General features: G+C 67.3%; 49 protein-coding genes and 1 riboswitch (1 of these 50 only partly in view). Of the genes, 16 read left to right on the forward strand and 33 right to left on the reverse strand.

All coding sequences use genetic code 11. The annotated features are described in order from the left end of the window. Positions 1-995, reverse strand: partial view of a hypothetical protein gene (locus tag IEY68_RS20630; RefSeq protein WP_156426024.1) — the 5' portion only. Its footprint begins 208 nt before the window's first position; 995 of the gene's 1,203 nt are visible here — the first part of the coding sequence; it begins with the start codon at positions 993-995; the stop codon falls past the left edge of the window. Between the two features lie 145 nt (positions 996-1,140). Here IEY68_RS20630 and IEY68_RS20635 point away from each other — a divergent pair, with 145 nt between their 5' ends. Next, complete coding sequence (locus IEY68_RS20635) at positions 1,141-1,785, forward strand: class I SAM-dependent methyltransferase (protein ID WP_058853446.1); 645 nt, start codon at positions 1,141-1,143, stop codon at positions 1,783-1,785. Positions 1,786-2,112: 327 nt separating this feature from the next. Here the strand turns inward: IEY68_RS20635 and IEY68_RS20640 are convergent, their stop codons facing one another. The 12 genes from IEY68_RS20640 to IEY68_RS20695 all read right to left on the reverse strand — a co-directional run bounded on the left by IEY68_RS20640 (position 2,113) and on the right by IEY68_RS20695 (position 15,841). After that, entirely contained in the window at positions 2,113-3,741 is a 1,629-nt protein-coding gene (locus tag IEY68_RS20640) for an FAD-dependent monooxygenase (RefSeq protein ID WP_308434985.1), read from the reverse strand. 127 nt (positions 3,742-3,868) lie between these two features. Continuing rightward, positions 3,869-4,366: a hypothetical protein gene (locus IEY68_RS20645; RefSeq protein ID WP_063916285.1), complete on the reverse strand. Its 498-nt coding sequence runs from the start codon at positions 4,364-4,366 to the stop codon at positions 3,869-3,871. After that, positions 4,363-5,637: a DUF58 domain-containing protein gene (locus IEY68_RS20650; protein ID WP_058853320.1), complete on the reverse strand. Its 1,275-nt coding sequence runs from the start codon at positions 5,635-5,637 to the stop codon at positions 4,363-4,365. The genes IEY68_RS20645 and IEY68_RS20650 overlap by 4 nt, the downstream gene beginning before the upstream one ends. After that, the gene (locus IEY68_RS20655; protein ID WP_058853321.1) at positions 5,634-6,596 is read right to left on the reverse strand and encodes an AAA family ATPase; all 963 of its coding nucleotides are present in this window, start codon (positions 6,594-6,596) and stop codon (positions 5,634-5,636) included. Before IEY68_RS20655 ends, IEY68_RS20650 begins: the two co-directional genes overlap by 4 nt. Before the next feature lie 28 nt (positions 6,597-6,624). Then, positions 6,625-7,119: a hypothetical protein gene (locus IEY68_RS20660; protein ID WP_058853322.1), complete on the reverse strand. Its 495-nt coding sequence runs from the start codon at positions 7,117-7,119 to the stop codon at positions 6,625-6,627. After that, positions 7,116-8,192 carry a DUF4129 domain-containing protein gene (locus tag IEY68_RS20665; RefSeq protein ID WP_189094404.1) on the reverse strand — a complete coding sequence of 359 codons (1,077 nt, stop codon included), beginning with the start codon at positions 8,190-8,192 and terminating at the stop codon, positions 7,116-7,118. Before IEY68_RS20665 ends, IEY68_RS20660 begins: the two co-directional genes overlap by 4 nt. Before the next feature lie 297 nt (positions 8,193-8,489). Beyond that, entirely contained in the window at positions 8,490-9,683 is a 1,194-nt protein-coding gene (locus IEY68_RS20670; protein WP_058853323.1) for a lipid-transfer protein, read from the reverse strand. A 48-nt stretch (positions 9,684-9,731) separates the two neighbouring features. Next, positions 9,732-10,157, reverse strand: a complete 426-nt coding sequence (locus IEY68_RS20675; protein WP_058853324.1) for a MaoC family dehydratase — start codon at positions 10,155-10,157, stop codon at positions 9,732-9,734. Further along, a complete protein-coding gene (locus tag IEY68_RS20680) occupies positions 10,154-11,083 on the reverse strand; it encodes a bifunctional MaoC family dehydratase N-terminal/OB-fold nucleic acid binding domain-containing protein (protein WP_058853447.1) in 930 nt (309 codons plus the stop codon). The genes IEY68_RS20675 and IEY68_RS20680 overlap by 4 nt, the downstream gene beginning before the upstream one ends. 261 nt (positions 11,084-11,344) lie before the next feature. After that, positions 11,345-12,514, reverse strand: a complete 1,170-nt coding sequence (locus IEY68_RS20685) for an acyl-CoA dehydrogenase family protein (protein ID WP_058853325.1) — start codon at positions 12,512-12,514, stop codon at positions 11,345-11,347. Further along, positions 12,499-13,563: an acyl-CoA dehydrogenase family protein gene (locus IEY68_RS20690; protein WP_058853326.1), complete on the reverse strand. Its 1,065-nt coding sequence runs from the start codon at positions 13,561-13,563 to the stop codon at positions 12,499-12,501. The genes IEY68_RS20685 and IEY68_RS20690 overlap by 16 nt, the downstream gene beginning before the upstream one ends. Before the next feature lie 97 nt (positions 13,564-13,660). After that, positions 13,661-15,841, reverse strand: a complete 2,181-nt coding sequence (locus IEY68_RS20695; protein WP_058853327.1) for an acyl-CoA dehydrogenase family protein — start codon at positions 15,839-15,841, stop codon at positions 13,661-13,663. Between the two features lie 141 nt (positions 15,842-15,982). Between IEY68_RS20695 and kstR the strand changes: the two genes are divergently transcribed. From kstR to IEY68_RS20730, 7 genes are all read left to right on the forward strand, one after another. Further along, positions 15,983-16,627, forward strand: coding sequence for a cholesterol catabolism transcriptional regulator KstR (gene kstR, locus IEY68_RS20700; protein ID WP_058853328.1), 645 nt, complete (start codon positions 15,983-15,985; stop codon positions 16,625-16,627). A 318-nt stretch (positions 16,628-16,945) separates the two neighbouring features. After that, positions 16,946-19,498 (forward strand): trehalose-phosphatase, encoded by a 2,553-nt coding sequence (otsB, locus tag IEY68_RS20705; RefSeq protein WP_058853329.1) that lies wholly within the window; start codon positions 16,946-16,948, stop codon positions 19,496-19,498. A 261-nt stretch (positions 19,499-19,759) separates the two neighbouring features. Then, positions 19,760-20,656: a metal ABC transporter solute-binding protein, Zn/Mn family gene (locus tag IEY68_RS20710; RefSeq protein WP_063916290.1), complete on the forward strand. Its 897-nt coding sequence runs from the start codon at positions 19,760-19,762 to the stop codon at positions 20,654-20,656. Positions 20,657-20,689: 33 nt separating this feature from the next. Beyond that, positions 20,690-21,670 (forward strand): metal ABC transporter ATP-binding protein, encoded by a 981-nt coding sequence (locus IEY68_RS20715; protein ID WP_082681126.1) that lies wholly within the window; start codon positions 20,690-20,692, stop codon positions 21,668-21,670. Beyond that, on the forward strand, positions 21,671-22,537 hold the full coding sequence (locus IEY68_RS20720) for a metal ABC transporter permease (protein WP_058853331.1): 867 nt from the start codon (positions 21,671-21,673) through the stop codon (positions 22,535-22,537). A gap of 83 nt (positions 22,538-22,620) precedes the next feature. Continuing rightward, positions 22,621-23,790 carry an acyl-CoA dehydrogenase family protein gene (locus tag IEY68_RS20725; protein WP_062998198.1) on the forward strand — a complete coding sequence of 390 codons (1,170 nt, stop codon included), beginning with the start codon at positions 22,621-22,623 and terminating at the stop codon, positions 23,788-23,790. A gap of 597 nt (positions 23,791-24,387) precedes the next feature. Further along, the gene (locus IEY68_RS20730) at positions 24,388-25,197 is read left to right on the forward strand and encodes an enoyl-CoA hydratase/isomerase family protein (RefSeq protein WP_058853332.1); all 810 of its coding nucleotides are present in this window, start codon (positions 24,388-24,390) and stop codon (positions 25,195-25,197) included. A 6-nt stretch (positions 25,198-25,203) separates the two neighbouring features. Here the strand turns inward: IEY68_RS20730 and IEY68_RS20735 are convergent, their stop codons facing one another. The 6 genes from IEY68_RS20735 to carD all read right to left on the reverse strand — a co-directional run bounded on the left by IEY68_RS20735 (position 25,204) and on the right by carD (position 29,985). Then, a complete protein-coding gene (locus tag IEY68_RS20735; RefSeq protein ID WP_058853333.1) occupies positions 25,204-25,479 on the reverse strand; it encodes a DUF4190 domain-containing protein in 276 nt (91 codons plus the stop codon). Between the two features lie 161 nt (positions 25,480-25,640). Then, complete coding sequence (rlmB, locus tag IEY68_RS20740; RefSeq protein WP_058853334.1) at positions 25,641-26,609, reverse strand: 23S rRNA (guanosine(2251)-2'-O)-methyltransferase RlmB; 969 nt, start codon at positions 26,607-26,609, stop codon at positions 25,641-25,643. A gap of 1 nt (position 26,610) precedes the next feature. Further along, complete coding sequence (gene cysS / locus IEY68_RS20745; RefSeq protein ID WP_058853335.1) at positions 26,611-28,017, reverse strand: cysteine--tRNA ligase; 1,407 nt, start codon at positions 28,015-28,017, stop codon at positions 26,611-26,613. Between the two features lie 248 nt (positions 28,018-28,265). Continuing rightward, positions 28,266-28,778, reverse strand: coding sequence for a 2-C-methyl-D-erythritol 2,4-cyclodiphosphate synthase (ispF, locus tag IEY68_RS20750; protein WP_058853449.1), 513 nt, complete (start codon positions 28,776-28,778; stop codon positions 28,266-28,268). A 2-nt stretch (positions 28,779-28,780) separates the two neighbouring features. Further along, a complete protein-coding gene (gene ispD / locus IEY68_RS20755) occupies positions 28,781-29,494 on the reverse strand; it encodes a 2-C-methyl-D-erythritol 4-phosphate cytidylyltransferase (protein WP_082681127.1) in 714 nt (237 codons plus the stop codon). A 2-nt stretch (positions 29,495-29,496) separates the two neighbouring features. Further along, on the reverse strand, positions 29,497-29,985 hold the full coding sequence (gene carD, locus IEY68_RS20760) for an RNA polymerase-binding transcription factor CarD (RefSeq protein ID WP_058853337.1): 489 nt from the start codon (positions 29,983-29,985) through the stop codon (positions 29,497-29,499). Between the two features lie 463 nt (positions 29,986-30,448). Here carD and IEY68_RS20765 point away from each other — a divergent pair, with 463 nt between their 5' ends. After that, positions 30,449-31,105, forward strand: coding sequence for a copper chaperone PCu(A)C domain-containing protein (locus IEY68_RS20765; protein WP_229718885.1), 657 nt, complete (start codon positions 30,449-30,451; stop codon positions 31,103-31,105). A 581-nt stretch (positions 31,106-31,686) separates the two neighbouring features. Continuing rightward, positions 31,687-33,057 carry a DNA repair protein RadA gene (gene radA, locus IEY68_RS20770; protein ID WP_058853339.1) on the forward strand — a complete coding sequence of 457 codons (1,371 nt, stop codon included), beginning with the start codon at positions 31,687-31,689 and terminating at the stop codon, positions 33,055-33,057. A 6-nt stretch (positions 33,058-33,063) separates the two neighbouring features. Here the strand turns inward: radA and IEY68_RS20775 are convergent, their stop codons facing one another. Both IEY68_RS20775 and IEY68_RS20780 read right to left on the reverse strand, forming a co-directional pair. Then, positions 33,064-33,732 (reverse strand): RAD23 family protein, encoded by a 669-nt coding sequence (locus tag IEY68_RS20775; RefSeq protein WP_058853340.1) that lies wholly within the window; start codon positions 33,730-33,732, stop codon positions 33,064-33,066. Positions 33,733-33,804: 72 nt separating this feature from the next. Further along, the gene (locus IEY68_RS20780; protein ID WP_058853450.1) at positions 33,805-34,428 is read right to left on the reverse strand and encodes a carbonic anhydrase; all 624 of its coding nucleotides are present in this window, start codon (positions 34,426-34,428) and stop codon (positions 33,805-33,807) included. Positions 34,429-34,595: 167 nt separating this feature from the next. On the opposite strand from IEY68_RS20780, the gene IEY68_RS20785 reads away from it, so the two are divergent. Continuing rightward, positions 34,596-35,474: an HhH-GPD family protein gene (locus IEY68_RS20785; RefSeq protein WP_373292994.1), complete on the forward strand. Its 879-nt coding sequence runs from the start codon at positions 34,596-34,598 to the stop codon at positions 35,472-35,474. Positions 35,475-35,484: 10 nt separating this feature from the next. Here the strand turns inward: IEY68_RS20785 and IEY68_RS20790 are convergent, their stop codons facing one another. Continuing rightward, complete coding sequence (locus IEY68_RS20790) at positions 35,485-36,255, reverse strand: alpha/beta fold hydrolase (RefSeq protein ID WP_058853341.1); 771 nt, start codon at positions 36,253-36,255, stop codon at positions 35,485-35,487. A gap of 475 nt (positions 36,256-36,730) precedes the next feature. On the opposite strand from IEY68_RS20790, the gene mhuD reads away from it, so the two are divergent. The 4 genes from mhuD to IEY68_RS20810 all read left to right on the forward strand — a co-directional run bounded on the left by mhuD (position 36,731) and on the right by IEY68_RS20810 (position 38,879). After that, positions 36,731-37,045 (forward strand): mycobilin-forming heme oxygenase MhuD, encoded by a 315-nt coding sequence (gene mhuD / locus IEY68_RS20795; protein WP_058853342.1) that lies wholly within the window; start codon positions 36,731-36,733, stop codon positions 37,043-37,045. Between the two features lie 76 nt (positions 37,046-37,121). Continuing rightward, positions 37,122-37,264, forward strand: a riboswitch (cobalamin riboswitch). A gap of 36 nt (positions 37,265-37,300) precedes the next feature. After that, the gene (locus tag IEY68_RS20800; protein ID WP_058853343.1) at positions 37,301-37,495 is read left to right on the forward strand and encodes a CbtB domain-containing protein; all 195 of its coding nucleotides are present in this window, start codon (positions 37,301-37,303) and stop codon (positions 37,493-37,495) included. Beyond that, positions 37,486-38,274 carry a CbtA family protein gene (locus IEY68_RS20805; protein WP_058853344.1) on the forward strand — a complete coding sequence of 263 codons (789 nt, stop codon included), beginning with the start codon at positions 37,486-37,488 and terminating at the stop codon, positions 38,272-38,274. Before IEY68_RS20800 ends, IEY68_RS20805 begins: the two co-directional genes overlap by 10 nt. Positions 38,275-38,309: 35 nt before the next feature. Further along, positions 38,310-38,879, forward strand: coding sequence for a hypothetical protein (locus tag IEY68_RS20810; RefSeq protein WP_156426026.1), 570 nt, complete (start codon positions 38,310-38,312; stop codon positions 38,877-38,879). Here IEY68_RS20810 and IEY68_RS20815 read toward each other — a convergent pair. Both IEY68_RS20815 and IEY68_RS20820 read right to left on the reverse strand, forming a co-directional pair. Continuing rightward, positions 38,851-39,294, reverse strand: coding sequence for an OsmC family peroxiredoxin (locus tag IEY68_RS20815; protein ID WP_058853346.1), 444 nt, complete (start codon positions 39,292-39,294; stop codon positions 38,851-38,853). The genes IEY68_RS20810 and IEY68_RS20815 overlap by 29 nt on opposite strands. Before the next feature lie 55 nt (positions 39,295-39,349). Beyond that, positions 39,350-39,805, reverse strand: a complete 456-nt coding sequence (locus tag IEY68_RS20820) for an SRPBCC family protein (RefSeq protein ID WP_058853347.1) — start codon at positions 39,803-39,805, stop codon at positions 39,350-39,352. Between the two features lie 185 nt (positions 39,806-39,990). Between IEY68_RS20820 and IEY68_RS20825 the strand changes: the two genes are divergently transcribed. After that, positions 39,991-41,103, forward strand: coding sequence for a sensor histidine kinase (locus IEY68_RS20825; RefSeq protein ID WP_058853348.1), 1,113 nt, complete (start codon positions 39,991-39,993; stop codon positions 41,101-41,103). 10 nt (positions 41,104-41,113) lie between these two features. Here IEY68_RS20825 and IEY68_RS20830 read toward each other — a convergent pair whose 3' ends face one another. The 9 genes from IEY68_RS20830 to panD form a co-directional block, all read right to left on the reverse strand. Beyond that, positions 41,114-41,764 (reverse strand): vWA domain-containing protein, encoded by a 651-nt coding sequence (locus IEY68_RS20830; RefSeq protein ID WP_156426027.1) that lies wholly within the window; start codon positions 41,762-41,764, stop codon positions 41,114-41,116. Positions 41,765-41,915: 151 nt separating this feature from the next. Next, positions 41,916-44,471, reverse strand: a complete 2,556-nt coding sequence (locus IEY68_RS20835; protein WP_058853349.1) for an ATP-dependent Clp protease ATP-binding subunit — start codon at positions 44,469-44,471, stop codon at positions 41,916-41,918. 430 nt (positions 44,472-44,901) lie between these two features. Continuing rightward, on the reverse strand, positions 44,902-45,462 hold the full coding sequence (locus IEY68_RS20840; RefSeq protein WP_082681128.1) for an FHA domain-containing protein: 561 nt from the start codon (positions 45,460-45,462) through the stop codon (positions 44,902-44,904). A 317-nt stretch (positions 45,463-45,779) separates the two neighbouring features. Then, a complete protein-coding gene (locus IEY68_RS20845) occupies positions 45,780-46,139 on the reverse strand; it encodes a histone-like nucleoid-structuring protein Lsr2 (RefSeq protein WP_058853351.1) in 360 nt (119 codons plus the stop codon). A 117-nt stretch (positions 46,140-46,256) separates the two neighbouring features. Beyond that, a complete protein-coding gene (gene lysS / locus IEY68_RS20850) occupies positions 46,257-47,723 on the reverse strand; it encodes a lysine--tRNA ligase (protein WP_058853453.1) in 1,467 nt (488 codons plus the stop codon). A gap of 294 nt (positions 47,724-48,017) precedes the next feature. Continuing rightward, positions 48,018-48,440, reverse strand: coding sequence for a rhodanese-like domain-containing protein (locus IEY68_RS20855; RefSeq protein WP_058853454.1), 423 nt, complete (start codon positions 48,438-48,440; stop codon positions 48,018-48,020). An 8-nt stretch (positions 48,441-48,448) separates the two neighbouring features. After that, on the reverse strand, positions 48,449-49,075 hold the full coding sequence (locus IEY68_RS20860) for a cupin domain-containing protein (RefSeq protein WP_082681129.1): 627 nt from the start codon (positions 49,073-49,075) through the stop codon (positions 48,449-48,451). Positions 49,076-49,263: 188 nt separating this feature from the next. Continuing rightward, positions 49,264-50,058: a type III pantothenate kinase gene (locus IEY68_RS20865; RefSeq protein ID WP_058853352.1), complete on the reverse strand. Its 795-nt coding sequence runs from the start codon at positions 50,056-50,058 to the stop codon at positions 49,264-49,266. A gap of 17 nt (positions 50,059-50,075) precedes the next feature. Further along, on the reverse strand, positions 50,076-50,495 hold the full coding sequence (gene panD / locus IEY68_RS20870; RefSeq protein ID WP_058853456.1) for an aspartate 1-decarboxylase: 420 nt from the start codon (positions 50,493-50,495) through the stop codon (positions 50,076-50,078). Positions 50,496-50,647 lie beyond the last annotated feature (152 nt).

The raw sequence follows: 50,647 nt of genomic DNA on the forward strand, positions 1-50,647 counted from the left end.
GGGTCGAGGAAGTAACGGATCTCGAGCCGATCCACCCGGTAGATATTGCCCGCGTCGTCGTCGAACGGTAGTACGGTCTCGCCGTTCAGGCCGTCCTGGGGGCTGATACTCAGCTGACCTTCCACTGCTTCGAGCAATGCCGCGACGAGACCGGCGATGCGCACGCGGGCGCTCTCCTCGGTGAGTTCGCGGTTCCAGAAGACCGCCCGCGCCGCGCGCACCGTCGAGCGGGCCGCGATCCGTTGCCGGAGTTCCTCCGGGGTCGGCGGTGTCTCGGCGGCCGGGGGCTCCGGGGGACGATCGCGCGCCAACTCGAAACCGCGACCCATCAGATCGTCGAAGGTGCGGCCGAAGTCCATGGGCCGCTCCATATCACCGCCGAATTCCCAGCCGACGGTCTCGTCCGGCAGATCGGCGGAGACGAAGTAGTTGGTACCGCCCAGGCCCTTGGCTATCAGCATCGCCCGATCGCCCGGAATACGCTCGTCGGTATCCCAGTTGCGCACCGATTCGACCATGGCGAGCTCGGTATAGGTCCGCATATCGCGGGGACGGGTGGGGCCGAAGGAGATACCGTCGAGATCGGTGAACCCGGCATGCACCATGCTGAGAAAAACCCGCAGCGACTCCGGCAACGCATCCCAGCAGGGCGGCACATCGGTCCCGAAGGTCGCCGGATCCCAGCCGACCCGGAACTCGTGTGGTTGGAAGGGTTTGCGGAGCGCGTAGAGCAGCACCCAGTCGCCGCGTAACAAACAGACGCGGACATCGTCGAGACATTCGGCGAGCACGGCACCGAACCGCGGCACCAGCTCGAACAGGTCGAGGTTCCACAGCGCCACCGCGGCCGCACTGCGGACGCGGGCATCGCAGGCGCCCGCGATCTCCGCCCACTGCGCGGGGACATGAGCGGCGGCCGAACTCCCCGGTTCGACGAGCAGCGCTGAGCCGGACCCGTATTCCGCTACGACCCGCGCGAAGTCCACAGTGTCCACGGCATGCATTGAACAGCACACGTCCGACAGATACCCGTGACTTCCCGGTATTCCCCGCTCGACATGCCACGATGTGGTTACCAGACCCGGGAACAGGGAGGTGGCGGCATTGCCCGAACAACCCGAGGACCGCACCGGCGATCGGCTGGGCAGCAGGCGGCCCACCAGCCACGAACGCAGCAGCGGCCGACCCTGGGACGCTTCTTATCAGGACGGGCCCGCCCCCTGGGACACCGGCCGTCCCCAGCCCGCCGTGGTGCGCACAGCGGCGGAGGGCGGTTTCACCGGCGCGGTGCTCGACGCGGGCTGCGGCACCGGCGAGAACGCCCTGCACATCGCCGCAGAGGGCCAGCGGGTTCTGGGGTTCGATATCGCCGCGACGGCCCTGGAAACCGCACGCGCGAAAGCGGCGGACCGGGGCATCGAGGCCGAGTTCGTCACCGCCGACGCATTCGAGCTGGCAGGACTCGACCGCACCTTCGACACAGTCCTGGATTGCGGGCTGTTCCACACCTTCGACCGGGACGAGCGAATGGCGTATGTCTCGAGCCTGGCCTCGGTGACCGAACCCGGCGCGGTCCTGTACGTGCTGTGCTTCAGCGACGAGGGCGCCGACCTCGGCCCGCACCCGGTGAGCCCGGAGGACCTGAACGACGCCTTCAGCCCTTCGGTGGGATGGAATATCGCCTCGGTCGAACCGGAACGGATCGAAACGAGATTCCACGATCACGGAGCACCGGCCTGGTGGGCGAGGGTCGATCGGGTCCGGGCCGCGGACAACGCAACCTAGCGGCGAATTGTCCTACCCGCCTCCCACAGCGCGAGTGATTCCCACGAATACGAGGTCCTGCCCCGCTCGACCCCTCACCATCGCGGCCTCCACAACTGTCGTGTGCACCATTCGATTCTTGCGATTGATCGCTGCTACCGCATCATCCACTTCCGCGAGTAGGGCCCATCGGTGTTGCAGTAGGCGAGTGCTACGTGTCGTCGGGCGGTGGGCGGATCCGCCGCCACGGCGGCACGGGCCCGTGGGGTGGGCGCCCATGTCCTCGATCGCGGTGCGCACCCGCCGATGCTGTGACCGGTGGGTGCGTGAACCGCTACCTCGCGACTGCTAACGCCCTTCGGATCCCTGGTCGGCGGCGAGGACCGGGATCCTGTCCGGCGCGCCGAACCAGCCGGACAGTGCCGCGCGCAATCCGGCCACCGCGCTGTCGGCCGGCTCGCCCACTGTCGCCGCCCAGGCGATATGCGCATCCGGGCGGATCAGGAGGGCGTCGGCCGGACGGTCATCGGTTGTGGCGGTGTGAATATCGATGCGGTCCGCCCACTCCCGGGCAACCTCGCGCAGCTCCGGCCGGTCGGCTAGATCGAGCAGAACCGGCCGCGCGGTGTGCAGGAGATCGGCGACGGTGGTCGCGCCGTCGCCGGTGCGCAGCGCGAGGTCGGGGGCGAACGTGCCCGTCGACGGGTGCCGGTTCGGGTTGGGCAGGTCGTAACGGACGTCGGTGCCCGCGATGAAACCGGCCACCCGGCGGGCGGACTGTTCGTCGCCCAGCAGTTCCTGGACCACCTCCCGTAGTGCGTCGGCGGCCGGGTCGAGTCCGCGTCGCAACGCCACTTGTGCGCGGGTCTGCCGGAGGGCGCGGTCACCCGCGTAGTGCCGTTCCTCGTGGTAGCTGTCGACCAGTCCGGCCGGGGCCCAACCATGCACGTCGGCAGCCAGTTTCCAGGCGAGGTTCACCGCGTCGAGCAGGCCGGTGTTGAGTCCCGAGCCGGTGGCGGGCAGCAGATGGGCGGCGTCGCCCGCCACCAGGATCCGGCCGGCCCGATAGGTTTCGGCGTGCCGGTCCTTGAAGGTGAAGCGCGCCAACCGCAACGTTTCGCCCAGGGGGATCTCCGTGCCGAGTACCCGGCGGACGCTGTCCTGGAATTCGGCCGGGGTCATCGGCTCGTCGTCGGCGATATCGGTGGATTCGTCCTCGGTGGTCGAGAACATCAGCATGTCGGGAGTCGGCGACCCGAATCCGAACGCGCCGCGCTCGGTACGGGTGAAGCCGGTACTGATCCGGCCGATGCCAGGGACCTCGATATCGCCGTTGTCGAGGCGGGTCACCGAATCGGGCACGGTGACCTGGCACAGACGGTTCACCTCGGGGTATGTGGTCCCGGTGAAAGCGATACCGGCCATCTCCCGGATCGGGCTGCGCCCACCGTCACAGCCGACGAGGTAACGAGCGGTGATCCGGTACGGACCGTCCGGCCCGGACACTTCCGCCGTCACCGACGTATCGTCCTGACTCACCCCGACCACCTCGTGCCCGCGGCGGATATCCGCGCCGAGTTCATCCACCCGCTCGGCGAGCAACTCCTCCAACCGCGTCTGCGGAAGCGGCAGCCCGCGCAACGGGGGGTCCACCATGCCGATGAGATCCACGTGCACACCACCGAAGGGATACCGCTGCGGCGGTTCGGGGGCGGTCACAGCCGCTTCGATCCGCTCCAGCAGCCCGCGGTAGTGCAGCAGTCGCAGGATCTGCCCGCCCAGGCCCTGGGCCTTCTGCGTGGTCCTGGGCTGTGGGTACTTCTCCAGGATCAGCGGCCGGACCCCCGCCAGACCGAGTTCGGCGGCCAGCATCAGACCGGTCGGCCCGGCGCCCACGATGATCACCTCGGTATCCACCGACGACGGCTCTCGCACCGATCGCTCCTGGTGTCGGTCCGTTGACGACTGCACTCGCACCTCGTAAACCCTCTCTGTCCCACGTCTGTGAGCTAGGCCAGCGAGTATGCGGTATCAACGGGGTCTTGCCGCAAGCCCCCGGGTGGGATATACCTTGAAAGGGGCGGGGGTCCGGTAGACGCGTATCTCACTGTTCGGCGCGAGTCGCCGGCTTCTCTTCTGCTTCCACCACTGCCTGCGGCGGCGATGTCACGGGAGGCCGCCGACGCGCCGTGGTGATGCTGTAGGTGAGGATCGACGACAGCAGGATCACCAGCACCGGGGCGACCACCGGCGCCCACACCAGTTCCACCGGGAGCAGCGCCGCCGCCCCCGCCGCCGCCGTCCACAGGACCGCGCCCACCACCGACGGGAGTGTGGTCGGCACGACCCCGCGCGGAGCCGTCACGGTCGCGATGTTCAGCAGATACGCCGTGGCCACCAGCCCCGCCGCGGCCGCCGACACCAGACCGGTGTCGAAGAGCGCAAGCACACCGATCACCAGTAGTACTGCGCCGATCGCCGCCCAGCGCCACCACCAGCCCACCACCACCAGCACGATCGCGGCCGGAGCCGCCCACGGCTGGATCAGGGCGACCAGCAGCACCAGCAGCGTGCCGGACAGATGCGCGAGGAATTTGATCACCGGCGCACCCGGATCATCCGGCGGTGCTGGGGTAGCAGGCGCATCGTCTGGTCGAGCCGGGTGTCAGCGGCCCACGGGACGATATCCACCCCGACCGTGCTCATATCGCGGTACATCGAGATCCGCTCCAGCTGCCACATCTTCTCCATGGTGGGGTCCAGATCGCCGGCGAAAGGGCTGCCGCGCAGCACATCCACCGCCACCACCACGTGTCCGCGTTTGCGCAGATCGATCAATGCGAGGGCGAACTGGGTGTCCAGCAGGGTGGTGAACGCGACGATGACCGCGCCCAGCGGGACCGCGGCGTAGGGCGCCAGGGTGCCGGTCGTGGGGATGAACTCGTCGCCGACGTCGAGCACGGTATCGACGATCCGATAGAACTGCCGGCGGCCGATATCCGGGCGCAGCCAGCGTGGGGACTGTCCCAGGCAGACGACCGCGGTGCGGTCCCCGGCTTGCAGCGTGGACTGCACCACCTGCGCGGCCCCGCGCACCGAGAGCTCCAGCGCGTCGCTGGCCGGGCCGGGAGCCTGCTGCGAGGTGTCCACCAGCACGACCACATCGGCGGAACGGTTGGTGAGGCGTTCGGTCACGTACAAGCGCCCCCGGCGGGCGCTCACCGGCCAGTTGACGGTGCGCAACTGGTCGCCGGGGGCGTAGGCGCGGATATCGGCGTACTCCACACCGGGGCCGTGCCGACGGGTGAGGTGTACGCCGAGTCGTTCGGGAAGTTCGGTACGCGGCAACCGCATCCGCTGCGGATCGGTGATCGGGTAGACGTAGACCTCCCCGGCGGGCAGGGTCGCGGTGGCCAATGCCATTCCGGCCGGGCTCAATGCCTTCACCCGCACCTTGATCGGATAGCGACCCCACCGCGTCGCCGACACGGTCAACCGCAAACCGGCCGGAGCCGTCCCCGAGTCCGAGGACTCCTCCACCGTCACCGTCATCCCGTCGATCACGACCGGTTTACAGCGCAGCAGCGCCTGCCCCTGGTCGACGAAGGCGGCGAGGGTGACGGTGACCTCTTCGTTCTCGAAACAACGTTGTGTACCGCTACCGTCCACCTGGATCCGGGTGCGCGACACCTGCCAGGGCGCGCTGGCCAGCACACCGAGCATCGGCGAGGCGAATACGACCAGCTGCCAACTTCCGGCGACCACCGCGCCGAGCAGCGCGACAGCCGAGGCGATGGCCAGCAGATAGGTCAGCGGAGCGGGGCGCCAGCGCAGGCGGGCCTCCACCGTGGCACTGGCGTCGCGGTGTTTCATGGCGTGGCGGCGCGCGGGACCGGCAGGCGGCGCAGCAGTTCGCTGATCACGTCCTCGCCGCGGATGCGCCGCACCCACATCTCCGGCCGCAGGGTGATCCGGTGCGCTATGGCCGGAATCGCGAGTGCTTTCACATCTTCGGGGACCACGAAATCGCGGCCGTTCAGCAGTGCGCGGGCGCGGGCCATCTGCACCAGGTCCAGCTCCGAGCGAGGGCTCGCACCGACCTCGACCTGTGCGTGGGCCCGGGTCGCGCTCGCCAGTGCCACCACGTAACTCACCACGTCCGGGTGCACCGAGACGAACTCCACCGCGTGCCGCATCTCCAGCAGCCCCTTGGCGTCGATCACCTGATTCACCCGCGGTTGCGCGGCACCGCGTTCGAGACGGCGGCGGATCATCTGGGTCTCGTCCTGCTCGGACAGGTAGCCGAGCCGCAGTTGGATGGCGAACCGGTCCAGCTGGGCCTCGGGCAGCGGATAGGTGCCCTCGTATTCGATGGGATTGTCGGTGGCGAGCACGATGAACGGCTGTGGCAGCGGGAAGGTTTCACCGTCGATACTGACCTGGCCCTCCGCCATCGCCTCCAGCAGGGCCGCCTGGGTTTTCGGCGGGGTGCGGTTCACCTCGTCGGCGAGCAGCATATGGGTGAACACCGGGCCCCGGCGGAATGTGAACCGGCCGGTGGACATGTCGTAGATGGTGGAACCGAGCAGATCGGCCGGCAGCAGGTCCGGGGTGAACTGCACCCGCGTGAAGTCCAGGCCGAGGGCGGCCGCGAACGACCGGGCGATCAATGTTTTGCCCAGTCCGGGCAGATCTTCGATGAGGACATGGCCGCCGGCCAGGATCGCGATCATGATGAGCTGTAGCTCATCGCGTTTGCCGACCACTACCCGGGAGACCTCCCGGAGCACGGCTTCGGTGCGTTGAACAGTCGCGTCCAAGGGCATCGTCATGTTGTTTCTCGCAATGGGTCGACCCGTTTCACATTCTCTGAAGGCGGCTCAGGATCTCGTCCAGAGCCGCGCGGCCCGGTGCGGGCGTGTTCTGGTCACGCAGCTCCGAATCAGCGGGATCCACCCAGCGCCACAGTTCGGCACCGAAGAGATGGACCCCGGCACTTTCCAGCGCCCGCCGGTTCTTGCTGACCCGCAGGCCGGCGGACAGTTGGAACTCCTTGGCCAGCAGCGGCCGCAGATGCCGATCCCAGTCGGCGCGGCTGCCGTCGGCACGGTCGACGAGCATTTCGGCACGGGCATGCCAGTGGCGCAGCATTTCGGCGGGCCCGTTCTCCATCTCGTCGGCGAGTTCCTTTTCTCTCCTCTCCGGGCGCAGCAGCACCCAGACAAAGCAGCACAATGCGATCGCGACCGGTATGCCGGCGGCGATCAGCACGAATTCCCGGAACCGCAGAAAGGCGGCCACCTCCAGCCCGGCGACCGCGATGACGGCGGCGACGACGATCCAGGGTCTGCTCATCTCGGCCTCACCCCGCTCGGCGCTCCGGCCTCGGGCGGAACGGCGGGCGGATAGCCACCGGGGTCCGGGGCGGCCGATACAACCGGGTCCGCGCTGCCCTGCAGATCGGAGAGCGCCACCCGCAGCAACTGCTCGGCCCGCATCCGCTGCCACGACATCATGGAATGCGGGCTGAACCGCGCCTCCTCGAACAGCGCGACCAGTTCCCGGGCCGAGGCTTCGTGCAGGGCCCCGTGCTCGAATGCGCGCGCCAGCACTTCCATGGGCGTATCGGAGGCCAGCGGGGCCAGGCCGCGCGCGTAGATCAGGCCGCGTTCCATCGCCAGATAACAGGCGATGATCGCGGTCCGCGCGTCCTGGCCCGCCGCGTTCATCGCGGCCAGCCCCATCTCGGCGGCCTTCACCAGGGAATCGGTATCGGTGCCCGGCGGTTCGCCGCCGGCGGCCACCGCCTCCTCGGGCGTCTCGGCGCGCTCTCGCCGCTGCGTATTGACGGTGACGACGACCAAACCGGTGACCGCCACCGCGACCAGTGTGCCCGCGGCGGCCGTGGCCAGGATCAGCCCGGTCCCGGTGAGGACCGGCTGGTCCTGCTCGGTGCCGGGCGGTACGGCGGGATGCTGAGGGGCGGGAGACCCGGGTGGCGCAGTCGGCACGGGCTCGGCGACTCGCTGGATTCCGATGAAGTAGATCGCGAAGACGATCGCCGCCAGTACGCCGACAACGGCCAGCAGGAACAGCACGACCAGCCCGAATCGGCCCAGCCGCCAATGCCATTCGGTCTCGTCGGAATCGAGATCCGGCATGGCCAGCGAGAGCCGGTGCTGGCTGGCGATCACCCCGGCCAGCAGCACCACGATCGAGACGGCGAGCAGCACCGGCATCAGCGCGACGGCGAGGGGCGAGGGCGCGTTACCCGCCGAATCACTGCTCTCGGCCATCCCCGGAATATGCCCGCGCAGGGCGATGACAGCGCAGAACAACAGCGCGAACACCGCCACAATGCGCGCGATCAGCGCCCGCGACCCGGCCAACCCGATACCTCGAACCTGCTCACTGCCAAGAACAGCCACATGGTTACATGCCGGACGGCCGGTTCGTTAGCGAATCGGCAATATGAAATAACGAGTTTTCCACCTTTATCAGCCCCTTGGCGGCAAACCTACTGCCCATTGATCGATCGACAGTTATATCTTGTTCCCGACTGTGAATACTCACAACCTCTTCGCGGATACGGTGACCGATTCCGGATATCCTTTTCCACTCGCTCAGCTCGGGCATCGAACCGACGCCGCGCCGCGACCGGGTTTCCCGGAGGCGGTACGGCGGCTGTCTATCGCGGTTGACGGCACAACCGGCGGCAGGCTCGGTTACGCGGACCGGTCCGCGCTCAGCACCAAGCCCGAGGTCGGCACCCCGGTACCTGCGGTGACCAGCACATTCTCTATATCGTGAACCTGGTTCACCGATGTTCCGCGCAACTGGCGGACGCCTTCGGCGATCCCGTTCATACCGTGGATATAGGCCTCGCCCAGCTGCCCGCCGTGGGTATTGATCGGTAGTTTCCCGCCGATTTCGATAGCACCGTCGGCGATGAAATCCTTGGCTTCACCGCGCGGACAGAATCCGAGCTCCTCCAACTGCATGAGGACGAACGGGGTGAAGTGGTCGTACAGAATCGCCGCCTGAATATCAGCGGGCCGCAAACCGCTCTGCGACCACAACTGGTCGCCGACCAGACCCATTTCCGGGAGACCGGTCAGCGCATCGCGGTAGTAGCTGGTCATGACGTACTGATCGGCGCCGCTGCCCTGGGCCGCGGCGGTGATCACAGCGGCCGGGTTCGGAAGGTCCCGCGCCCGCTCCGCACTGGTCACCACGATCGCCACGCCGCCGTCGGACTCCTGACAGCAGTCCAGCAGATGCAGCGGCTCGGCGATCCAGCGCGAATTCTGGTGATCTTCCAGGGTTATCGGCTTGTTGTAGAAGAAGGCGTCCGGGTTCACTGCCGCGTGTTTGCGGTCGGCCACCGCGACCCGGCCGAAATCGGCGGAGGTCGCGCCGTAGACGTGCATGTATCGCCGGGCGACCATCGCCACCTGCGCGACGGGCGTGCCCAGCCCGTGCGGGTAGGACCAGCCGGCGTCGATACCCGACGAGGTGGGAGCGGCGGCCAGCGAACTCGAGAACTGACCGAACCGGGAGACCGATCGCTCGTTGAACGCCCGGTACGCCACGACCACATCGGCGACCCCGGTCGCCACTGCCATGGCGGCCTGCTGCACGGTGGCGCAGGCCGCGCCGCCGCCGTAACCGATATGGCTGAAGAACTTGAGCTGCGGAATACCGACCGCACGCGCCACCGCGACCTGCAGGTTGGTATCCATCGTGAAGGTGGTCAAACCGTCGACATCGGCCGGGGTGAGCCCGGCGTCGGCGAGAGCAGCGGTCACGGCCTCGGCGGCCAGCCGCAGTTCGCTGCGGCCGGATTCCTTGGAGAAATCGGTGGCGCCGATGCCCGCGATGGCGGCACGGCCGGACAGGGGATGTTCCGAAGTGGTCATGAGAACCTCATTCCGCGAGCTGGACAGAACCGGGCGTTATCGCTGCGCTCACGCCCCGCCCCCCGCACCCGGGACGGTGGCGACCACCGTCGCGACTATGTGATCGCCCAGGCTGTCCTTGCCGACGACCTCCAGATGGACGTCCGCGCCGTCGAGTTCGGTCACCTTGCCGGTGAGGGTCAGGGTGTCGTAGGCGTACAGCGGCACCCCGAGACGCAGAGAAATGGACTTCACCACGGTGCTCGGCCCCGACCAGTCGGTGACGAACCGCTGCACCAGACCCGTATCGGTGAGGATGTTGACGAAAATGTCCTTGGAACCGCGTTCGATCGCCTTGTCCCGATCGTGGTGCACATCCTGGAAATCGCGCGTGGCCAGCGCGGTACTGATGACGAAGGTCGGATCGGCGTGGATCGACAGTTCGGGCAGTTCGGTCCCGACCCGGACCGCGGCCGGGTCGAATATGGCGGTCATGCGGTCACCTTCCAGAACGGCAGCACCGTATCGTCGTCGAGCTTCTCGAAATCGGCGACGACCGCCAGCCCCACCTCGACCTGCTCGGGGTCGATACCGCGCAGTTCGCCCAGCATCCGCACCCCCTCCTCGAGTTCCACCAGCGCGACCACGAACGGCAGGTCGCGGCCCGGCACCTTGGGCGCGTGGTGCACGACGTAGCTGAACACCGTGCCCTTGCCGGAGGACACCACATAACCGACCGGTTCGGCCTTGTCCTGCCAGATGGCCGGGATCGGCGGATGGCGCAGCGTACCGTCCGGGAGCTGCTGGATCCGCAACTCGCCGGCCTTCGTACCCGCCCAGAAGAATTCGGTGTCGTGCGAGACCAGCGGCCGTACTCGTTCGGCGGGAGCCGGTTTCGGAGCCGCGCCCGTGCCCGGCACGAACTTCAGGATGCGGAACAGCATCTCGGTGACGAGTTCGTCGCCGACATACCAGCTGGTGCGGTAGGTCAGGAAGAACCCTTCACCCAACCCGGTACGTTTCGGGCCTTTGATGCTGTCCAGCGCGCTGGTGATGCTCACCTCTTCACCGGGCCGCAGGTAGCGGTGGTAGACCTGCTCACAGTTGGTGCCGACCACGGAGGTGTATCCGGCGGAATCGAGCAGCGCGTTGGTGGCCTCCATCGGGTCGTCGGACGGACGGCGGCCACCCAAGCCCAGCATGGTCCACACCTGAGCCATGGCGGGCGGGGCGACGATCCCCTCGAAACCGGCGGCCTTCGCGGCCGCCTCGTCGACGTAGACGGGGTTGGTATCGCCCAGCGCCTCCACCCAGTTGTTGATCATCGGCTGGTTCACCGGGTCCCGGCCCGGCCGAGGCGCGCTGGCACCGGCCGCCTCGATCTTCTCCGCGGCGGCGATGATCTCTTCCGGAGTACTGATATCCGGCCTCCTATCTATTGGCGTCGCCTTCGGCGCCGCTGGGCGGGGCCCTATCAACCCCGGTTCTTCACTCCTTCGCTCAGTCGCTGCGCTCCTTCGCTACGTCGCTCCAGAACCGGGGCGGGCCCCGCCCACGGATGCTGACCATCCAGCGAAGACGGATAGTTCGCGCGGAGGTGCACCGTAACCAGCCTGGGTAGGCTCACAGCACTGCAAGTGCTCAACGGCCTCCGATCTCTGGACGGCCGACCGCACGCCATATCAACGCGGTACTCGCGGCAACTTCAGGCCCGCGGAGGCGACGAGTTCGCGCATCACCTCGTTGACGCCGCCGCCGAAGGTCACCACCAGGTTCTGTTTGGTGCGCCGGTCGAGCCAGCTCATCAGCTCGGAGGTGGCGAGCTCGGCCGGGTCTCCGAACCGGGCGACTATCTCCTCTGCCAGCCGGCCCGCTTCCTGCAGCGATTCGGTGGAGAAGATCTTGGTCGCCGAAGCGTCCGCGATGACCTGCGACGGATCGATGTCCGGGTCATCGGCGGTGGCTGCCACTTGCCAGTTCAGCAGCTCGTTGAGCCGGGTCATGGCATGGATCCGCCCCAGCGACAGCCGCGCGTCCGGGTCGTCGAGCACCCCGCGCGGCCGGCCCCAATCGCGGACCTTGTCGTAGAGCTGTTCGATCTTGCCGGACGGTCCCAGACTCACCCGCTCGTGGTTGAGCTGGGTGGTGATCAGGCGCCACCCCTTGTTCTCCTCGCCGACCAGCATGTTCGCCGGAACCTTGACGCTGTCGAAATAGGTGGCGTTGGTGTGGTGGGCTCCGTCGGCGGTGATGATCGGCGTCCACGAATAGCCCGGATCCCGCGTATCCGCGATCAGGATCGTGATCGCGCGGTGCCGGTCCTCCACCGGACCGGTGCGGCAGGCCAGCCAGATGTAGTCGGCCTCGTGCGCGCCGGTGGTGAAGATCTTCTGACCGTTGACGATCCAATCGCCCGAATCGTCCTTGGAGGCACTGGTGCGCAATGCCGCCAGATCGGTACCGGCCTCCGGTTCGGAGTATCCGATCGCGAAATGGATATCACCGGAGAGGATCCCGGGCAGGAACTTCTCCTTCTGCTCCTGTGTCCCGTACCGCTGCAACGTCGGACCGACGGTCAGCAGTGTGACCAGCGGCAGCGGGACATCGGCCCGGGAGGCCTCGTTGTAGAAGATCTGCTGTTCGACCGGGCCGAAACCCTGGCCGCCGTATTCCTTGGGCCAGCCGACGCCCAGCCAGCCGTCGCGGCCCATCCGGCGGACCACCTCACGGTAGGCGTCGCCGTGCCGGTTGACCGCCATCGCCGTGGCTTCCTCCGGCGTGACGAGGTCGGCGAAATAGGCGCGTAGGTCATCGCGTAGTTCGCGCTGTTCGCTGGTCAGATCGATGAACACCCTGCCCCCAATCGTTCGAGCCGCAATGCGGCGCCGCCCAGCCAGCGGGCGAGGTCCTTGGACTGTGAGTAGTAGCGGTGCATGGAGTGGGTGACATCCACTCCGATACCGCCGTGCAGGTGATGACATTTCTGCATGGCACGCGGAAGCTCCGCGGCCACAGTGTAGGCGAGCACGTTCAGATCGTCGTCGATCCGCTGCTGCCGCTCCGGACTCGAATCATCCTGTCCGAGAGCCCAGTTGGCGGAGACCGCCGCCACATGCAGCGTGCGGGACACCACATAGAGGTCGGCGATCTGCTGGGCCACCGCCTGGAACTCGGCGAGCGGCCGGTTGAACTGGTGACGCGTTCCCACATGGGCTGCGGTCAATTTGACCGCACCCGAGAGCAATCCGTCGGCCGCCGCGCCGATGGCGGCGAGCACGAACCGGTGCAGCCGCGGGCCCACGTCCGGCAGCAACCTTTCGGCGGGCACCACGACCCCGTCGAGTTTCACCGAGAACTCGGCGAGTTCCCCGGAGACCGACGATGGGGTCAGCGAGAGTCCCGGCGTGTTCGAATCGACCACGGCGACCCCGGAATCGGTGGTCACCAGTAGCCAGCGAGCCTGATCAGCGCAGGGAACGGCCACCTTGTAACCGGTGATCCGCACCTCGTCGCCGGTCAGCTCGGCCTCGGTGGTGGGTTCGGTGGTCAGCGGCGCCCCGATTTCGCTGATGGCGGCGGTGAGCACCGCGCCCTCGGCCACCGCCGGGAACACCTCCGCGGCCACCGCCTCGGGCACCGCCCCCAGCAGGGGCAGCACCCCGAAGCCCAGGGTGGGCAGCGCCGGTGCGGCGACGGCATCGGTGGCCAGTTCGGTCAGCAGCACCGATACGGCATCGATGCCCATGTCATCGCCGCCGAACCGCTCCGGTAGTGCTACCGACAACAGGCCGGTGGCCGTCAGTGCGGGCCAGAGTCCGGCGTCGCGCGCCGCCTCCCGCTCCAAGAGTCCGACGACGACCTCGGCCACCGCCTCTTGAGCCTCGTCTCGGGTGAAGTCCACGTTCTGCTCTCCAGTCGTCGTCGCACGAATCAGGCTTACCTCCGCATTCGCTCCGGCCGTGCGCGGTTTGCGGATGGGCTGCGCCCAGCAGCTCGAATCAAGTGGCCGCGTCGCGGGGTAGTCCCAGAATCCGCTCGGCTGCCACGGTCAACAGGATCTGCTCGGTGCCACCCGCGATCGACAGACAGCGGGTGAGCAGGAATTCCGAGGTGTCCTCGGTCGTTCGCGCGCCGGCCGGGCCGGCCACCTCGACGGCGAACTCGGCGACCGCCTGCCGATGCCGTACACCCACGAGTTTGCGCACACTGCTCTGCGCGCCGGGATCGGCACCGGCCAGGATCCGGACCGCCGCGCGCTGCTCCAGCAACAGCCCGGCGATCGCGTCGGCGACGAAACCGCCCAGCCGATCGTTCACCAGCTCCGAGCCGCGTCCGGTCGCCGGGAGTTCGGCGATCAATTCCTCGAGCGCCGGTCCGATCCCGTTACCGCTCATGGCGACCCGCTCGGCCGACAGCGTCGAGCGGGCGATCTTCCAGCCGTTACCCAGCGCGCCGACCACACAGTCGTCGGGTACGAAGACTCCGTCCAGGAAGACCTCGCTGAACCGGGCTTCTCCGGTGATCTGCACCAGCGGCCGGATATCGATCCCAGCACTACGCATATCGACCAGGAAATAGCTGATGCCCTTGTGCTTGGGCGCGCTCGCGTCGGTGCGGGCCAGGCAGATCGCCCAGTTCGCTTCCTTGGCCAGCGAAGTCCACACCTTCTGGCCGTTCAGCACCCAACCGCCCTCGGCCCGTTCGGCGGTGGTGCGCAGGGCCGCCAGATCCGAACCGGCACCCGGTTCGCTGAACAGCTGGCACCACACCACCTCGCCGCGCAGGGTCGGCCACGCGAAACGTTCGACCTGCTCGGGCGTGCCGTGCTGCAGCAGGGTCGGCACCGCCCAGCCCCCGATGGTCAGATCGGGGACGGTCAGCCCGGCCCGGCGCAGCTCCTCCGAGATCACCAGCCCGGTCATCGGATCGGCGCCGCGACCGTACGGCACGGGCCAGTGCGGCATGATCAGTCCCGCATCGGCCAGCGCACCGCGCTGCTCGCCGGCCGGTAACGCACCGATCCGCGCGACCTCGGCGGCGAGTTCGTCGATGACCACCTCGGTATCGGATTCACCGCCGGCCAGGGCCGCGTCGGCGAACACCCGGTCCGCGCCGGTGGTGCGGCGCCGCCCCGCCCGGGTCAGTTCGGTGACGCGGGCACGCCAGTACGAACCGCCGCCGAGCAGCTGGCGCAGCGCCGTCGCCCGGCGCAGGTACAGGTGCGCGTCGTGTTCCCAGGTGAAGCCGATACCGCCGAGCACCTGGATGCAGTCCTTCGCGGTTTCCACCGCGGCGTCCAGGCTGATGGTCGCGGCGATCGCGGCCGCGATCGGCAGCTCGCCACCGCCGGAGTCCACGGCGGCCGCGGCGTCGGCGGCCACCGACCGGATGAGTTCGGTGCGGCAGAGCATCCCCGCGCAGATGTGCTTGACGGCCTGGAAGGAGCCGATACGGCGCCCGAACTGCTCGCGTACTTTCGCGTACTCGACCGCGGTGGACAGGCACCAGCCCGTGACGCCCGCGAGCTCGGCCACGAACAGCGCGACCAGCAGATCTTCTACCGCGTATTCAGGCGCGAACAGCGTATCCGGATCGATCCGCACATCGGTACAGCGGACCCGGGCGAGCGGGGTGGTCAGGTCGAGGGGTTCCAGGGTTTCGAGTTGCAATCCGGGCGTATCCGGCCCGAGCAGGCACCAGCGCCGGCCGTCCGCGGTATCCACCGGCAGCAGCACCGCCGTCCCGGACGCGGCGCCGAGCACCGATTCCCAGCTGCCGCTGAGCGATCCGGCGTCGTCGAGCACAGGTACCGACGGTCCGTTTCCGGACGCGGTCTCGTGCCCGGCGACCGTATCGAGCGCGATCCCGCAGGGCTGCTCCTCCGGTAGCCGACCGGCCGTCACCAACCCGGCGACCGCGGTGGTCAGCAGGGGGCCGCCGACCATATCGTGTGCTGCCTGTTCGATGAATACGGCCAGATCGGAGACCGATCCGCCGGCGCCACCGGCATCCTCGGCCACCGCCACCCGGAAGATTCCGAGATCGGTCAGCGTTGCCCAGTAGGTGCGCCAGAAGTCGGTCGCGTCGGCGCGCATTGTTGCAATCGGTTGCGCCGCTGCTGCCCACCCGCTCATCGACTGTTGAACGGCTTTATGCTCGTCAGTGGTGGCGATGGTCACAGTCCATACCGCCTTTCCGGCGTGACTCCCACACCTAGAACATGTTCTAATATCCTCGGCGGGCGGAAGTCAAGAGAAGCGCCTACCGCAATGCCACACGCGCTGACGTCCGCGATACGTCACGGAAAGGAAGTCCCCTCCATGGCCAGCCCCTCCCGTTCCCAGCCCGGCGATTCGGATGCGGCAGCCGCCGCCCCCGTCACCACGCTGCGGGAGGACGAACTGAGCTCGGCCGCGCAACGCGAACGCCGTAAGCGGATCCTGGACGCGACCCTCGCACTCGCCTCCAAGGGCGGCTACGACGCGGTGCAGATGCGCGCGGTGGCCGAACGGGCCGATGTCGCGGTGGGCACCCTGTACCGGTACTTCCCGTCCAAGGTGCACCTGCTGGTATCGGCGCTGGCCCGGGAGTTCGAGCAGTTCGAAGGTAAACGCAAACCACTGTCCGGCCAGTCGCCGGAGGAGCGGATGCACGCACTGCTCTCCCAGATCACCCGGATGATGCAGCGCGACCCCTTGCTCACCGAAGCCATGACCCGCGCGTTCATGTTCGCCGACGCTTCGGCTGCCGCCGAGGTCGACCGGGTCGGCAAGGTGATGGACCGGGTGTTCGCCCGGGCCATGAACGACGGCGAACCCACCGATCGCCAGCTCGCCATCGCCCGCGTCATCAGCGATGTGTGGCTGTCGAATCTGGTCGCCTGGCTCACTCGCCGCGCCTCCGCGACCGATGTCTCCGAACGTCTCGAACTGACCGTCGACCTGCTGCTCGGCAAACGCAACTGAGACCCGCGCCGCGGCCTCTGAGGATCCACCGTCGACTTCCCGCCCGGCGACTACAGATTCCGATGAGCCCGGTGATATCCAGGCGTTCGCTGGGGTTTGCGCAGAGCCGGAAAACCTCGCGATCCGCCACGGGCCGCTGGGGCTCAGCTGAAGATTCCGGCGCGGCCAGGATGTCCGCCGACGACGAGTGGCCGGTCAGCGGCACCACACGCCTGGGGCACCTGCCCGCACTTCCCGCCGAATCGGATCGGGGAACGTGACACAGTATTGTCATGCGCGCCCCCTCTTAACGAAAACTCCGATCAATAGGTTGGATGTGTGAGCGCACAGGATCTGCCACTCGAACTCCGCCGAGCACTGTCGACGGTCGCGCGCGTGCCTCGACTGCTCGTCGCATCGGACTACGACGGGACACTGGCTCCCATCGTCTCCGATCCGGCCAAGGCGTACCCGCACGGAGAATCCGTCCGGGCCTTACGCGCGCTGGCCGGTCTGTCCGGCACCACGGCCGCGGTCATATCCGGCAGAGCGCTGCGTGATCTCGCCGCGCTGTCGCGACTGCCGGTCGAAGTGCAGTTGATCGGTAGCCACGGCTCGGAATTCGATGTGGGCTTCGTGCACGCAATCGACAACGATGCCAGGCAGTTGCTACGTGAAGTGGTAACCGCCCTGAACAAGATCGCCGCGGACCATCCCGGCGTCTCGGTGGAGACCAAACCCGCCAGCGTCGCGCTACACGTGCGAAATGCCTCCCCCGAGGTCGGCCGCCGCGCCCTCGCCCAAGCCCATCAGGGGCCGGCCTGCTGGGTCGGCGTGCAGGTCACCGAGGGTAAGGCAGTAATCGAGCTGGCCGTGGTGCCGACCGACAAGGGTTCGGCCCTCAGCACGGTCCGCCACCAGGAGAGCGCATCGGCGGCGGTGTTCTTCGGCGACGACGTCACCGACGAGAAAGCGTTCCGCGCGCTGGCCGGCCCCGATATCGGTATCAAGGTCGGCGAGGGCGAATCGCTGGCCAAATACCGGGTCGACAGCACCGAAGCGGTTTCGCACGCGCTGGCCTTCCTGCTCGAGGAGCGCCGTACCTGGCTGGCCGGCGCCAGCGCACCCCGGATCGAACGGCTGACCATGCTGGCCAGCCCGCGTTCGGTCGCGCTGGTCACTCCCGACGCCACCGTGACCTGGTTCTGCCATCCCGAGCCGGATTCGGCCGCCGTGTTCGCCCACCTGCTGGGCGGTATCGACGCCGGACACTTCTCGGTGGCTCCTCAGCGGCCGGGCCTGCCGCTTTCCCAGCGGTACGTCGACGGCACCATGACCGTCGAGACCCGCTGGGCGAAACTACAGGTCACCGACTATCTTCCGCACGATGTCGACCCCGATCGCACCGATCTCACCCGGGTGATCACCGGCTCGGCCCCCGCCGAGGTCACCTTCGCGCCGCGTCCGGAATTCGGGCAGGTCCCGGTATCTCTCCAGGTGGAGGCCGACGGCCTGCGTGTCTGGGGTACCAACGACCCGGTCGTCCTGCGCTCGCCCGGTGTCCAGTGGCAGATCCACAGCGACGGCACACACGATTCGGCCACTGCCGTCGTGGACCCGTCCGACGGCCCGATCGTCCTGGAACTGCGTTGCGGCACACACGATCTGACACCCGCCGCGACAGGTGAGGCCGAACGGCGGCGGATCGCCGAACTGTACTGGTCGGAGTGGGCCCTCGGCCTGGACCTGCCCGCCCTCAAACCCGACCTGATGAAACGGTCCGCGCTCACCCTGCGCGGTCTGGTGCACGCCCCCTCGGGATCGATCCTGGCCGCGGCCACCACCTCGCTGCCCGAGGATATCGGCGGCGTCCGCAACTGGGACTACCGCTACTGCTGGCTGCGCGATGCCGCGCTCACCGCGAGCGCCCTGGTCTCGCTGGGATCGCTGGGTGAGGCCGAGCAGTATCTGGAATGGGTGCACCGGGTGCTGGAGACTCTGCCCGGCCCCGAACGCCTGCACCCGCTGTACACCATCTACGGCGAAACCCTGCCGCCGGAAGCTGTGATCGACCAGTTGCCCGGCTATGCCGGTTCCCGCCCGGTGCGGGTGGGCAACGCGGCGAATATGCAGGTCCAGCTGGATGTATTCGGTCCGATCGTGGATCTCATCACCAGTTTGGCCCACGCGCGGGAGAAACAGGGCACCACCGACCCGCGAAAGGTGCTGCCCGACGCCGACTGGGAACTCGTGCACGCCATGGTCTCCGCGGTCCAGCGACGTTGGACCGAACCCGACCACGGCATCTGGGAGATCCGCGGCAACCCCCGCCACCACGTCTACTCCAAGGTGATGGGCTGGCTCACGATCGACCGCGCGCTCACCCTGGCGGAGAAGTTCGACCGGCCGGTCGACGCCGACTGGGCGCCGCTGCGTGAAACCATCGCGGCCGAGGTCAAGGCAAAGGGCTGGAACGACGAGGTCCAGTCCTACACCGCCGCCTACGACGGCACCGATCTGGACGCGGCGACTCTGCACATCGGACTCAGCGGCCTCATCGATCCCACCGACCCGCGGTTCGCCGACACGGTGGTGGCCACCGAAGCCGAACTGCGCAGCGGGTCCACGGTATACCGCTACCACCACGACGACGGCCTGCCCGGCGGCGAAGGCGGATTCCATCTGTGTGCGGCCTGGCTGGTGGAGGCCTACCTGCTCATCGGTAAACGCTCCGACGCCGAGGCCCTGTTCGCGCAACTGGTGGACGTGGCCGGGCCGACCGGGCTGCTCAGTGAGGAGTACGACCCGGTCGCGGAACGGTCACTGGGTAACCACCCCCAGGCCTACAGCCACTTGGGCCTGCTGCGCTGCGCGCAGTTGCTCGGCAAATAGCGCGACTGCTCGGATAGCGAGCACGGTGGGCCGCCCGGATCAACGGGCGGCCCACCGTGTTCGTTGGGCGCTTGCTCTCGAAAGGAAGGGTGGGCCCGGCCATGAAGGCGAGCGGTGGACCTGGCGGCCGCACGATGCCGGACCGGGTTGTGAGGAACCCCGTGCGGTGGGGCGCAATCGAATACTGGCCGGTCGGTTCAGACCTCTCGATCCGGGCTGCTAAAGTAAAACGGAAACGATTTCCATTAACTCTGGTAGGTAATTTCCGTGTCACCTCACTATGCCCGTAGCGCGCTGGTCATTGCCGTGGGGGTAGCGGCTGCGGCAGCGCTCACCGCCTGCGTCGGATCCGGCTCCGACTCCGGTAAACCCTCGGTGGTCGCCTCGACCAACGTCTGGGCCGAAATCGCGAGCACTGTCGCGGGACCCGACGCGGAAGTCACCGCGATCATCTCCGACCCCGCCGCCGACCCGCATTCACACGAGACCTCGGCCACCGAATCCGCAGAGCTCAGCGACGCCGACCTGGTGGTGTACAACGGTGGCCACTACGACGAATTCGTCGCGAAGGCGATCGAAGGTCGCGATAAGCGCACAGTCGAAGCGGTCGCGGCCCGGGACGAGGCGATCCGGGACGATTCGAACGAACACGTCTGGTACGACATGGAGACCGTCGCGCTGGTCGCCGGGCAGATCGGCGACCAGCTCGCCGAGATCGACCCCGCACACGCCCAGGGCTACACCGATCGAGCCGCACAGTTCGCCGGCCGGCTCGGGCAGGTCGGCGCGACCACCGACCGGATCGCGGCGGACCACGCCGGCACACCGGTCCTGCAGACCGAACCACTCGCGTACTACCTGCTGCAGGACGCCGGAACCGTCGACCGGACGCCCCGCGCCTATCAAGAGGCGATCGAGCAGGAGACCGATCCCTCGCCCGCGGCCGTCGCCGCCACTCGCGACATGATCACCGGTAAACAGGTCGCGGTCCTGGTCTACAACGTGCAGACCGAGGACAAGGTCGGCCGGGATCTGCGGGACGCCGCCGACGCCGCCGGTATCCCGGTGGTAGAGGTAACCGAAACCCTGCCACCCGGAACGGATTTCGTAACCTGGCAGACGCAGAACGCCCAGGCACTGGCCGACGCCATCGGCTGACAGCACCCGAGCGCGACGAACGGATGGATCGAAATGAGCGATATCGCTGCGGCGGCTCACCGCGCCGCTCCGGCCGCTGACGGCACCCTCGTGGCCCAACCCGTCGACGACACCGGCCACTCCCCCGCGCCCGCTCCGGAACCAGCCGTCCGCCTCGAATCGGCCACCCTGGCCTTCGGTGACCGAATCCTGTGGCGGGAGCTGAACCTCAGCGTCGAGCGTGGCGAGTTCATCGCGGTGCTCGGCCCCAACGGCTCCGGGAAGACCTCGCTACTCCGGGTCCTGCTCGGCCAGCTCGCCCTGAGCTCGGGCACGGCCCGGATCGCCGGCGCCCCGCCCCGGGCCGGTCACCCCGATATCGGTTACATCCCGCAACAGCGCACCATCGACGCGGGTGTGCAGCTGCGCGGTACCGATCTGGTCGGGCTCGGGGTGGACGGACATCGCTGGGGACTGGGTCTGCGCGGGCGCGCCGAACGCCGCCGCAAGGTCGCCGCGGCGATTGCCGATGTCGGCGCCGAGCGGTTCGCGAAAGCTCCACTGGAGAGCATGTCCGGTGGTGAACAGCAGCGACTGCGGGTGGCGCAGGCGCTCATCGGGGATCCGGCGGTGCTGCTCTGCGACGAACCGCTGCTCAGCCTCGACCTGGCCAGCCAGCAGCTGGTCTCCGGGCTCATCGACGCCCGCCGGCACCGCCACGGCACCTCGGTACTGTTCGTCACCCACGAGATCAACCCGATCCTGCCGCTGGTGGACCGGGTCCTGTACCTGGTCGGCGGCAAATTCCGGATCGGCACTCCGGACGAGGTCATGACCTCGGAGGTGCTCTCGGAGCTCTACCAGACCGAGGTCGATGTGCTGCGGGTCCGGGGGCGGCTGGTCGTGGTCGGTACCGGGGACACAATGGACGCGCTCGGCACCGCCGGTGCGCACTGTCACGGCGAACCGGGCACTCCGCACGCCGGTGACCCCTCGGCCGAACTCACCCAGCGATCGGGACGGGCGAACGAATAGATGGACAAGCTCTCCGATGTGCTGGGCGAGATCTTCGATGTGCAGACCACGGCGCATCTGCTCGGCTACGACTTCGTACAGCAGGCTGTTGTCGCGGCGGCGCTGCTCGGGCTGCTGGCCGGGGTCATCGGCCCACTGATCATCAGCCGGCAGATGTCGTTCGCGGTGCACGGCACCAGCGAGCTCTCGCTGACAGGTGCGGCGGCCGCGCTGCTGGTCGGCGCGGGTGTCGGTCTCGGGGCGATCGTCGGGTCGGTGGTGGCCGCCGTGTTGTTCGGGGTGCTCGGCACCCGGGCCCGGGAGCGCGATTCGGTGATCGCGGTGGTGCTGTCGTTCGGCCTCGGCCTGTCGGTGCTGTTCCTGTGGCTCGGACCCGAACGCGCGGGGTCGAAATTCTCGCTGCTCACCGGCCAGGTCGTGAGCGTCGGCTTCGGTGGGCTCACCCTGCTGGCCACCTGCACGGCCGCGGTACTCGCCGTTCTGGCCGTGGTCTACCGCCCGCTGCTGTTCGCCAGCACCGATCCCGAGGTCGCGGTGGCCCGGGGCGTGCCGGTGCGGGCGCTGTCCATCCTGTTCGCGGTGATGCTCGGAATCACCGCGGCCTTCGGTGTGCAGATCGTCGGCGCCCTGCTGGTACTCGCGCTGCTGATCACCCCGGCGGCCGCGGCGGCCCAGCTGACCGCCGATCCGGTCCGCGCCACCGTCCTCGCGGTGATCTTCGCGGAGATCTCCGCGGTCGGCGGCATCCTGCTGTCGCTGGCACCGGGAGCGCCCGTCTCCACCTTCGTCACCACGATCTCGTTCGTGATCTACCTGGTCTGCCGGGTGATCGGCGCTCGGCAACGACAGGTCGCCCGGGTCCGCTGATCACCTGTGGGCAGGTGCCTTCAGTCTGGGTGACGAGGTTTCGTATGCTCGTCCTCAACGCCCCCGGAACGAAGGTGACCACCATGATCGACTTCACCATCCCTGCCGAGCTCGCCGCCGAACGTGACCGGGTCCGCGCATTCGTCTCAGACAAGATCGTGCCCTACGAGCGCGATCCCCGGCTCACCTCCCACGGACCCACCGACGAACTCCGTCAGGAACTCGTGGAACTCGCTCGCGCCGAGAAACTGCTGACCATCCAGGCCCCCACCGAGCTCGGTGGCCGCGGCCTCACTCACGTGGAACAAGCCGTGCTCTACGAAGCCGCCGGCTGGTCGACGCTGGGACCGGTCGCCATGAACTGCGCCGCACCGGACGAGGGCAATATGTTCCTGCTCTCCAAGATCGCGAACCCCGAACAGACCGAGCGCTACCTGCAGCCGGTCATCGACGGCCACCAGCGCTCGGTATTCGCCATGACCGAACCCGACGGCGCCGGTTCCGACCCCGGCCAGCTCGCCACCACCGCCACCTTCGACGGCGAGAACTTCACCATCGAGGGCCGCAAATGGCTGATCACCGGGGCCAACGGCGCCAAAACCTGGATCATTATGGCCCTGCTCGGCGACAACCCCCACCTTCCCGCCGGCCCCACCCTCTTCCTCACCGACGGCGACCAGCCGGGCATCGTCATCGAACGCACCATGAACACCATGGACCGCAACTACGTGGCCGGGCACTGTGTGGTCCGCTTCGACAACCTCACTCTTCCGAAATCGGCACTGCTCGGCGAAGCCGGCCAGGCCCTGCGCTACGCCCAGCTGCGCCTGGCCCCCGCCCGCCTCACTCACTGCATGCGCTGGCTCGGGGCGGCCGAACGCGCCCAGAGCATCGCCATCGACCACGCCAGAACCCGCACCGCTTTCGGCAAGACGCTGGGCGAACACCAGGGCGTCTCGTTCATGATCGCCGACAACGAGATCGCGCTGCACCAGTGCCGCCTGACCATCTGGCATGCCTGCTGGCTCATGGACAACGGCGAGAAGGCCCGCCACGAGAGCTCGATGGCCAAATCGTTCGTCTCCGAGGAACTGTTCAAGGTCGCCGACCGCTGCGTGCAGATCCTGGGCGGAATCGGCGTCAGCGACGAAACGGTGGTCGAGATGATCTTCCGCGATATGCGCCCCTTCCGCCTCTACGACGGCCCCACCGAGGTCCACAAATACGCCATCGGCCGCAAGGTGCTGCGCTAATTTGCGCCGCCTTCGGCGGCGCGGGGCGGGGCCCTGTTAACCCCGGTTCTTCACTCCGCCGCTCAGTCGCTGCGCTCCTTCGCTCTGTCGCTCCAGAACCGGGGCGGGCCCCGCCCACTGATGGTGACCGTTCGGGGTGGGAGAGAGGTGTATGCAGGATGCGCCGCTCCGGCAGCGGTGGTGAGCAGAGCACGCCGTTCGCGGTCATCGAGAGCTCGACGAACGGACCACAAAACCGCCCCTCGATCACACCGATATGGCCGGGATCGAACTGGCACCCGTCGGAGGTGACTCGAGTGTGTGATTTTGCCCCCGAACCCCGACTCGACAGCCATACGGCCGACCCAGAGCAACGTAACCACTCGACCGATCCCGCAAATCCCGACGCAACCACATGAGTCGAGTCTTACGAGACACCTCGAAGGGTCGAGGCCCGTCCCGCCTTGGCCGGAGGTGCTCAACGGTCGCAACCCGTGAATGGTCGACCGCACGTCGCATGAGCCGAAGGCTCGAGTCTCGAGGCCTGAACGGCGGGACTCCAGGGGGCCTCAACCCCGCGCGCGCCAGCGCGCCGAAAACACAGCTACCATCCAGACCATGAGTTCGGAATTGCTCGTCGATGTCTCAGCGGGCATCGCCGTCCTCACGTTGAACCGGCCGGCGAAACAGAACGCCTTCAACCCCGCGATGACAGAAGCGCTGGGTGCCGCGTTGAAACGCTGTGACGCCGAGGACGCCATCCGGGTCGTGGTGATCACCGGGACCCCACCCGCCTTCTGCGCGGGCGCCGATCTTTCGGACCGGGTGGGCGAGGTGAGCGCCAGTATCGATCCGCCACCGTTCCGGGTGCGCAAACCGGTGATCGCGGCGGTCAACGGGCATGCGGTGGGGGTCGGGCTGGCGCTGGCGCTGCAATGCGATCTGCGGTATCTGGCCGATGACGCGGTCTATGCCTTGAGCCAGGTCCGACGCGGGGTTCTCGCCGACGGCTATGTGCACTGGACGCTGCCACGGCTGGCCGGGCTCGCCAACGCCGCCGATATCCTGCTCACCGGTCGCACCTTCGACGGCGCGGAAGCCCGTGCCATGGGCCTGGCCAACGCCTGCCTGTCCGCGGCGGAAGTGCTGCCGACCGCGATGGCGGTCGCCCACGATATCGCCAACGGGTCCGCCCCGCTGACCGCCGCGCTGTCCAAACGACTGCTCTGGGAGGGTGTCGGTCTCGAACCGTCGGTCGTCGGGCAATTGGAGGCCGACCTGAACGAACATATCGCCGACGGCCGGGATGCGGGCGAGGCCATGGCGGCCTTCCGGGAGCGCCGTCAGCCCACCTGGTCGGGTTCTATCAGCGACGAATGGCCGAGCTGGGCGCGGACCAAATGGTCCGGCCAGCAGAGTCTGGACTGAGGCGGCTCAGCCGCCACCGAGCAGCACGATCAGGAACAGCAGGGCCATCACGACCATCAGGATCGTGCCGATCACGCCCAGGATGAATCCGACGACCACCTGGGTGTGGCCGCCATAGGCTCCGCCGGACTCCTCGATCTGATCCAGTGCGCGTTTACCCATCGCCCAGGCCACCGGCCCGGTCAGCCCGCAACACAGCACGCTGAGCGCGCCGAGGAACAGCACCATTGTCGCGTGCGGGTGCTCTACCGGCTTACCGATGGGCGCGTTGGGTATCACCACATGACGAATTCTACGGTGCCTGGGCGGATTTGCGGTCCGGGCGCGGCGCATTCACTTCCGAACTGCTCGCTGACCGTTGCACCGACACGCCCGATCACCCAGCGACGGGGTACCAGCTGTCCGGCCCGCGAGCGGCCGGACGCGCCGATCCGATCGCGCCCTCAGGCGCGCCGTTGCCGGGCGGTCTCGGCCAGCACCACACCCGCGGCGACAGAGGCGTTCAGCGATTCCACCGGACCCGCCATCGGAATGCTCAGCACCGCGTCGCAGTTCTCGCGGACCAGCCGCGACAACCCCTTACCCTCCGATCCGACGACTATCACCGTCGGTGCGGTGCCGTCGAAATCGTCGAGAGACAGGTCGCCGCCCGCGTCCAGGCCCACGATCTGGACACCTTTGGCAGCCCAATCCTTCAGGGTGCGTGTGAGATTGGTGGCACGAGCCACCGGAAGACGCGCCGCGGCGCCGGCGCTGGTACGCCACGCGACCGCGGTCACGCTGGCGCTGCGGCGCTGCGGGATCACCACGCCGTGACCGCCGAAGGCCGCGACCGAGCGCACGACGGCGCCGAGGTTGCGCGGATCGGAGATATTGTCCAGTGCCACCAGCAGCGCGGGCTCGGTGGATTCCCTGGCGCGGGTCAGTAGATCGTCGGGGTGGGCGTACCGATAGGGCGGCACCTGCAGTGCCACGCCCTGGTGCAGGCCGTTGGAGCTCATCCGGTCCAGATCGGTGCGCGGCACCTCGAGAATGGAGATCCCGGTATCGGCCGCGAGGCGCACACTCTCGGTGAGCCGCTCGTCGTTCTCGGTCCCCGCCGCGACGAAGAGCGCACTCGCCGGAACTCCGGCGCGCAGACACTCCACCACGGGGTTACGGCCGAGCACCAGTTCGGGGCCGTCGTCGTTGCGGCGACCGGCCGGGCGCCCACGATTGGACGGATTCTTCTGCGCGGCTTTGGCTTTCGCCGCCGACCTGCGCGCAGCCGGATGTTTCGTACGTTCCTCGGCCGGCGGGGTCGGCCCGCGACCTTCCAATCCGCGGCGGTGCTTGCCACCGGAACCGACCACGGCCCCCTTCTTGGTGCCGCCCTTACGGATCGCACCGCGACGTTGTGAATTGCCGGCCATCTCAGCCCGCCTTTCCTGGGGTAGGTGCGCCCAGCGACCATTCGGCACCGTTGGGTGTATCGGTTACTTCGATCCCGGCCGCCTGCAGACGATCACGGACGGCGTCGGCGGTCGCCCAGTCCTTGGTGGCCCGGGCCTGCTGTCGCCGTTCCAGTTCGGCGCCCACCAGTACGTCCAGGGCGCTGTCGGCCGCCGAATGGTCGGCGGCGCCGTGCCAGTGCGGGTCCAGCGGATCCACGCCCAGTACATCGAGCATGGCCCGGATCTGGCCGGCATGCTCCCGGGCGGTTTCGAGTACGCCCGCGTCCAGGGCGCGATTGCCCTCGTGCACACCGTGATGGATCTCGGCGAGCGCCTTCGGGACACCGAGATCGTCGTCGAGGGCGGCGGCGAATCCGTCGGTCCATTTACCCATCGGAATATCCCCGCCGCGTTCGGCCACCCGTTGCACGAATGCCTCGATCCGCTGATAGGACTGCGCGGCATCGGTCAGCGCCTTGTCCGAATACTCCAGCATCGACCGGTAGTGCGCGCTGCCGAGGTAGAAGCGCAATTCGACTGCGCGCACCGATTTCAGCACATTCGGAATGGACAGCACATTGCCGAGCGATTTCGACATCTTCTCGCCACCCATGGTGACCCAGCCGTTGTGCAGCCAGTACTGGGCGAAACCGTCACCGGCAGCCTTGGACTGCGCTATCTCGTTCTCGTGGTGCGGGAAGACCAGATCCATACCACCGCAGTGGATATCGAATTCCGGGCCCAGATAGAACTCGGCCATGGCGGAGCATTCCAGATGCCAGCCGGGACGGCCCGGGCCCCAGGGGGATGGCCATGTCGGCTCGCCCGGTTTCGCGGCTTTCCACAACGTGAAATCTCGGGGATCGCGTTTACCGAGACCGGCGCTCTCTCCCTGGTGCACATCTTCGAGCCGGTGACCGGAGAGCTGTCCGTAATCCGGGTAGCTCCGAACATCGAAATAGACATTGCCCTCGGAGGCGTAGGCATGTCCCCGATCGATCAGCCGCTGCATCAATTCGACCATCTGGGTGATATGCCCGGTCGCGCGCGGTTCGGCCGACGGCGGCAGTACACCGAGTTGCCGATAGGCCTGATCGAAGGCACGTTCGTGCGTGGCCGCCCATTCCCACCAGGGCCGCCCGGCCGCGGCCGCCTTGGTCAGGATCTTGTCCTCGATATCGGTGACATTGCGGATGAATGCCACATCGAAGCCGTTCGCGGTCAACCAGCGGCGCAGAATGTCGAAGGCCACCCCGCTGCGCACGTGACCGATATGAGGTAGCCCCTGCACGGTCGCCCCACACAGGTACACCGAGGCGTGGCCGGGTACCAGCGGCGTGAAATCACGCAGGATCCGTTTCTCGGTGTCGAACAGGCGCAGCGTCACGGCGTCGATCCTAGTTTCGTGTATGGATTGCACTCGGATTTGGTGCAGGGGATATGGGCAGGGTAGCGGTGCGGGTCGGTGCGCCGGCAGTCGGCTCGGCTGCGCGGGGAAAGGCCGGCGTTCCATCATGGAAGGCTCACGCTCGACAGTTGTCGCGGTGGCGACCTTACCGGCCCGAACCGATCACATCGGTACCGATTCAGGGCACGGCACTCGGCCGCTGTACTGAATGGGCGGCCTCGCGGGCCCTACGCCGGTCGCACCTCGCCACCGTCTCCGGGCTCTACACTCGGCCGCCCCGGACAGTGCAGCAGAGCATTGGCGACCGCGGCGATCCCTTCGCCACGCCCGGTGAGGCCCAGACCGTCGCTGGTGGTGCCGGAGACCGATACGGGCGCGTCCAGCAGATCGCCGAGCACCTGCTGGGCCTCGGCGCGCCGCGGACCGATTCGCGGCCGGTTACCGATCACCTGGACAGCGGCATTGACGACTTCGTATCCGGCATCGTCGAGCAACCGCCGTACTTCTGCGAGCATGGCGGCCCCGGAGACCCCGGCCCATTCCGGCCGGCCGGTGCCGAACACCGAGCCCACATCCCCCAGGCCCGCCGCGGACAACAGTGCGTCGCAGAGCGCGTGCGCGGCGACATCTCCGTCGGAGTGTCCCGCGCAGCCGTCCTCGCCGTCGAAGAGCAACCCGGCCATCCAGCAGGGACGACCCGGCTCGATCGGATGCACATCGGTACCTATTCCCACGCGCATGTTCAGCACGACGTCACCGCCGGGCTCGGGTCCAGCAGGGATTCGGCCAGCCGCAGGTCGAGCGGGGTCGTGATCTTGAAGGCGAGCGGGTCACCGGGGACGGTCCGCACCGCTGTACCCAGCCGCTCCACCAGGCCCGCGTCATCGGTCGCGGTCTCCGCCGCGGCGTAGGCGGCTCGTAACGCCGCCGCGGCGAAACCCTGCGGAGTCTGGATGGCACGCAGCACGCCCCGGTCCGGCGTACCGGTGACATTTCCGCGGGAATCGACGGTTTTCACGGTATCCACCACCGGCAGGGCGGGCACGACGGCGGGATGCCCGGCACGGAGTTCGCCGACCACCCGGGCGATCAGCGCGGGCGGGGTGAGTGCGCGGGCCGCGTCGTGTACCAGGAAGAACGCGGAATCACCGGCGGCGGCCAGTCCGGCACGCACCGAATCGGTGCGCTCGGCGCCACCGATCACAATCCGCACCGGCGCACCCGACGGTAGGAGGGCTGCCGCCCGGTCGACGTGTTCGGCGGGCACCATCACAATGATCTCGTCGACAACCCCGGCAGCTATCAGGCCGTTCACGGCCAGTCCGAGCATGGGTGTGCCGCCGATCGGGACGAACGCTTTGGGTTCATCTGCACCCAAGCGCACGCCACGACCGGCGGCAGGAACCAGTGCGGTGACGGGACCGGCCGCAGGGCCGGGACCGTCTGTTCTGTGCACGATCAGGACGCCGCGGCGAGAACCTCGTCGAGGAGCGTCTCTGCCTTGCCGTCGTCGGTACCCTCGGCGAGCGCGAGCTCCCCGACGAGGATCTGCCGAGCCTTGGCCAGCATCCGCTTCTCGCCCGCGGACAGACCACGATCCTGTTCCCGGCGCCACAGGTCACGAACGACCTCGGCCACCTTGTTCACATCGCCGGAGGCGAGTTTCTCGAGGTTGGCCTTGTAACGGCGGGACCAGTTGGTGGGCTCTTCCGTATGCGGCGCGCGCAGAACCTGGAAGACTTTATCGAGACCTTCCTGGCCGACTACATCGCGAACGCCGACATATTCCGCGTTTTCCGCGGGAACCCGAACAGTGAGGTCACCCTGTGCGACCTTCAGGACCAGATACTCTTTCTGCTCACCCTTGATGGTGCGGGTCTCGATAGCTTCGATCAAAGCCGCCCCATGATGGGGATAAACGACGGTATCTCCGACCTTAAAAATCATGTGTCCCGTGCCCCTTTCGATGTTCACAGTTTAACACGCGACTCGATAACGGCGCGATCAACTGCGCAGGTCAGGGCCACAACGACCAGGCACTGGGGCTTGACAGGGCGAGTTTGGTGTGCATCACGTTGCGCCCGAACGGGTGTCGGGCACGGGCCCCGCGGAGGCATCGGAAAACCCACTCCGCCCGGACGCGCGAACGGGTCGCGGAAGCCGGATCGTTACCGGTCAGCGCGACGCCGCGGGACATACGGGGCACCTGCCCGGCGGGCCGTCGGACGACGAACACAGAGGCGATGCAGAGACTACGATCCGCCACCCGCCGGACGCACCGTGACGTGCGACAAATCACACAATCCGCACCTCGTAATCCCCCCTGACACCGCCCGGTGCGCCGCGTGTTCACAGGCAACTACTACAGTGCCTAGTTGGAGTGCGCCCACTCGGACATGGAGGACAACCCGTGACTGCCCTGACTGCTGTGACTGCCGCTGGCCCGGTCGCCCCGACCCGTCGGCGCCGCAGGGTGGCGGCCGCCGCGCTCGCCGCCGGAGCTGCGCTCATCCTGTCCGGCTGCAGTGCCGGCCAGCACGCGCAGACCGCCGACCAGGTCGCCGCCGTCAACGGCAACACGGCGAATCTCGGTGATATCGCGCTGCGCAATGTGCACATCGTCTACCCCGGAAACGGCACCGGGATCAACACCGCGGGCGGTCAGGCCGCGCTCTCACTGTCGATCGTGAACACCGGCGAGGTGGTCACCGACGAACTCACCAGCGTCACCACCGACCTCGGCACCGCCGAGATCACCCCCGGCGAAGGCGACAAGCTCTCGATCGCCCCCGCCGAAACGGTCGTGGTCTCCACCCCGCAAGCCGGCGCGGAAACCCACACCACAGGTGAAACGATCGAAACCGAAGGCGGCGAAACAACACACGCCCGCATCGAGATCACCGGCCTCACCCAGAACATCACCCCCGGCCTCACCTACGACATCTCGTTCAACTTCAAGGAGAACGGCGCCGTGCTGGTTCAGGTCCCGGTCGACGCTGGCCTGGAAACCCCCCGACACGAATCGGAACTCTCCAAGAGCACGACCGGTTCCACCGGCGGACACTGAGTTCTCGGCGACGCCTGCCGCGCCGCGGCGGCGAGGCACTGTATTCGCCCGCAGGCGTTTCGAGGCCTGAACAGCGGGACGGACCTATCGGTCTCCAGACGGTTATTCGCACAATTGGGCTCCGGCCGGCTTCTGGAGCAGCAACCGAGCCCACGCGGACAGCATCCAGCGGTCCGCGAACAGCGAGCAATGACAGTGCCGTAGACCCATCGAGGCCCACCTTTGCACGCCCCTCCCGTCCACTCCGGAAGTTCTGCCTTCATCGGGCCGGTGCCCGCCCCGGTTCCGGAGCCGAGCAAGGCAGCAACCGAGCCCACGCGGACAGCATCCAGCGGCCGACCGACATCGAACACCGACACTGCCGGCCCGACCAAGACTCACCTCCGCGAACACCTCCCTTCCACTCCGGATGGTCCACCTCCAGTGGCGGGGCCCGCCCCGGTTCTGGAGCGACGAAGCGAAGGAGCGCAGCGACTGAGCGAAGGAGTGAAGAACCGGGGTTAATAGGGCCCCGCCCCGCGGCGCCGAAGGCGCCGCAAATAAACACTGTCGGCCTTCGTGCGTAGGGTGCGCCTGTGGCAGTGACCAAGAACAAGGCCGTTTACCGGTGTTCCGAATGCGCGCACGAAGTCGCCAAATGGGTCGGTAAATGCCCCGGTTGCGGCTCCTGGGGCACCGTGGACGAGGCGATGCCGGTGGCTGCCGCAGCGGCGGGGCCGCCGCGTAAGGCGATGCTGCCGAGCATTGCCGCCGCGCCGATCTCCCGGATCGATTCCCAGACGACCACGGCGCGGTCGACCGGGGTTTCCGAGCTCGACCGGGTGCTGGGCGGTGGGATAGTCGCGGGGTCGGTGGTACTGCTGTCCGGGGAGCCCGGAGTGGGCAAATCGACATTGCTGCTCGAGGTGGCCCATCGGTGGGCACGGCAGCGTGACGAGCGGGCCCTCTATGTGACCGCGGAGGAATCGGCCGGTCAGGTGCGAATGCGTGCCGACCGGACGGGTGCGGTGCACGACCAGGTATATCTGGCCGCCGAGTCGGATCTGTCGGTGGTACTGGGACATGTCGATCAGGTGAAACCCACACTGCTGGTGGTCGACTCGGTTCAGACGATGCTGGCTGTCGATACCGACGGCGTGATCGGCGGTGTCACCCAGGTACGAGCGGTGACCGCGGCGTTGACATCGCTGGCGAAGGCGAGTGGGATCGCGGTACTGCTGGTGGGGCATGTCACCAAAGACGGTGCTGTCGCAGGGCCGCGCACGCTGGAACATCTGGTGGACGTGGTGTTGCAGTTCGAGGGCGACAAGAACACCACATTGCGGATGGTGCGCGGGATCAAGAACCGGTTCGGCAGCGCCGACGAAGTGGGTTGCTTCGAACTGCACGACGACGGAATCGCCTGTGTGACAGATCCTTCCGGGCTCTTTCTGCACCATCGGTCGGATTCGGTGCCCGGGACGGCGGTCACGGTCGCGATGGACGGGAAGCGGCCACTGGTCGGCGAGGTCCAGGGTCTCACCGTCGAAACGCAGGTGCCGGCGCCCCGGCGCGCCGTCAGTGGACTCGACTACAACCGGGTCTCCATGGTGCTGGCGGTACTACAGAGCCGGTGCGGGCTCTACGTCGGCAAGCAGGACGTGTACGCGGCCACCGTGGGCGGGATGCGGCTCACCGAGCCCGCCGCGGATCTCGCCATCGCGCTGGCGATCGCCAGCGCCGCCCGCGATACCGCACTGCCGCCCGGCTGGGTGATCCTCGGCGAGGTCGGATTGGCCGGGGAGGTCCGGCGGATCACCTCCACCACCCGCCGGCTCGCCGAGGCCGAACGGCTCGGGTTCACCACCGCGGTGGTTCCGCCCGGTACAGACGCGAAGGGCACACCCATGACCCTGCACGAGGCTCCCAGCCTGCGCAGTGCACTGCGGGTGGCCGGCCTGACGAAGAAGTGACTCCGGTCAGGCGATGTTGAAGGGTTCGGGCGCGCTGCGCACCGAACCCATCTGCGCCACCACGTTGTAGGCACCCGCGGGAACCTGGACCCGCTCCCCAGCGCATTCCGGCTGCGAGGTCGCAGCCGTCCAGGTGACCGTGAACGCAGCCTGTTCGCCGCGATCGAGAGTCCGGACATCCGGTTCGCCGTCGGGATAGCAGTCCGTGCTCGCCCAGAGCTGGCGCCCACCGTCGAGCGAGTGCACCGACACCCGTTGCAGGCCCGATCCCATATCCCGGCTGCACGGAGCGCCGGAGATATTGGTGATCACGATCCCGAACACCGGTTCCTCACCGACCTGATAGGTGGGCTGCCCCACCGAAACCTTGATCGCCAGTGACTGATCGGCGCATTGACCGGATGCCACCGGGGCGGGTTCGGTACTGCGGGTGCCGGAGGCCGTGGTGGACGCGCGCGTACTGCTCGCTGTGGTGGGCGCCGAGGCCGAACTCGGAACGGGTTCGGTGGTCTCGGACGGCGATACCGCCGCGGCGGCATCGGGCGAATCACCGCCGCGGGAGACGGTGACGACCAGCCAGATCACCACCGCGAGCGCGACCACGAGCGCTCCTATGGCGAACACACGACGCCGCCAGTAGATCTCCGGCGGTAACGGTCCTGTCGGTTCCAACACGTGTCAACGGTAAGCGCATCGGGCGGCGGCGGCCGTCAACGGCACACCCGAAGGTGAGGCGGAGCCGGGCGGTCAGACAGTCTCACCGATGTTGCCGACCACGCGATGTAGCTTCGCCCGGCCGTCGACCAGCTTGTAGGTGACGCAGGCGATCGCGCATTTACCGGCCGTCACCCGCTCGGACACGATCATCGATCGTTCCATCAACAGACTGCTGGTCTCCACCACATGGCGGGCCTCCAGCTCGTCCACGGACTCGAGCCCTTCACGGCGGCCGATCAGCATCGACGGCGTGACCTTCTCGACAATGCTGCGGATGAACCCGCCGGGCACTTCACCGCCGTCCAGCGCGTTCAGGGTCGCCCCGACCGCACCACAGCTGTCGTGCCCGAGCACCACGATCAGCGGGACATCGAGCACACCCACCCCGTATTCGATGGACCCCAGCACCGCCGCATCGATCACATGGCCCGCTGTACGCACGACGAACATATCGCCGAGACCCTGGTCGAAGATCAATTCCGCCGCGACTCGGGAATCCCCGCAGCCGAACAGCACGGCGGACGGATGCTGGCCGGCCACGAGCTTGGCTCGATCGGCGGCTCCCTGGCTAGGATGCAGCAGCGTGCCGTTCACGAAGCGCTCGTTTCCTTCGCGCAGCGACTTCCAGGCACTTACCGGGTTGGACTGAGGCATGGTGTCCATTCTGCACGATTCGAAGTGCCGGCTTGCTTCCGTCCCGTTACAGCGCGGCGTCGGTCCGCGCCGAACCGGTGAAACTGCACGGTGAGCTGAACGGAGCGGGTCGGGTGAGTAGCACGAGTGCCGGAAAACCGGATGTGGACGAGCGCCGCGCCGGTGTGATCGAACCCGGCGCGATCGACTCCGACACCCTGATCGACTGGTACGCCCGCACAGCCCGCGATCTGCCGTGGCGGCGTCCCGGAGTGAGCGCCTGGCAGATCCTCATGAGCGAGATCATGCTGCAGCAGACGCCCGTGTCACGAGTCGAACCGATCTGGCGCGAGTGGGTGCTGCGCTGGCCGGTGCCCTCGGCGATGGCGGCCGCGTCCGCGGGCGAGGTACTGCGGGCATGGGGCAAGCTCGGTTATCCGCGGCGCGCCCTGCGACTGCACGAATGCGCTCGGGTCCTGGCCGCCGAATACGGTGACGAAGTACCCGACGATGTCGAGGTGCTGCTCGGCTTGCCCGGTATCGGCGCGTACACCGCGCGCGCGGTCGCCTGTTTCGCCTACGGACAGCGAGTTCCGGTGGTGGACACCAATGTCCGCCGCGTCGTGGCGCGAGCCGTACACGGTTGCGGTGAGGCCGGTAATCCGGCGACGCGCGATCTGCGGGAGACCGAGGCTCTATTGCCCGCCCGCGTCGACCGGGCCGCGGTGTTCTCGGCAGCGCTGATGGAACTCGGCGCCACAGTGTGCACCGCGCGGACCCCGGACTGCACGCGCTGCCCGCTGCCGCGATGCGCGTGGGTCTCGGCGGGGCGGCCGGTCGCCGAATCGACGCGCCGGACCCAGAAGTACGAGGGCACCGATCGACAGGCGCGGGGTCGCCTGCTCGACGTGCTGCGGGCAGCGCACGCCCCGGTGGAACGGGTCCGGCTGGACCTCGCCTGGACCCGCGACCCCGGTCAGCGCGACCGCGCCCTGGATTCACTGCTGGTGGACGGGTTGATCGAGCAGACCGGCGACGGACGGTTCGCACTGGCCGGCGAGGGCTGAGAACCGCCGTTCAGACCTCGGCGGCGGACGCGGGGCCGGTCCGCAGGATCCGGCCGAGAAAACGTTCGACCTCGGCTCGGTAGTGGGCTGGCTGATCGTCGTGCACCAGGTGCCCGGCGGCGGGGACCAGGACGTGCTCGGCATCGGGATGCAGTTCGGCCATCCGCCGCATCTGCCCCGGAGGGGTGATCGTGTGTTCGCCCTCGAGCAGCAGAGTGGGCACGGTCAGTCGATCCCATTCCCGCCAGAACGCGCGAGTTCCCCATTCCTCCGAGATATCCCGGAACGTCGCCACTTCACCGTGTAACCGGTAGCCGTCCGAGCTCCGCTCGAACGAATTCCGGAAATAGCGTCCGGCGACCGGCCCGAAATACGCCATCAGTGCCGCCTCGTCCGGGAACGGCTGCGGCCAGCCCTCGACCATGGCGGCCCAGTGCGCGGCAGTACGCCCGGTGAAATCGGCCGCCATATCCTCGACCACCAGGCCGCGCACCCGGTTCGGATACGTCGCCGCGAAAACCCACCCGTGCAGGCCGCCCATCGAATGCCCGATCACGATCATCGGCTCGGAGATTCCCGCTGTGGCTCCGGCAAGATCGGCGACGAAGGCATCGGTGGTGAGGTCGGCCGGGGCCGGCCGCCCGTGGCCGGCGGCGTCGAAGGTGTACACCCGGCCGTGGTCGCGCAACCACAAGACCTGGTCCTGCCAGGTCCGGGCGCTACCCATCAACCCGTGCAGCAGCAGTATCGGAACCCCGCGCCCACCTTCGTCGTGCAACACCGGGCCGAGTGTATTCGCCCCATGTCATGCCCCTCCGCACATCGGTACCGGGAATTTCCCGGATGGTCGGCGGGACCCGGCGGCGCACAGCGACCACGCGCGCTTATGCCATCGGGAGAACGGCAACCATCGCACTGGAGCCGCCGACCTACCCACACATCACGTGGTCCAGGGCATAGGCGCGGAGGTCGCGGAGCCGCATGCGCAGCGCTTCGTCGGTGGTGCCCTCGATTCGATACCCACCTGTTTGCGCACCGCTGCGCCCGCCGTCGGCACCGACTATCCGAACACACTCCTCCCATACCTTCCTGCCACTCCGTATGGTCCACCTCCATCGGCGGGGCCCGCCCCGGTTCTGGAGCGACGTAGCGAAGGAGCGCAGCGACTGAGCGAAGGAGTGAAGAACCGGGGTTAACAGGGCCCCGCCCCGCCCCGCCGAAGGCGGGGCAAATAGATACAGTCCTAAGCTCGGGGTATGGCTGTTGTGAAGATCAATGCGATCGAGATCCCCGAGGGCGCGGGACCGGAGCTGGAGAAGCGGTTCGCCCACCGTGCGCACGCGGTCGAGAACTCCCCTGGGTTTCTCGGCTTCCAGTTGTTGCGGCCCACCGCCGGCGAGAACCGGTACTTCGTCGTCACCCAGTGGGATTCCGAGGAGTCTTTCGCTGCGTGGCGCGACGGCCCGGCCAAGGAGGCGCATGCCGGGCAGCAGAACAAACCTGTCGCCACCGGTGCCTCGCTGCTGGAATTCGAGGTCGTGCTCGATGTAGCCGGTAAGCCTGCCTCCTGATCGTGCCGGACCATCTGGCCACGCCACCGAACACGAGTGGCGTGGCCAGTGCTTATTCGCGGGCATATTGACGTCCGGCGACGGCTGGTGTCAAAGTTCGAGGTGAAAGCGGAGATGATGCGGTAATCCGGTGAGAACCCGGAGCGGTCGCGCCACTGTGATGTCCACGCCTCGCCGGGGTGGGCAGAGTCAGACACCGGCATCTGCGCAGAACTCGCGAACCGGACGCGAGCATCCGGATGAGGAGGATCGACCATGGCCATAGTCCACGTCCCGAGCAGGACCGCCGATACGTTGGTGACAGTGCTCGTCACCGTCGGTGTCGTATTGCTGGCCCTGCTGGCGCTGTATCTGGTCGGGTTCGACCAGGGCGCCGTTTCGCGCAGCGGAATGTTCATGCACGAACTGATGCACGACGGTCGCCATCTGCTGGGTGTTCCATGCCATTGAGCGGATCTTTCGGTGCTCTGCTGCTCCGTGGTCTGCTCGCCGGTTTGATCGCCGGTCTCCTCGCGGGTGTCGTCGGCAATTTCGTCGGTGAACCCAAGGTCGATGCTGCCATCGCCATCGAGGAGGCCGCGGCGCATTCGCCCGATTCCGGCGCCGGACATACGCATGCGGAAAGCACGGAACACACGCACGGAGACGAGGCCGTGGTGAGCAGGCCGTGGCAGAAATTCGGGCAGTTCCTGGCCAACGCCCTGGCCGGTATGGCTTTCGGGGCGATCGTCGCGACCGCGGCACATTACGTGCGGCGGTTCACCTCACTGCCCGGGCAGCGCCTGGTGCTGTGGCTCGGCCTGGCGGGCTGGGTCGCGGTGGTCGCGGTGCCGTTCTTCAAGTATCCGGCGAACCCACCGGCGGTGGGCGACCCGGAGACGATCAACGACCGCACCCTGCTGTGGGTGGCCGCGGTGGTGCTGGGTCTGGTGGCCGTCGCGGCCGGTGGTTACATCTGGAAAGCGATGCGAGCCCTGCCGGAATCCTTCCGGCTGGTCGCCGCGGTAGCGGGTTTCGTACTCGTCACCACGCTCGGTTATGTCCTGCTTCCCGGGGTGGACGAAGTGGGGGCCGATTTCCCCGCGACGCTGCTGTGGGAGTTCCGTGCCGCGTCGCTGGCCGTGTCCACCACGCTGTGGGTGGGCATCGGACTCGCGTTCGCCGCGCTCACCGAATGGAGTACTCGCCGCAGTACTCCGGTACGGGAGAACGCTGCTACAGCCGGGTGATCCCGGTCGCGGCCGCGGCCGGGCAGGGTCGGTGTATGAACGACACCGCACTCGACCGTCCGGACACATTCGCCGCGCGGCCCGCGGCCGTCACGACTGCCTTTGTCGCGCTCGTGGTGGCCGTGAGCTGCGGTATCGCCGAATCCATCGTCCGCAGCGTGAGCCTGCTCGATGACGACGCGGCCGGTATCGGCTCGCTCGCGAGCGGCTGGCTGCTCAGGACCGTGGTCTATGTCGTGGTGCTGGGTATCGCGTGGCGAATGCGGCGGGGCGACCGCTGGGCCCGGCTCCTACTCACCTTCGGGATCGGAGTGATCGGAACGGCATCGCTGGTGGTGGAGCCCATCGGCATGTTCGCCGCTTCGGGCTGGGAGCTGCTCGCCGATATCGGCGCTACCACCGTGCTCGTGGCGATCACCCGTATCGGACATCTCTGCGCGGTGTTCGTCGCGATACCCGCCATGTACACACCGGCCGCTCGTGCCTGGTTCCGAGCCGGTCGCGCCGCGGCGCCGGTCGGCTCGGTCAGCACCGCGCCGCGGGATCCCGGGCCCCGTGCGGGGCCCGGGACGCCGATCAGGATTCCAGGGCGGCGTCGAGCGTGATGTCGTCCACTCCGCTCAGTGCCTTGCTGACCGGGCAGCCCGCCTTGGCGGCGGCCGCGGCCGCGGCGAAACCGGCGTCATCGAGTCCGGATACCCGGCCGCGCACCGTCAGCTCGATGCGGCTGATGCGGAAACCGCCCGCCGGATCGGGGCCCAGGGTCACGGCAGCCGATACGTCGAGGCTCTGCGGCGTTCCGCCGGCCTGGGCGATCTCGTTGGACAGCGCCATCGCGTAACAGGACGAATGAGCCCCCGCGATCAGCTCCTCCGGGCTGGTGGTGCCGTCGGCGTCATCGGCCGCCCGCTTGGGGAAGGACACCTCGTACTTGCCGACTCCCGAGCTGACCAGCTCGACCTGGCCGGAGCCGTCCTGCAGACCACCGGTCCATGCGGTGCGCGCGGTACGTGTGGGCATCACGATCCTTTCGAAGACGATTCGTTGCGAGTCCGGTTCGAACCTACCCGTACCCTCAGCTCGTCGCAGCGGTTCGTTCGTCGAGACGGGCCAGTACCGCGGGCCAGGCCGCCCGATGCCTGTCGCGTACGGCTGCGTCGGCAAAACCGCTGTGCCGCAAACGCAACCGGATACCGCGGGGCTGTTTGACGAACTCCACCCGAACCAAGGTCTCGGCTCCCTCGGTACCTCCGGCACCGGTCACCCAGGTCATTTCGACGAGTCGCCCCGGTTCCAAGCGGACAATGCGACCGTAATGCGGCCGGATGATCCCCTCGTGCCGGGTCTCGAAATAGAACGGCTCGTTCACCTCTGGCCGCATCCGGACCGATGACGGCTCCGCGAACCAGATATCGAACCCTTGGGTCCACGCCAGATAGAGGAGATCGGGCGAAGCGGTCATCACCCGCTCCACGGTGAGTTCGTACGGCCGTGCGGACAGGTCCGGTACACGCACTTGCTGGTCGACCATCACTGGACCATACCCGCGTCGGGGCAGGTGCCGCCGCAGATGCGACGATCACGCGCCGCTGTCGATCGGCCCGTCCGGAACCGGCGTATCCGCTCCCGGAACATCATTGCGGCGCCGGGAATCCGGGTGTGCACCGACATCCGAGCGCAAAGGGCGAATAGGGTGGTGCAGGTGGAGAGTTCGCGATGACGAGCTGGCAGATGGTCGGGCTACTGAGTTGGCTGGCGCTGGCCGCGGCGTTGGTCGAAGTGCTGCGGCACCGCCGCATGCTCGGACAGGCCCGGCAGGCACTGGATGCCGCCGAGCGTACCGTCGCGCAGCAGCAGCGGGACCTCGAGGTGAGCGCGGAGCGCCTGCTGATCGCCCGCGAACTGCACGATGTGGTGGGACACAACCTGTCCCTGATCAATGTGCAGGCCGGGATGGCCCTTCAGCAGGTGGAGAACAAATCGACCAAAGCCGCCGGCACCGTGGCCGAGATCAAATCGACCAGCCGCAACGCGCTCGAGGACGTACAGGCTCTCCGCCACGCTATACAGGCTGTGGATCCGGCACCCGGACCACCCGCACGAACTCCCGGAGACCGCCCCGCGGACGACCGCGATACGAGGCCGTCGGAGAGCGAGAAGCGTTCCCGGCGAGGCGGTTTCGGTCGGCGCGAACGGCCGGGCGCCGATCGTTCGCCCCGGAACCCGGGAAACGCGGGCCGCCCACCGGCCGCCCCGGTCGCGCCGGGCCCACCACCCCGGGAACCCGATCCCACCATGTCCGACCTGGACGAACTCCTGCGCAAACCCCGGCTGGCGGGACTGACAGTGCACACCAGGGTCCTGGGGACCCCCGATTCCCTGCCCGCGGCGATCGACGACGCCGCGACCCAGATCGTGCAGGAATCCCTGGCCAATGTCGTACGTCATGCCCCCGGCGCCGAAGCCACCGTGACCGTGCGCTACACCGCTGATTCCGTCGATCTCACCGTCGACAACACCCGCCCCGCCGGCCGACCCGAACACGCCGGGCCCACCCGCGGTATGGGGATCATCACCATGCGCGAACGCACACACGCCCTCGGCGGCGCGCTGACCGCCGGCCCCAAGCCCAGCGGTGGTTACCGGGTGGCGGCGCGGCTACCGAGCCGTCCGCTCCGGATAGCGATCGACCCCGACGCCCGGCCACGCGCCCGTAAAGGACCCGCGGACAGCAGTTCTCGCGAATCGACGGCCCCGGTCGCGGTGACCTCCGAGCCACGCCGGACCGCGCCCGGCCGGGACAGGACCGATCCCGGCACATCGGAGTGAGTCCGCGGTTTCAGCCCGGGTTCGCGTCGCGCCGCTCCTCATCGGTGAATCCCGCGGCCCGGGCCGAACCGGGCGCACCGGACGGCGCCTGCAGACGGCGTGAATAGGCACCGGCCGCCCGGAAGACCCCCGCGACGCCGGCCGGCGCCGCTCCGTAGGTGATGGATTGCTGCGGCGCGAAACCGAGCCCGCTACCGATCGCGACGGCGTCCATATTGGCACCGAGGAACAGGAAGTCCCAGCTGTACACGTTCTGCTGTTGTTCGATCAGCGAGCGCACGGCGGCATGTGTCCATTCACGGCTGGAATTCTCGTGGCCGTCGGTGAGCACGACCACGAGCACCGTGCCGGGTCGCTCGTTCTCCGGGCGGGCGGCCAGGTCGGCGCCGAGATCGGTGACGAGTTTGCCGATGGCGTCGTAGAGCGCGGTAGCGCCGCGTGGCTGCAGAACCGGCGGTGGAACCTCATCGATCGGGACGTCCGAGTACACACATTCGTACTCGGTGTCGAACTGTGCGAGGGTGACCCGTACTGCGTTCTCGACCTTGCGCTGTTCCTCGAAATACGCGGCCAGGCCGCCCTCGGTATCCGATTTGATGGTCTGCATGGAGCCGGAACGGTCGAGCAGGACGGCAATCGTGGTCAGATCCGGATTCGTCATGGTGATACCCCCGATTCGTATCGAATGAACATCACCACCGTACTCGTGCCCACCGACCGCATACCCCTTATGACCGGCGCAAACAGCGCCCGCACACAAAAAGGCCTGCCCACCGGCGCGATACCGGTGGGCAGGCCCTCTACTGTGTTGTCTACTCGCCCGAAGCGGCCTCGGCCGAACCCTCGGACGCGCCGGTCAGCACGACCTCCGGCTTCTTCTCACCGTCGTCCTTGGTGAGCTTGGCCTTCGGGGTGAAGGTGAACTTGGCGTCCTCGCCGGAGCCTTCACCATCCCAGCCCTCGACATCCACCACCACGACCTGGCCCGCACCGATCTCGCCGAAGAGGATCTTCTCCGACAGCTGGTCCTCGATCTCGCGCTGGATGGTGCGGCGCAGCGGCCGGGCACCGAGCACGGGGTCGAAACCACGCTTGGCCAGCAGGCTCTTGGCGGTATCGCTGAGCTCCATCGCCATATCCTTGTTCTTCAACTGCACGCCGACCCGGTTGATCATCAGGTCCACCATCTCCACGATCTGATCCGTGGTGAGCTGGTGGAAGACGATCACATCGTCGATACGGTTGAGGAACTCCGGCCGGAAATGCTTCTTCAGCTCGTCGTTGACCTTGAGCTTCATCCGCTCGTAGTTCGAGCCCTCGGCGTTGCTCTGGGTGAAGCCCAGACCCACGGCCTTCGAGATATCGGAGGTCCCGAGGTTCGAGGTGAAGATCAGCACCGTGTTCTTGAAGTCCACGGTCCGGCCCTGGCCATCGGTGAGGCGGCCGTCTTCGAGGACCTGCAACAGGGTGTTGTAGATCTCCTGGTGGGCCTTCTCGATCTCGTCGAACAGCACGACCGAGAACGGCTTGCGGCGCACCTTCTCGGTGAGCTGGCCGCCCTCTTCGTAGCCGACGTAGCCCGGAGGGGCACCGAACAGCCGCGAAGCGGTGAAGCGGTCGTGGAACTCGCCCATATCGATCTGGATGAGCGCATCGTCGTCGCCGAACAGGAAGTTCGCCAGCGCCTTGGACAGCTCGGTCTTACCGACACCGGACGGACCGGCGAAGATGAACGAACCGGACGGACGCTTCGGATCCTTCAGGCCGGCACGGGTACGGCGGATGGCCTTCGAGACCGCCCTGACGGCGTCCTCCTGGCCGATGATCCGCTTGTGCAGCTCGTCCTCCATACGGAGCAGACGGGTGGTCTCCTCCTCGGTGAGCTTGAACACGGGGATACCGGTCCAGTTGGCCAGTACCTCGGCGATCTGCTCGTCGTCGACCTCGGCCACGACATCCAGATCACCCGAACGCCACTGCTTCTCGCGCTCGGCCCGCTTGGCGACGAGCTGCTTCTCCTTGTCGCGCAGCCGCGCGGCCTTCTCGAAGTCCTGCGCGTCGATCGCCGATTCCTTCTCCCGGCGCGCATCGGCGATCTTGTCGTCGAATTCACGCAGGTCCGGCGGGGCGGTCATCCGGCGGATACGCATCCGGGCGCCGGCCTCGTCGATCAGGTCGATCGCCTTGTCCGGCAGGAACCGGTCGTTGATGTAGCGGTCGGCCAGGGTGGCGGCTGCGACCAGGGCACCGTCGGTGATGGACACCCGGTGGTGCGCCTCGTAGCGGTCGCGCAGACCCTTGAGGATATTGATGGTGTGCTCGACGGTCGGCTCGCCCACCTGGACCGGCTGGAACCGGCGTTCCAGAGCGGCGTCCTTCTCGATGTACTTGCGATACTCGTCGAGGGTGGTGGCACCGATGGTCTGCAGCTCACCGCGGGCCAGTTTCGGCTTCAGGATCGAGGCCGCGTCGATGGCGCCCTCGGCGGCACCCGCACCGACCAGCGTGTGCAGCTCGTCGATGAACAGGATGATGTCGCCACGGGTGTTGATCTCCTTGAGCACCTTCTTCAGGCGCTCTTCGAAATCACCGCGGTAGCGGCTGCCCGCGACCAGAGAACCCAGGTCGAGGGTGTAGAGCTGCTTGTCCTTGAGCGTCTCCGGGACCTCACCGTTGACGATGGCCTGGGCCAGGCCCTCGACCACGGCGGTCTTACCGACACCGGGCTCGCCGATCAGGACAGGGTTGTTCTTGGTACGGCGGCTCAGCACCTGCATGACCCGCTCGATCTCTTTCGAGCGGCCGATGACGGGGTCGAGTTTGCCTTCCAGCGCGGCCTGGGTGAGGTTACGGCCGAATTGATCGAGCACCAGCGAAGTCGACGGGGTGCCGGTTTCGCCACGGGCGCCGGATTCCACCGGTTCCTTGCCCTGGTACCCGGACAGCAGCTGGATGACCTGCTGACGGACCCGGTTGAGGTCGGCGCCGAGCTTGACCAGCACCTGCGCCGCGACACCCTCGCCCTCGCGGATCAGGCCGAGCAGAATGTGCTCGGTGCCGATGTAGTTGTGGCCGAGCTGCAGCGCCTCGCGCAGGCTCAGCTCCAGCACCTTCTTGGCCCGGGGGGTGAACGGAATATGACCGGACGGAGCCTGCTGGCCCTGGCCGATGATCTCTTCGACCTGGCTGCGCACGCCCTCCAGCGAGATGCCGAGCGACTCCAGCGACTTGGCCGCGACGCCCTCACCCTCGTGGATCAGCCCCAGCAGGATGTGCTCGGTGCCGATGTAGTTGTGGTTGAGCATCCGGGCCTCTTCTTGGGCCAGGACGACGACACGCCTTGCGCGGTCGGTGAACCTCTCGAACATCGCTCCCTCACTCTCCTGCTCCGGACTCTATGGCCGGCTGACGCCGTGGTGTGTCGTGGACAACCGTCGACCTCAGCCTGCCATGTAGGCCAGGGGTTGCGGCCCCCGCCTCCCACTCTAGTTGGCAGGGGATTACGCCGCCGCCGCTCCACCCTATTGATGTGGACCCGTCGGCAGGGCTATTCACTCATAACGCCCTTACCCGCCGATTGGTTTCCCACTCCGGTTTTGCCCAGAGCGAACAGAACGACTCCCACAGCTGGGGAGGCCGGAGCCGGCGGTACGCCGAGGCCCGGAGCCCACCGCTACCTGTCCCGAGGGCACCTGGTGCACATATATGGCCGGGAGCGAAGGCGAAGGCCCACAATCAACCGTCAGCTACCCCCGAGGGCCGGCCCGTGGACGCGTACGGAGCGAAGCGGAGGTGGACCTACAGGTCGCGGTCTGTGATGAGTCCGCTGCGCATGGCCAGCGCGGCGAGCCGGACCCGCTTCTGGTTCTGCGGCAGATCCTCGACGCCGAACTTGGCGAACAGGGCGCGCAGATGGGTCTTGACGGCATCCACGCTCAGATACAGTTCGGCGGCGATCTGCTGGTTGGTGGCCGGGGCGGCGAAACCCGCGTCCCCTTTGTAGGGGCGGCACAGCGCGACGAGCACCCCGCGCTGCGCCTCGGTCAGCGAGCGGACGGTCGGGATACTGGCGCCGGAGGCGCGGGTGGCATCGTCGGCGACACCGTTGAAATCGTGGAAGGACACCAGTGAGGTGCCGACTCGGATCCGGTCACCGGGCATCAGCCGACGGCGGCCGCTGATCCGTTCACCGTTGACGAACGTGCCGTTGCGGGAAAGGCCGTCGTCCACAATGGTCCAGTGTGCGGCGAGGTATTCCACCGCGGCGTGCAGTCGCGAGACCTCGGCGTCCCAGCGCAACGACAGGTCGGCACCCGCGGAGCGGCCGATGGTGATCCGCTGCCGATCGGGACTCAACATCACTTCGCGCCTACGGCCTTCGTCATCGGTGTATCGAAGGAAAGAACCGACGGATCCGGTCACTGCGCCGATACCTCACCTCTCCATATCGGCAGCCACTGCCGAACACTGCGGACCTCTTGCACTACGGCACACGACGGGCCCGGACGATCCCATCCATGGTGCCGGGCAGTCGGCCACTCGAGCAAGATGGAACCCCGCCGGGCGCAGTGACCCCGGCGATCGACGCCGGGGCCAGCGGTAATTCCTAATAGCTATCGAGAAGACCAGCCGTCGTCGCGTTCTGCGAATATTCGCACGCGCGACGGTCGAAAGAACTAACCCTTCGATGCCTTGTTGTACGCGTCGGTGATATCGGCGGAGATACGCCCCCGCGCGGAAACCTTGTGACCATTCCGGCGTGCCCACTCACGAATGGCCGCGCTTTGTTCGCGATCCATGGTGGCGCGGGCCTTGGTACTACCGGCGGCCGCGACCGCGGACTTCACCCGGCGCCGACCACTCACCCGGCGGGCACTGGTAACCCACTGCTCCAACTCGTCCCGAAGCTTCGCCGCATTCGTCGACGACAGGTCGATCTCGTACGACACCCCATCGACTGCAAACTCGATGGTCTCGTCCGCGATGGACTCACCGTCGACATCGTCGATCAGGCTAACGGTGACCTTCTTTGCCATGAGATGAACGTCCTCTCGAAATCGTGCGGCCCGTAAAATCAGGCCGATTACCCGAGGCAAGAATACCCCGAATTCGGAAAATTCCAAGACGAGCGGCTTGCTATGCAAACCGTTCGCTCAACGGCCGATCGGCCGCACTATTGGGAACAGTATCGTTTCCCGGATTCCCAATCCGGTGAGCGCCATCAACAACCTATCGATTCCCATACCGGTTCCGGTTGTCGGCGGCATCCCGTGTTCCATGGCGGCCAAGAAGTCTTCGTCGAGCACCATTGCCTCGTCATCGCCGGCCGCGGCGAGACGCGCCTGATCGATGAACCGCTCGCGCTGGATCACCGGATCCACCAACTCCGAATAGCCGGTGGCCAACTCGAAGCCGCGGACATACAGATCCCACTTCTCGGTGACACCGGCGCGCGACCGATGCTGCCTGGTCAGCGGGGAAGTCTCGACCGGGAAATCGCGGACGAAAGTCGGCACGTACAGCTTGTCGCCGTAGGTGTGCTCCCAGAGTTCCTCCACCAGTTTCCCGTGGCCGTAGCCCTTCCCCTCCGGAATTTCCAGACCGACCCGATCTGCTAGCTCGAGCAATTCCGGAACAGTTGTTTCCGGGGTGACCTCCACCCCCGTCGACTCGGACAACGACGGATACATCTCGACCGTTGTCCACTCTCCGCTCAAGTCGTATTCCGAACCATCGGCGAGGGTGACGACCTGAGTTCCCAGCGCTTCCTGTGCGACTTCCTGGATCAATTCCCGGGTCATGCGCGCCGAGTCGTCGTAGGTGCCGTACGCCTGATAAGTTTCGAGCATCGCGAACTCGGGCGAATGGGTTGAATCGGCACCTTCGTTACGGAAGTTGCGATTGATCTCGAAGACCCGCTCGAGCCCTCCGACCACGCAGCGTTTCAGAAACAACTCCGGGGCAATGCGCAGGTAGAGATCCATATCGAGCGCATTGGAGTGCGTGCGGAAGGGCCGTGCGGCCGCACCCCCGTGCAGGGTCTGCAACATAGGCGTCTCGACTTCGAGAAAATCACGCAGCTCCAGCGCATTGCGCAGCGCGCGCACTACCGCCACTCGGGTACGAGCGGTCTCACGGGCCTCCGGGCGCACAATCAGATCGACATAGCGCTGTCGGACCCGCGCTTCCTCGCCCATCTCCTTGTGTGCGACGGGTAGCGGACGCAACGCCTTGGCCGCCATGGACCACGAATCGGCCATGACACTCAATTCACCCGTACGCGACGAGATGACCTCGCCGTGCACGAAAACCATATCGCCGAGATCCACATCGGCCTTCCAGGCCGCCAGCGCGTCCGCACCGACACCGTTCAGACTCACCATGGCCTGCAAAGTGGTGCCGTCGCCCTCCTGTAACTGAGCGAAGCACAATTTGCCGGTATTCCGCATGAAGATGACCCGGCCGGCCACACCGACCAGTTCACCGGTCGCGGTATCGGCCGCGAGATCCGGATAGGTGGCACGGATTTCGGCCAGACTATGGGTACGCGGCACCGAAACGGGATAGGCCTCCCCGCCCGACTCGAGCAGCCGCTCCCGCTTCTCCCGGCGGATCCGCATCTGCTCGGGGACGTCGTCGACCTCCACGGAGCGGCTGGATCGCCCCGCGGGAACAACGCCCGCGGAGCCGCCGGATGACGAGATGTTCGGGTTGCTCACAGCGAACCACCCTAGCGTGCACGGCAAATCGATTCGTCAGCCGCCTGCCCCAACGGTGCGATAAGGAATCGTCGACAGAAGGCACAGCGGACCGCCCCGGGAAAATAGACCATTTGGTTGCTTGGAATTTTCCCGGGGAACCGGCACACGGTGGAAATGCATTGTCGTCCGGTCGCATTCGGCCGGAACGAGAATTCAGAGGACGGCGAGCGAACGAACTTCCCTGGTGAAGTGTGCGGCGCCGGTGGCCACCGATCGCATACCGGACGCTTCCAGTGCCTTATATCCGCCGACCAGATCGGTCGCCCGGTGCAGACCCAATTGGCGCAACGACGCCGCGGCCAGGCTGGAGGTGTAACCCTCCGAGCACACCACTATCCATTCGACGTCGTGATCCGCGGCCAGCGCCAGGCGGGCCGAACTGGTGGGATCGAGCCTCCACTCGAGTACATTCCGTTCGATGACCAGAGCCCCGGGCAGCGCCCCCTCCCTGGCCCGCTGGGCCGCGGGCCGGATATCGACCAGGAACGCGCCCCGGGCGAGCGCGGCGGGCAATTCCACGGGGTGGAGCCGCCGCAACTGGGAACGGGCCTGGTCGAGCATCTGATCAATGGTCAGTCGCGACATCAGAGATCACCTTCGGGCTGGTCGGTGAGAACGGTGTGGGTGCGCCGCAGGCTGCCGTGCCCGGTCACTTCGTAATAGGACATTGCGGTGAGTGGCGGTGAGTAGGCGTGCACGCTGAGGGTGGGATCGAGCGGTCCGGTGCCGGAGGGGCCCGATACCGCGATCCGGTCGGGGGCTCGCACGACATCGTGCACCCAGCCGATCGGGAAGGCCGCCTGATCGCCGGCGGACAACACCCGGTGGCGCAGTTCGGTACCGTTCCAGCGATATTCGGCGAGACCACCACTGAGCACGGTGAGCGCGCCGAGCGAACCGGCGTGATCGTGCAGCTTCGTGGATTTGTCCGGGGTCCAGCTGATCAGCCAGACATCGACCTCGTCGTCGGAGACGAGCCGGGTGGCCCAGCGGTCCACCGCCGGCCACGCACCGTCCGCGGGAAGCAGATGGTCGTACCGGCCGGCGAGCACATCCTCCCCGGTCTCATCGGTCAGGCGAAGCAGATCCGCCGGCCGCAACCGAGTCGGCAGCGCCGGGGCGATCGGACGATCCGGAATCGGATCAGCGGCCGCGGCGGAAGTATCACGAGCCGACCGGCGGACTACGGATGAGAGAACAGGCGAATGCATCAGCGCATCTCCAGGAAGTCGAGAAACGGTCGAGGACTGCAGAATGCCTCGAACGATCGAGGCGAATCAGCCTCGACAACACTCCTGGGTACGCATGCGGATCAGCACACGGGAAGCTTAGCAAGCCGCCGACGCCACGGCCACATTCGACTCAGCGGAATATGTCACAGCCGGGCTCGTCCAGGGAATCACCCCCGGTTGCGGCGCTGGTTCCGTTCGAAGACCAGCCGCAATCCGGTGATCGTGAGATGCGGTTCGTGGTGCTCGACGGTCTCGGACTCACCCACGATCAGCGGTGCGGCCGCACCGGTCGCCACCACCGCGACCCCCTCGTCGGCGAAACCGTCGATATCGTCGCGGATCCGATCCACCAGACCGTCCACCAGACCGGCGAAGCCGAAGATCGCCCCGGACTGGATACATTCGACGCTGTTCTTGCCCACCACCGATCGGGGCCGGGCCAACTCCACCCGGCGCAACGCGGCCCGTTCGATCAGGGCCTCGGTCGCGGTCTCCACCCCCGGCGCGATCACCCCGCCGAGGAACTCCCCCTTCGCCGATACGAGATCGACGCAGATCGAAACACCGAAATCGACCACGATCGCGGCGCCACCGAACTGATGATGGGCGGCGAGACTGTTCACGATCCGGTCGGCGCCGACCTCTTTCGGATTGTCCACCAACAGTGGAATTCCGGTCCGGACCCCGGGCTCCACCAGCAGATGCGGTACATGCTGCCAATACCGGTCCAGCATCGACCGCAGCTCGCGCAGCACCGGCGGCATGGTCGACAGACCCACCACCCCGGTCACCGCGTCGAGATCGGAGCCCACCAGCCCGCGCAGACTCATCGCGAACTCGTCAGCGGTATGCAACGGATTCGTGTGGATCCGCCAGTGCCGGACCAATTCGGACTGTGGCCCGGAGCCCGCGATCAACCCGACAACCGTGCTGGTCGTCCGGACGTCGATGGTCAGGAGCATGCGGTCACCGCCGCCGCTCAGGCGAAGGTGAGATTGCGAGGGCTGATCAGATCCGAGCCCTCGGGCGCATGCGCCGGATCAGAACCCAGCTCGACCGGCCGGTTCCGGGCATCGACGAATACGACCTTCGGGTCGTACTCGCGCAGCTCGACCTCATCCATCATGCCGTAAGCGATGAGAATGACCAGATCACCAGGATTGACCAGATGAGCGGCGGCACCGTTGATACCGATCACACCGGAACCGCGTTCGCCCGCGATCACATAGGTCTCGAGGCGGGCGCCGTTATCGATATCGACGATGCAGACCTGCTCACCCTCGAGCAGATCGGCGGCATCGAGAAGATCCTGATCAATGGTCACCGAACCGACATAGTGCAGGTCGGCATGGGTCACGGTAGCCCGGTGAATCTTCGATTTCATCATGGTGCGCAACATCATCGTCGCCTTTCTGTGTTTATTTGCCCCGCCTTCGGCGGGGCGGGGCGGGGCCCTATTAACCCCGGTTCTTCACTCCTTCGCTCAGTCGCTGCGCTCCTTCGCTACGTCGCTCCAGAACCGGGGCGGGCCCCGCCCACTGAGGTAAACCA

Source organism: Nocardia jinanensis (genome assembly GCF_014645735.1).
GTDB classification, from domain to species: domain Bacteria; phylum Actinomycetota; class Actinomycetes; order Mycobacteriales; family Mycobacteriaceae; genus Nocardia; species Nocardia jinanensis.

Coding starts and splice junctions, on each gene's coding strand:
- IEY68_RS20725 (WP_062998198.1), top strand. CDS start 22,621: ATGATCGACTTCACCATCCCTGCCGAGCTCGCCGCCGAACGTGACCGG.
- IEY68_RS20840 (WP_082681128.1), bottom strand. CDS start 45,462: ATGTTGAGTCCCGATCGGCAGCGGATCACCATCGGCCGCTCCGCGGGT.
- ispF (WP_058853449.1), bottom strand. CDS start 28,778: ATGCGCGTGGGAATAGGTACCGATGTGCATCCGATCGAGCCGGGTCGT.
- lysS (WP_058853453.1), bottom strand. CDS start 47,723: ATGCGGATCCGCCGGGAGAAGCGGGAGCGGCTGCTCGAGTCGGGCGGG.
- IEY68_RS20650 (WP_058853320.1), bottom strand. CDS start 5,637: ATGAAACACCGCGACGCCAGTGCCACGGTGGAGGCCCGCCTGCGCTGG.
- IEY68_RS20800 (WP_058853343.1), top strand. CDS start 37,301: ATGGCCATAGTCCACGTCCCGAGCAGGACCGCCGATACGTTGGTGACA.
- panD (WP_058853456.1), bottom strand. CDS start 50,495: ATGTTGCGCACCATGATGAAATCGAAGATTCACCGGGCTACCGTGACC.
- IEY68_RS20675 (WP_058853324.1), bottom strand. CDS start 10,157: ATGACCGCCATATTCGACCCGGCCGCGGTCCGGGTCGGGACCGAACTG.
- IEY68_RS20815 (WP_058853346.1), bottom strand. CDS start 39,294: ATGCCCACACGTACCGCGCGCACCGCATGGACCGGTGGTCTGCAGGAC.
- IEY68_RS20820 (WP_058853347.1), bottom strand. CDS start 39,805: ATGGTCGACCAGCAAGTGCGTGTACCGGACCTGTCCGCACGGCCGTAC.
- IEY68_RS20655 (WP_058853321.1), bottom strand. CDS start 6,596: ATGACGATGCCCTTGGACGCGACTGTTCAACGCACCGAAGCCGTGCTC.
- mhuD (WP_058853342.1), top strand. CDS start 36,731: ATGGCTGTTGTGAAGATCAATGCGATCGAGATCCCCGAGGGCGCGGGA.
- IEY68_RS20660 (WP_058853322.1), bottom strand. CDS start 7,119: ATGAGCAGACCCTGGATCGTCGTCGCCGCCGTCATCGCGGTCGCCGGG.
- IEY68_RS20715 (WP_082681126.1), top strand. CDS start 20,690: ATGAGCGATATCGCTGCGGCGGCTCACCGCGCCGCTCCGGCCGCTGAC.
- IEY68_RS20805 (WP_058853344.1), top strand. CDS start 37,486: ATGCCATTGAGCGGATCTTTCGGTGCTCTGCTGCTCCGTGGTCTGCTC.
- IEY68_RS20830 (WP_156426027.1), bottom strand. CDS start 41,764: ATGACGAATCCGGATCTGACCACGATTGCCGTCCTGCTCGACCGTTCC.
- IEY68_RS20810 (WP_156426026.1), top strand. CDS start 38,310: ATGAACGACACCGCACTCGACCGTCCGGACACATTCGCCGCGCGGCCC.
- IEY68_RS20670 (WP_058853323.1), bottom strand. CDS start 9,683: ATGACCACTTCGGAACATCCCCTGTCCGGCCGTGCCGCCATCGCGGGC.
- IEY68_RS20780 (WP_058853450.1), bottom strand. CDS start 34,428: ATGCCTCAGTCCAACCCGGTAAGTGCCTGGAAGTCGCTGCGCGAAGGA.
- IEY68_RS20825 (WP_058853348.1), top strand. CDS start 39,991: ATGACGAGCTGGCAGATGGTCGGGCTACTGAGTTGGCTGGCGCTGGCC.
- IEY68_RS20860 (WP_082681129.1), bottom strand. CDS start 49,075: ATGCATTCGCCTGTTCTCTCATCCGTAGTCCGCCGGTCGGCTCGTGAT.
- IEY68_RS20835 (WP_058853349.1), bottom strand. CDS start 44,471: ATGTTCGAGAGGTTCACCGACCGCGCAAGGCGTGTCGTCGTCCTGGCC.
- IEY68_RS20720 (WP_058853331.1), top strand. CDS start 21,671: ATGGACAAGCTCTCCGATGTGCTGGGCGAGATCTTCGATGTGCAGACC.
- IEY68_RS20730 (WP_058853332.1), top strand. CDS start 24,388: ATGAGTTCGGAATTGCTCGTCGATGTCTCAGCGGGCATCGCCGTCCTC.
- carD (WP_058853337.1), bottom strand. CDS start 29,985: ATGATTTTTAAGGTCGGAGATACCGTCGTTTATCCCCATCATGGGGCG.
- rlmB (WP_058853334.1), bottom strand. CDS start 26,609: ATGGCCGGCAATTCACAACGTCGCGGTGCGATCCGTAAGGGCGGCACC.
- IEY68_RS20865 (WP_058853352.1), bottom strand. CDS start 50,058: ATGCTCCTGACCATCGACGTCCGGACGACCAGCACGGTTGTCGGGTTG.
- kstR (WP_058853328.1), top strand. CDS start 15,983: ATGGCCAGCCCCTCCCGTTCCCAGCCCGGCGATTCGGATGCGGCAGCC.
- IEY68_RS20845 (WP_058853351.1), bottom strand. CDS start 46,139: ATGGCAAAGAAGGTCACCGTTAGCCTGATCGACGATGTCGACGGTGAG.